General features: G+C 67.7%; 54 protein-coding genes and 2 pseudogenes (2 of these 56 only partly in view). 25 read left to right on the top strand and 31 right to left on the bottom strand.

The window, feature by feature from the left end; genetic code table 11:
* Window positions 1–121: the end of a DNA integrity scanning diadenylate cyclase DisA gene (disA, locus tag RVF83_RS09940; protein ID WP_005194278.1), read on the top strand. It extends 965 nt beyond the left edge of the window; 121 of the gene's 1,086 nt are visible here — the last part of the coding sequence; its start codon lies off the left edge, out of view; its stop codon occupies window positions 119–121.
* A 45-nt stretch (window positions 122–166) separates the two neighbouring features.
* Here the strand turns inward: disA and RVF83_RS09935 are convergent, their stop codons facing one another.
* Both RVF83_RS09935 and RVF83_RS09930 read right to left on the bottom strand, forming a co-directional pair.
* Window positions 167–937, bottom strand: a complete 771-nt coding sequence (locus RVF83_RS09935) for a hypothetical protein (protein ID WP_005194279.1) — start codon at window positions 935–937, stop codon at window positions 167–169.
* 127 nt (window positions 938–1,064) lie between these two features.
* Window positions 1,065–1,715 carry a carbonic anhydrase gene (locus RVF83_RS09930; protein WP_039879834.1) on the bottom strand — a complete coding sequence of 217 codons (651 nt, stop codon included), beginning with the start codon at window positions 1,713–1,715 and terminating at the stop codon, window positions 1,065–1,067.
* Here RVF83_RS09930 and RVF83_RS09925 point away from each other — a divergent pair.
* Both RVF83_RS09925 and RVF83_RS09920 read left to right on the top strand, forming a co-directional pair.
* Window positions 1,714–2,607 (top strand): A/G-specific adenine glycosylase, encoded by an 894-nt coding sequence (locus tag RVF83_RS09925; protein WP_005194281.1) that lies wholly within the window; start codon window positions 1,714–1,716, stop codon window positions 2,605–2,607. The genes RVF83_RS09930 and RVF83_RS09925 overlap by 2 nt on opposite strands.
* Before the next feature lie 167 nt (window positions 2,608–2,774).
* Window positions 2,775–3,761 (top strand): hypothetical protein, encoded by a 987-nt coding sequence (locus RVF83_RS09920; protein ID WP_005194282.1) that lies wholly within the window; start codon window positions 2,775–2,777, stop codon window positions 3,759–3,761.
* 55 nt (window positions 3,762–3,816) lie between these two features.
* On the opposite strand, the gene RVF83_RS09915 is transcribed toward RVF83_RS09920, so the two are convergent.
* Complete coding sequence (locus tag RVF83_RS09915) at window positions 3,817–4,644, bottom strand: alpha/beta fold hydrolase (RefSeq protein WP_005194283.1); 828 nt, start codon at window positions 4,642–4,644, stop codon at window positions 3,817–3,819.
* An 83-nt stretch (window positions 4,645–4,727) separates the two neighbouring features.
* On the opposite strand from RVF83_RS09915, the gene RVF83_RS09910 reads away from it, so the two are divergent.
* The 3 genes from RVF83_RS09910 to RVF83_RS09900 all read left to right on the top strand — a co-directional run bounded on the left by RVF83_RS09910 (window position 4,728) and on the right by RVF83_RS09900 (window position 7,357).
* Window positions 4,728–5,036 (top strand): antibiotic biosynthesis monooxygenase family protein, encoded by a 309-nt coding sequence (locus tag RVF83_RS09910; RefSeq protein ID WP_005194284.1) that lies wholly within the window; start codon window positions 4,728–4,730, stop codon window positions 5,034–5,036.
* A 52-nt stretch (window positions 5,037–5,088) separates the two neighbouring features.
* Window positions 5,089–5,724 carry an LON peptidase substrate-binding domain-containing protein gene (locus RVF83_RS09905; RefSeq protein ID WP_005194285.1) on the top strand — a complete coding sequence of 212 codons (636 nt, stop codon included), beginning with the start codon at window positions 5,089–5,091 and terminating at the stop codon, window positions 5,722–5,724.
* A 133-nt stretch (window positions 5,725–5,857) separates the two neighbouring features.
* The gene (locus RVF83_RS09900; protein WP_005194286.1) at window positions 5,858–7,357 is read left to right on the top strand and encodes an aldehyde dehydrogenase; all 1,500 of its coding nucleotides are present in this window, start codon (window positions 5,858–5,860) and stop codon (window positions 7,355–7,357) included.
* 160 nt (window positions 7,358–7,517) lie between these two features.
* Here RVF83_RS09900 and cydC read toward each other — a convergent pair whose 3' ends face one another.
* The 5 genes and pseudogenes from cydC to RVF83_RS09875 form a co-directional block, all read right to left on the bottom strand.
* Window positions 7,518–9,236: a thiol reductant ABC exporter subunit CydC gene (cydC, locus tag RVF83_RS09895; RefSeq protein ID WP_005194287.1), complete on the bottom strand. Its 1,719-nt coding sequence runs from the start codon at window positions 9,234–9,236 to the stop codon at window positions 7,518–7,520.
* Window positions 9,218–10,901: pseudogene (gene cydD / locus RVF83_RS09890) on the bottom strand (thiol reductant ABC exporter subunit CydD). The gene cydC and the pseudogene cydD overlap by 19 nt, the downstream one beginning before the upstream one ends.
* The gene (gene cydB / locus RVF83_RS09885) at window positions 10,898–11,980 is read right to left on the bottom strand and encodes a cytochrome d ubiquinol oxidase subunit II (RefSeq protein WP_005194289.1); all 1,083 of its coding nucleotides are present in this window, start codon (window positions 11,978–11,980) and stop codon (window positions 10,898–10,900) included. The pseudogene cydD and the gene cydB overlap by 4 nt, the downstream one beginning before the upstream one ends.
* A gap of 11 nt (window positions 11,981–11,991) precedes the next feature.
* Window positions 11,992–13,578 carry a cytochrome ubiquinol oxidase subunit I gene (locus tag RVF83_RS09880; protein WP_005194290.1) on the bottom strand — a complete coding sequence of 529 codons (1,587 nt, stop codon included), beginning with the start codon at window positions 13,576–13,578 and terminating at the stop codon, window positions 11,992–11,994.
* Between the two features lie 207 nt (window positions 13,579–13,785).
* Window positions 13,786–14,656 (bottom strand): annotated as a pseudogene (locus tag RVF83_RS09875) (aminodeoxychorismate lyase).
* Between the two features lie 74 nt (window positions 14,657–14,730).
* On the opposite strand from RVF83_RS09875, the gene RVF83_RS09870 reads away from it, so the two are divergent.
* The 3 genes from RVF83_RS09870 (at window position 14,731) to RVF83_RS09860 (ending at window position 16,861) form a co-directional block, all read left to right on the top strand.
* Window positions 14,731–15,909 (top strand): YgfZ/GcvT domain-containing protein, encoded by a 1,179-nt coding sequence (locus tag RVF83_RS09870; protein WP_005194292.1) that lies wholly within the window; start codon window positions 14,731–14,733, stop codon window positions 15,907–15,909.
* A 3-nt stretch (window positions 15,910–15,912) separates the two neighbouring features.
* Entirely contained in the window at window positions 15,913–16,590 is a 678-nt protein-coding gene (locus tag RVF83_RS09865; protein WP_005194293.1) for an MOSC domain-containing protein, read from the top strand.
* A 94-nt stretch (window positions 16,591–16,684) separates the two neighbouring features.
* A complete protein-coding gene (locus RVF83_RS09860; protein WP_005194294.1) occupies window positions 16,685–16,861 on the top strand; it encodes a DUF3073 domain-containing protein in 177 nt (58 codons plus the stop codon).
* 334 nt (window positions 16,862–17,195) lie between these two features.
* Here the strand turns inward: RVF83_RS09860 and purM are convergent, their stop codons facing one another.
* The 3 genes from purM to RVF83_RS09845 all read right to left on the bottom strand — a co-directional run bounded on the left by purM (window position 17,196) and on the right by RVF83_RS09845 (window position 20,579).
* Window positions 17,196–18,308, bottom strand: coding sequence for a phosphoribosylformylglycinamidine cyclo-ligase (purM, locus tag RVF83_RS09855; protein ID WP_005194295.1), 1,113 nt, complete (start codon window positions 18,306–18,308; stop codon window positions 17,196–17,198).
* Between the two features lie 82 nt (window positions 18,309–18,390).
* Window positions 18,391–19,998, bottom strand: a complete 1,608-nt coding sequence (purF, locus tag RVF83_RS09850; RefSeq protein WP_005194296.1) for an amidophosphoribosyltransferase — start codon at window positions 19,996–19,998, stop codon at window positions 18,391–18,393.
* 161 nt (window positions 19,999–20,159) lie between these two features.
* On the bottom strand, window positions 20,160–20,579 hold the full coding sequence (locus RVF83_RS09845) for a sterol carrier family protein (protein WP_039879835.1): 420 nt from the start codon (window positions 20,577–20,579) through the stop codon (window positions 20,160–20,162).
* Window positions 20,580–20,626: 47 nt separating this feature from the next.
* Between RVF83_RS09845 and RVF83_RS09840 the strand changes: the two genes are divergently transcribed.
* Entirely contained in the window at window positions 20,627–22,135 is a 1,509-nt protein-coding gene (locus RVF83_RS09840; protein ID WP_005194298.1) for a hypothetical protein, read from the top strand.
* Window positions 22,136–22,138: 3 nt separating this feature from the next.
* Here the strand turns inward: RVF83_RS09840 and RVF83_RS09835 are convergent, their stop codons facing one another.
* Window positions 22,139–23,218 carry a diacylglycerol kinase gene (locus tag RVF83_RS09835; protein ID WP_005194299.1) on the bottom strand — a complete coding sequence of 360 codons (1,080 nt, stop codon included), beginning with the start codon at window positions 23,216–23,218 and terminating at the stop codon, window positions 22,139–22,141.
* A 22-nt stretch (window positions 23,219–23,240) separates the two neighbouring features.
* Window positions 23,241–23,876 (bottom strand): hypothetical protein, encoded by a 636-nt coding sequence (locus RVF83_RS09830; RefSeq protein WP_039879836.1) that lies wholly within the window; start codon window positions 23,874–23,876, stop codon window positions 23,241–23,243.
* 35 nt (window positions 23,877–23,911) lie between these two features.
* On the opposite strand from RVF83_RS09830, the gene RVF83_RS09825 reads away from it, so the two are divergent.
* The gene (locus RVF83_RS09825) at window positions 23,912–24,859 is read left to right on the top strand and encodes a glycerophosphodiester phosphodiesterase (RefSeq protein ID WP_005194301.1); all 948 of its coding nucleotides are present in this window, start codon (window positions 23,912–23,914) and stop codon (window positions 24,857–24,859) included.
* Here RVF83_RS09825 and RVF83_RS09820 read toward each other — a convergent pair.
* The 3 genes from RVF83_RS09820 to purL form a co-directional block, all read right to left on the bottom strand.
* On the bottom strand, window positions 24,848–25,264 hold the full coding sequence (locus RVF83_RS09820) for a DUF2752 domain-containing protein (RefSeq protein ID WP_005194302.1): 417 nt from the start codon (window positions 25,262–25,264) through the stop codon (window positions 24,848–24,850). The two genes, RVF83_RS09825 and RVF83_RS09820, sit on opposite strands and share 12 nt — an antisense overlap.
* A gap of 28 nt (window positions 25,265–25,292) precedes the next feature.
* Window positions 25,293–25,655: a CD225/dispanin family protein gene (locus RVF83_RS09815; protein ID WP_005194303.1), complete on the bottom strand. Its 363-nt coding sequence runs from the start codon at window positions 25,653–25,655 to the stop codon at window positions 25,293–25,295.
* A 147-nt stretch (window positions 25,656–25,802) separates the two neighbouring features.
* Window positions 25,803–28,148: a phosphoribosylformylglycinamidine synthase subunit PurL gene (gene purL, locus RVF83_RS09810; protein ID WP_005194304.1), complete on the bottom strand. Its 2,346-nt coding sequence runs from the start codon at window positions 28,146–28,148 to the stop codon at window positions 25,803–25,805.
* 145 nt (window positions 28,149–28,293) lie between these two features.
* On the opposite strand from purL, the gene eccA reads away from it, so the two are divergent.
* The 3 genes from eccA to RVF83_RS09795 are packed head-to-tail and all read left to right on the top strand — an operon-like array spanning window position 28,294 to window position 31,121.
* The gene (gene eccA / locus RVF83_RS09805) at window positions 28,294–30,078 is read left to right on the top strand and encodes a type VII secretion AAA-ATPase EccA (protein WP_005194305.1); all 1,785 of its coding nucleotides are present in this window, start codon (window positions 28,294–28,296) and stop codon (window positions 30,076–30,078) included.
* A 39-nt stretch (window positions 30,079–30,117) separates the two neighbouring features.
* Window positions 30,118–30,567, top strand: coding sequence for a hypothetical protein (locus tag RVF83_RS09800; protein WP_005194306.1), 450 nt, complete (start codon window positions 30,118–30,120; stop codon window positions 30,565–30,567).
* A gap of 14 nt (window positions 30,568–30,581) precedes the next feature.
* On the top strand, window positions 30,582–31,121 hold the full coding sequence (locus tag RVF83_RS09795; RefSeq protein ID WP_005194307.1) for a hypothetical protein: 540 nt from the start codon (window positions 30,582–30,584) through the stop codon (window positions 31,119–31,121).
* 16 nt (window positions 31,122–31,137) lie between these two features.
* Here the strand turns inward: RVF83_RS09795 and RVF83_RS09790 are convergent, their stop codons facing one another.
* From RVF83_RS09790 to cysD, 3 genes are all read right to left on the bottom strand, one after another.
* Entirely contained in the window at window positions 31,138–31,917 is a 780-nt protein-coding gene (locus RVF83_RS09790) for a 3'(2'),5'-bisphosphate nucleotidase CysQ (protein WP_005194308.1), read from the bottom strand.
* A 72-nt stretch (window positions 31,918–31,989) separates the two neighbouring features.
* Entirely contained in the window at window positions 31,990–33,852 is a 1,863-nt protein-coding gene (cysC, locus tag RVF83_RS09785; RefSeq protein ID WP_005194309.1) for an adenylyl-sulfate kinase, read from the bottom strand.
* On the bottom strand, window positions 33,852–34,823 hold the full coding sequence (gene cysD, locus RVF83_RS09780; protein ID WP_005194310.1) for a sulfate adenylyltransferase subunit CysD: 972 nt from the start codon (window positions 34,821–34,823) through the stop codon (window positions 33,852–33,854). Before cysD ends, cysC begins: the two co-directional genes overlap by 1 nt.
* Window positions 34,824–34,874: 51 nt before the next feature.
* Between cysD and RVF83_RS09775 the strand changes: the two genes are divergently transcribed.
* The 6 genes from RVF83_RS09775 to RVF83_RS09750 all read left to right on the top strand — a co-directional run bounded on the left by RVF83_RS09775 (window position 34,875) and on the right by RVF83_RS09750 (window position 40,617).
* Window positions 34,875–35,798 (top strand): IclR family transcriptional regulator, encoded by a 924-nt coding sequence (locus tag RVF83_RS09775; RefSeq protein WP_005194311.1) that lies wholly within the window; start codon window positions 34,875–34,877, stop codon window positions 35,796–35,798.
* 152 nt (window positions 35,799–35,950) lie between these two features.
* Window positions 35,951–36,421, top strand: a complete 471-nt coding sequence (locus RVF83_RS09770) for a hypothetical protein (protein WP_005194312.1) — start codon at window positions 35,951–35,953, stop codon at window positions 36,419–36,421.
* 44 nt (window positions 36,422–36,465) lie between these two features.
* Entirely contained in the window at window positions 36,466–37,380 is a 915-nt protein-coding gene (locus tag RVF83_RS09765) for an enoyl-CoA hydratase (RefSeq protein WP_005194313.1), read from the top strand.
* A gap of 1 nt (window position 37,381) precedes the next feature.
* Window positions 37,382–38,548, top strand: coding sequence for an acyl-CoA dehydrogenase family protein (locus tag RVF83_RS09760; protein ID WP_005194314.1), 1,167 nt, complete (start codon window positions 37,382–37,384; stop codon window positions 38,546–38,548).
* Window positions 38,549–38,554: 6 nt separating this feature from the next.
* Window positions 38,555–39,523 carry an acyl-CoA dehydrogenase family protein gene (locus RVF83_RS09755; protein WP_005194315.1) on the top strand — a complete coding sequence of 323 codons (969 nt, stop codon included), beginning with the start codon at window positions 38,555–38,557 and terminating at the stop codon, window positions 39,521–39,523.
* Window positions 39,520–40,617 (top strand): acyl-CoA dehydrogenase family protein, encoded by a 1,098-nt coding sequence (locus tag RVF83_RS09750; protein ID WP_005194316.1) that lies wholly within the window; start codon window positions 39,520–39,522, stop codon window positions 40,615–40,617. The genes RVF83_RS09755 and RVF83_RS09750 overlap by 4 nt, the downstream gene beginning before the upstream one ends.
* Before the next feature lie 6 nt (window positions 40,618–40,623).
* Here RVF83_RS09750 and RVF83_RS09745 read toward each other — a convergent pair whose 3' ends face one another.
* From RVF83_RS09745 to hsaA, 7 genes are all read right to left on the bottom strand, one after another.
* Window positions 40,624–41,253 carry a TMEM175 family protein gene (locus RVF83_RS09745; RefSeq protein ID WP_005194317.1) on the bottom strand — a complete coding sequence of 210 codons (630 nt, stop codon included), beginning with the start codon at window positions 41,251–41,253 and terminating at the stop codon, window positions 40,624–40,626.
* A 218-nt stretch (window positions 41,254–41,471) separates the two neighbouring features.
* Window positions 41,472–42,614 (bottom strand): sulfotransferase family protein, encoded by a 1,143-nt coding sequence (locus RVF83_RS09740; protein WP_005194318.1) that lies wholly within the window; start codon window positions 42,612–42,614, stop codon window positions 41,472–41,474.
* On the bottom strand, window positions 42,607–43,398 hold the full coding sequence (locus RVF83_RS09735) for an SDR family oxidoreductase (RefSeq protein ID WP_005194319.1): 792 nt from the start codon (window positions 43,396–43,398) through the stop codon (window positions 42,607–42,609). Before RVF83_RS09735 ends, RVF83_RS09740 begins: the two co-directional genes overlap by 8 nt.
* A complete protein-coding gene (locus RVF83_RS09730) occupies window positions 43,395–44,591 on the bottom strand; it encodes a hypothetical protein (protein WP_005194320.1) in 1,197 nt (398 codons plus the stop codon). Before RVF83_RS09730 ends, RVF83_RS09735 begins: the two co-directional genes overlap by 4 nt.
* A complete protein-coding gene (gene hsaB, locus RVF83_RS09725) occupies window positions 44,588–45,160 on the bottom strand; it encodes a 3-hydroxy-9,10-secoandrosta-1,3,5(10)-triene-9,17-dione monooxygenase reductase subunit (RefSeq protein ID WP_005194321.1) in 573 nt (190 codons plus the stop codon). The genes RVF83_RS09730 and hsaB overlap by 4 nt, the downstream gene beginning before the upstream one ends.
* 1 nt (window position 45,161) lies before the next feature.
* Entirely contained in the window at window positions 45,162–46,073 is a 912-nt protein-coding gene (gene hsaC / locus RVF83_RS09720; RefSeq protein WP_005194322.1) for an iron-dependent extradiol dioxygenase HsaC, read from the bottom strand.
* 86 nt (window positions 46,074–46,159) lie between these two features.
* On the bottom strand, window positions 46,160–47,344 hold the full coding sequence (gene hsaA, locus RVF83_RS09715) for a 3-hydroxy-9,10-secoandrosta-1,3,5(10)-triene-9,17-dione monooxygenase oxygenase subunit (protein WP_005194323.1): 1,185 nt from the start codon (window positions 47,342–47,344) through the stop codon (window positions 46,160–46,162).
* Window positions 47,345–47,568: 224 nt separating this feature from the next.
* Between hsaA and RVF83_RS09710 the strand changes: the two genes are divergently transcribed.
* From RVF83_RS09710 to RVF83_RS09700, 3 genes are all read left to right on the top strand, one after another.
* A complete protein-coding gene (locus tag RVF83_RS09710; protein WP_005194324.1) occupies window positions 47,569–48,801 on the top strand; it encodes a Rieske 2Fe-2S domain-containing protein in 1,233 nt (410 codons plus the stop codon).
* Between the two features lie 2 nt (window positions 48,802–48,803).
* Window positions 48,804–49,199 (top strand): hypothetical protein, encoded by a 396-nt coding sequence (locus tag RVF83_RS09705; protein WP_005194325.1) that lies wholly within the window; start codon window positions 48,804–48,806, stop codon window positions 49,197–49,199.
* A 128-nt stretch (window positions 49,200–49,327) separates the two neighbouring features.
* Window positions 49,328–49,864: an NlpC/P60 family protein gene (locus tag RVF83_RS09700; protein ID WP_005194326.1), complete on the top strand. Its 537-nt coding sequence runs from the start codon at window positions 49,328–49,330 to the stop codon at window positions 49,862–49,864.
* On the opposite strand, the gene RVF83_RS09695 is transcribed toward RVF83_RS09700, so the two are convergent.
* Window positions 49,839–50,405, bottom strand: a complete 567-nt coding sequence (locus tag RVF83_RS09695) for a hypothetical protein (protein ID WP_005194327.1) — start codon at window positions 50,403–50,405, stop codon at window positions 49,839–49,841. The genes RVF83_RS09700 and RVF83_RS09695 overlap by 26 nt on opposite strands.
* Window positions 50,406–50,564: 159 nt before the next feature.
* On the opposite strand from RVF83_RS09695, the gene RVF83_RS09690 reads away from it, so the two are divergent.
* Window positions 50,565–51,359 (top strand): VOC family protein, encoded by a 795-nt coding sequence (locus RVF83_RS09690; RefSeq protein ID WP_005194328.1) that lies wholly within the window; start codon window positions 50,565–50,567, stop codon window positions 51,357–51,359.
* A 48-nt stretch (window positions 51,360–51,407) separates the two neighbouring features.
* Here RVF83_RS09690 and RVF83_RS09685 read toward each other — a convergent pair whose 3' ends face one another.
* Together RVF83_RS09685 and RVF83_RS09680 are read right to left on the bottom strand one after the other, a co-directional pair.
* Entirely contained in the window at window positions 51,408–51,620 is a 213-nt protein-coding gene (locus RVF83_RS09685) for a hypothetical protein (protein WP_005194329.1), read from the bottom strand.
* 94 nt (window positions 51,621–51,714) lie between these two features.
* On the bottom strand, window positions 51,715–52,911 hold the full coding sequence (locus RVF83_RS09680; protein WP_005194330.1) for a TDT family transporter: 1,197 nt from the start codon (window positions 52,909–52,911) through the stop codon (window positions 51,715–51,717).
* 48 nt (window positions 52,912–52,959) lie between these two features.
* Between RVF83_RS09680 and RVF83_RS09675 the strand changes: the two genes are divergently transcribed.
* Window positions 52,960–53,895, top strand: coding sequence for a LysR family transcriptional regulator (locus RVF83_RS09675; protein ID WP_083877492.1), 936 nt, complete (start codon window positions 52,960–52,962; stop codon window positions 53,893–53,895).
* A 53-nt stretch (window positions 53,896–53,948) separates the two neighbouring features.
* On the opposite strand, the gene RVF83_RS09670 is transcribed toward RVF83_RS09675, so the two are convergent.
* Both RVF83_RS09670 and dmpG read right to left on the bottom strand, forming a co-directional pair.
* Entirely contained in the window at window positions 53,949–55,415 is a 1,467-nt protein-coding gene (locus RVF83_RS09670; RefSeq protein WP_005194332.1) for an FAD-dependent oxidoreductase, read from the bottom strand.
* Between the two features lie 136 nt (window positions 55,416–55,551).
* Window positions 55,552–56,073, bottom strand: partial view of a 4-hydroxy-2-oxovalerate aldolase gene (gene dmpG, locus RVF83_RS09665; protein ID WP_005194334.1) — the end only. The gene runs 576 nt beyond the window's last position; the window shows 522 of its 1,098 coding nt (coding positions 577–1,098); its start codon lies off the right edge, out of view; the stop codon is at window positions 55,552–55,554.

The raw sequence follows: 56,073 nt of genomic DNA, 5'->3' as shown, positions 1-56,073 counted from the left end.
GCTGCTTGCGAGCACCTCGGCCGATCTGCAGGCCGTCGAGGGCATCGGCAGCATCTGGGCGCGCCACATCCGCGAAGGACTGTCGCGGCTCGCGGAGACCAGCATCGAGCGCTACGACTAGAGCCCCGACGAATCGGGGGTCCAGACGATCAGGCTTTTCGGTCGATCAGGGCTCTTGCGCGGGCGCGACCACGTTGAAGGTGATCGGGAACGACTCGCGTTCCCCGATCTTGCCGATCGCCGAGTAGGAACCGGCGGGGACTTGTGTCCGCGGACGCTCACAGCCGGGGCTGCTGGTGGTGCCCGACCAGGTGATCGTGTCCTTCGCCTGCTGTGCAGGCTTGAGGACGACGTTGTTCACGGTGTCGATCGGCGAACAGTCCCGCGCCGACCACAGGGTGCGCGACCCGTCGAGCGTCCGAACGATGACGTTCTGAGCGGCCTTGCCCACATCGCGGGTGCAGTCGGACAGGCCGGCGTTCGTGGTGACGATCGTGAAGACCGGCTGCTGGCCGATCGTGTACGTCGGCTTGTCGGTGTAGAGGACCACCGAGATCGCCTGATCCGGGCAGAGGTTGGGGCCGGCAGGGCCACCGGGCACGCCCGCGGGGCTTGCCGACTCCGGGGGTGAGGACGCCGCCGCGGACGCACCACCCGGGACTCCGGCACCAGCGGGGGCGTTGCCGCCCGGAGCACCACCGGCACCGGCGTCGCCGGCGGCGGGCGGCTCGGACGACGGCGGTGCCGACTCCGAGGACGGAGCCGCACTGCTGGGAACCGACGAGGTGGCCGCGGTGTTCTGCGGCGCGTCACCGCCGGATGTCATCCAGACGATGAGAGCGACGACCAACCCCACGACGACCAGCGCGCCACCCCCGGCGACGACGCGTCGTCGCCAGTAGATCTCGGGTGGCAGCGGGCCCTGGGGTTCGATCACGCACACAACGCTAACGGCCGGATCTCGACTTCCGGTTGATCACGGTCGGCGTGTCGCGGCCGAAAAGCGGCCCCGAACAGGCAAAGTCTAGAGTTCGCCTTCAGGTTCGGGGCCGCTCCGGTATAACTCAGGCGCTCTCGGCCTGCACGGTCTGCACCGGCTTCTCACCGATGTCGCCGTACACCGATTCCAGGTTGACCTGGCCGTCGCTGAGCTTGTAGGTCAGGCCGACGATCGCCAGCTTGCCCGTGCTGATGCGGTCGGCGATGATCCGGCTGCGCTGCATGAGCAGGCGTCCGGTCTCGACGACGTGACGGGCCTCGAACTCGTCGACCCGGGTGAGGCCTTCGCTGCGCCCCGCGAGAATGCTCGGCGTGACCCGCTCGACGACGTCGCGGATGTAACCGCCGGGGATCTGCAGATCATCGAGGGCGTCGAGCGTCGCCTTCACCGCGCCACAGCTGTCATGGCCGAGGAGCACGATGAGGGGCACCTCGAGGACCTCCACGGCGTACTCGAGCGAACCCATCACCGCCGAGTCGATGACGTGACCGGCGGTACGGACGACGAACATGTCGCCGAGCCCCTGGTCGAAGATGATCTCGGCGGCCAGACGGGAGTCCGCGCAGCCGAACAGGACCACATGCGGGTGCTGCCCGTCGGCGAGTCGTGCCCGGTCCTCGATACCCTGGCTCGGATGTTGAGATTCTCCGGCCACAAAGCGGTCGTTTCCGTCGCGCAGAATGCGCCAGGCCTCGCGTGGTGTCTTTCCTATCATGCTCAATAGTGTGCCACCCGAGCGATTGATCGGTTGGTTCGATACCCATGAACGCGACCTGCCGTGGCGAGACCCGGCCTGTTCCGGCTGGCAGATCCTCGTCAGCGAGATCATGCTGCAGCAGACCCCGGTGTCCCGGGTCCTCGAGCCGTGGCGGGAGTGGGTCGCACGCTGGCCCGTGCCGTCGGCGATGGCCGCCGAGTCCGCCGGCGAGGTCCTGCGGGCCTGGGGAAAGCTCGGTTACCCGCGGCGCGCCCTCCGCCTTCACGAGTGTTCGAAGGTCCTCGCCCGCGACCACGACGACCGGGTGCCCGAGGACGTCGAGACGATGTTGACCCTGCCCGGTATCGGCGACTACACCGCGCGGGCGGTCGCCTGTTTCGCCTACGGTCAGGCCGTCCCCGTCGTCGACACGAACGTCCGTCGTGTGATCGCGCGGGCGGTGCACGGCCGTGAGCAACCGGGCAATCCGTCCCGCCGCGACCTCGACGACGCCGAAGTACTGCTCCCCCGGTCTACCGACGCCGGCTACTCCCGGAGTGCGCCGAGGTTCTCCGCGGCACTCATGGAACTCGGCGCACTGGTCTGCACGGCCCGAAACCCCAAGTGCGACAACTGCCCTCTCGTGGGCTGCACCTGGGTACGACTCGGCCGCCCCGCACACACCGGCCCACCGCGGAAGACCCAGAAGTTCGCCGGCACCGACCGCCAGGTCCGCGGCCTGCTGCTCGACGTACTGCGCGGCACCAACGGGTCGGTGGAACGGTCGAAGCTCGACGTGGTGTGGACGAGCGACACCGCCCAGCGAGACCGTGCGCTCGACTCGCTTCTCGTCGACGGACTCGTGGAGATCACCACCGACGGGCGCTATTGCCTTGCGGGCGAGGGTTGAAGCCGTCGGACACTCGCCGACACCGCCTGGTCTCGGGATCGGTCGGAACCTTCGGCGGCAAAACCGCCCACCAGGACACATAATTCGTGCCAAGGTCGGTGACCAGTCATTTGATCGTTCGGGCATAGTCTCCCGCTGGACCCGGATCGTTGCTAATGTCCCGATCCATGAGTCAGCCGCCGTATCCTCCTGTCCCGCCGTCGGACCCGAATCAGCCGGGTGGACAACCCGGGCAGCAGCCGCCCCAGTACGGGCAGCAGCCACCGCCCCCGCCCCAGTACGGCCAGCAGCCGCCGCAGTACGGCCAGCCCGATTACGGACAGCAGCAGCCGCAGTACGGCCAGCAGCCCGATTACGGACAGCCGCAGTACGGCCAGGCACCGCCTCCGCCGCCCCCGGGTGCACCGCAGTACGGCAGCGCGGGCGCATATCCCGGCGCCCCCGGCGCCCCGGGCACCAAGGTCGATGTGGGCGAGGCGTTCTCCTGGGCTTTCAACAAGTTCAAGAACAACGTCGGCGCCATGATCCTGCCGGGTCTGGCGGTGTTCCTGCTCGCGGCCGTGGTCCTTGCGCTGGCCATCTTCGGCACCGCGATCTTCGGCACCACCGAGACCGTCGACTACGGCTACGGCGTCACCACCGAGACGACAACGCTCGGTGCGGGCGGCATCTTCTTCATGATCCTGATCTACGTGGTGCTGTTCCTGGGCATGCTCTACATCCAGGCGAGCATCACCTCCGGCGCGGTCCGCGTCGCGAACGGTGAACCCGTCACCGCGGCATCGTTCCTGACCCCGATCCGCTTCGGCGCGGTCGTCGGCACCGCCATCCTGGTCGGAATCGCCACCGGCATCGGCTACGTACTCTGCATCATCCCGGGCCTCATCGCGATGTTCTTCCTGATGTTCTCGGTGGTCGCGACCATCGACAAGGGCCTGTCACCGATCGACGCGATGAAGACCTCCTTCGAGCTGACCAAGTCGAAGGTCGGCGACTCACTGATCGCACTGCTGGTCACCTACGCGATCAACCTCGTCGGTGCACTCGTCTGCTACGTCGGCCTGATCGTCTCCGCCCCGGTCGCCCAGCTGTTCCTGGTGCACTGCTGGCGTCGACTCAACGGCGCACCGATCGCACCCGCCGATCCCGCCTGATCCCAGTCCACCCTTTCGGGGCGCGCACGAGGTCTCGTGCGCGCCCCGATCTGTGTCAGGTGTCGAGCCCGGACAGAAACGCCTCCACCGCACCGCGATACACGTGTGGAGCGTCATCGTGAACGAGGTGTCCGGCCCCCTCGACCCGTAGATACTGCGCGTACTCGTTGACCTCGCACATGCGGCGCATCTGGCCGGGCGGCGTGACCGTGAACTCGGCTTCGATCACCAGCGACGGCACCTCGACCTCTTCCCACTCGGACCAGAAATCGCGGACGCCCCACTCGTCGGCGATCGCGCCCCACAACGGAATCCGTCCGTGGAGCCGTCCGTCGTCGAACGCCTCGTAGAAGTACCGGCCGGCCACCGGACCGAACATCGCGACCGCTCCGCCGACGGAATCGAAACGCTCGGGCCAGGACTCGAACCAGGGCGTCCAGTTGGTGGTGGTCCGGCCGCGGAAGTCTGGCGCCATGTCCTCGAGTACGAGCGCCGCCACGAGTTCCGGATAGGCGGCGGCGGTGCACCAGGCGTGCAGTGCCCCCATCGAGTGCCCGATGAGGACCGCCGGTCCGCGGTCGATCCAGGTGAGGATCTCGGCGAGGTCGGCGACGAATCGTTCGGTGGCGAGTTCCGTTGCGCTGTCCGGTTCCTCGACATCGGCGCCGGTGTGGAAGGCCGCGTCGTAGGTGAAGACCCGGCCGTACCGGCGCAGCCACGGCACCTGTCGCCGCCACGTGCGCCCCCGCCCCATCAGCCCGTGCAACAGGACGATCGGCCGCGTCGTCGCGCCGTCGTCATGCGGGCCGCGGGCGTCGTCGACGATCACCGGACCCCCGTGGTCACGGAACCCGATCTCGCCGATCGCGTGGGTGTCGAACATGGCCGAAACTGTATCCGCCCGAACGATCCTTCGGGGTCGGGCAACACCGTCACGCCCGCACTCGCAGCGCCTATGGTGGACGCATGGCTGTTGTGAAGATCAATGCAATCACCGTTCCCGAGGGCGCCGGACCCGAGCTGGAGAAGCGGTTCGCCAACCGGGCCCACTCGGTCGACGGCTCCAAGGGATTCCTCGGGTTCCAGCTGCTCCGCCCGGTCAAGGGCGACGACCGCTACTTCGTGGTGACGCAGTGGGAGTCCGAGGAGGACTTCCAGGCGTGGGCATCGGGCCCGGCACGCGAGGCGCACGCCGGGGAGCGTGCCAAGCCGGTCGCCTCGGGTGCCGATCTGCTCGAGTTCGAGGTCGTGCTCGACGCACGGCCCAAGGCCTGACGGACCAGCCCTGAGCCCGTTCATCCCGGCCGGCGAGCAGTTCGTCTCGCCGATGTTCCCACTCGGCACCGCCCTGCTGCCCGGTGGCGAGTTGCCGCTGCGTGTCTTCGAACCGCGTTACCGGCAGATGGTCGACGACCTCATGGAGGAGTCCGACGGCCGACCGGTCGTGCGTTTCGGGGTGGTGCTGATCGCCCGCGGTTCCGAGGTCGGCGGCGGCGAGGTGAGGTGCGACGCCGGCACCATGGTGCTCGCCGACGTCACCGACCGACTCCCGGACGGTCGGGCACTGCTGGCGGGCACCGGCACTTCTCGCTTCCTGGTCGTCGAATGGCTGCCCGACGACCCTTATCCCCGGGCCCGGATCGAGGTGCTCCCCGAACCGGAACCCGCCGAAGCCGACCTCGAGCGGCTGCACTCGATCGACCAGCGCCTGCGCGTCGTCATGCGGCAGACCCTCGAGGCCGCAGGCAAGGACGTCGACACGATCTTCGCCGCCCTCGACATCATCGACGCCGATCCCCTGATGGCGGACGTGTCGCCGATCTACCGCTGGGCCAACCGGCTCCAGGTCGAGCCGCACGATCAGCAACGCATCCTGGAGTCCGCCGACCCGGCCGGGCAACTCGATGTGCTGGAAGACGTCATTGAGGGGCTCGAGGCCCGAGCGGCCTTCGGCCGGGGCTGATTCGCCGCCGCCCCTGGCGGCGAAGTTAGAACGTGTTCTAGTATTGCGTGTGCCGTAGTTCACACTTGCCCGCTTGCGAACAGAATTCGCCGCTGACCGGCAAGGACCCGTCCTCCTGAGGAGCACACGCGTAATGACCGAGACCGTGGAGTCCCACACCGCAACAGTCACCGGCGGCGGGGATCAACCCCAGCTGCTCATCGGCGGCCGATGGGTCGACCCCCATTCCAGTGAGACCCTCGAGGTCTTCTCACCCGCCACCGGGGAACGTGTCGGCTCGGTGCCGCACGCCGACGCCACCGACGTCGACACCGCGGTCAAGGCCGCACGCGCCGCCTTCGACTCCGGTGTCTGGAGTTCGACGCCCCCGGCTCAGCGCGCCGACATCATCGCCAAGGTCGCCGACCTGATCGACGAGCGCGGCGACGAGATCACCGCCTTGGTCTCGGCCGAGATGGGCGCGCCGCCGAGCGCGATCGCCACCCTGCAGCAGTTGCCCGGTACCGGCGTCCTGCGCGCCTACGCCAACGCCGCCCGCGACTACCAGTGGGAGGAGTACCGGACCGGCCTGTTCGGCACCACCCGCATCACCCGCGAACCGGTCGGCGTCGTCGGCGCGATCTGCGCGTGGAACGTCCCGCTGTTCATCACCTGCAACAAGATGGGCGCCGCGCTCGCCGCAGGCTGCTCGGTGGTGCTGAAGCCCGCCCCGGAGACCCCGCTCACCGGCAACTACGTGGCCCAGCTGTTCATCGAGGCCGGCGTGCCCGCCGAGGCGATCTCGGTGGTCACCGGCGGCACCGAGACCGGTCAGGCCCTCGTCGCCCATCCCGACGTCGACAAGATCACCTTCACCGGGTCGACCGCCGCGGGCAAGGCCATCGGCGCCGCCTGCGCCGAGAGCCTGAAGCGCTGTTCCCTCGAGCTGGGCGGAAAGTCGGCGGCCATCGTCCTCGACGACGTGGACATCGCCGCGAACGCCTTCATGCTGACGTTCCTCGGCCTGTTCAACACCGGCCAGGCGTGCGTCGCGCAGACCCGAATCCTGGTGCCGCGCAGCCGCCAGGACGAGATCGTCGCGGCGATGGTCGAGGCGGCCAAGGCGATGAAGGTCGGCCTGCCGTCGGATCCGGAGGCCCAGCTCGGCCCACTGATCACCGAGAAGCAGCGCCAGAAGGTCGAGGAGTACATCGAACTCGGCAAGAAGGCCGGTGCCACACCGGCTCTCGAGAGCGAACGACCCGCCGGACTCGACTCGGGTTACTTCCTCACCCCGACGATCTTCACCGGTGTCACCAACGACATGGCCATCGCCCAGGAGGAGATCTTCGGACCCGTCCTGTCGGTCATCGCCTACGACGACGTCGACGAGGCCATCGCCATCGCCAACGACTCCAACTACGGGCTCGCCGGCACGGTGTGGACCGACGACGTCGAGCGCGGCATCGAGATCTCCACCAAGATCCGCACGGGAACCTTCGGGATCAACTGGTACGCAATCGATCCCGAGTCCCCCTTCGGCGGTTACAAGAACTCCGGCATCGGCCGCGAGAACGGCCGCGAAGGTCTGGAGTCCTTCCTCGAGCACAAGTCGACGATGCTGCCGATGGGTTACGAGGTCTCCAGCAACTAGACCCTCACCTCTCACAGGGGAAATCCGGGGCCGGACGCCGAGCGTCCGGCCCCGATTCCGTTGTGCGGCCTTGTGCGGTCGGGGACCGCGGCAACCGGCAGACCTCGACTCCACTGCCAGACTTCGGCCGGAGTCTGCAAGTCGAGTTGAGGTTCGGCGGTCAGGAGTCGCGAGCGACCGCCGGTTCCAACTCCACCACCTGCGCACCACCGACGTCCGCCGGAAGCTGGTGGGTGACGACCACGACGATGCGGTCGGGGCCGAAGAGGTCGTCCTCGACGCCGAGGAGGCGTCGGAGCAGACCGGCGGCGTCGTCGGCGGAGAGGTGTTCGGTCGGTTCGTCGAGCAGAACCATCGGTGCCGGGTGGAGAAGCGCGCGAGCGAGGAGCAGGCGTCGGCGCTCACCGCCGCTGACGGCATCGGCCCCGCCGGTCAGGGTGGTGTCCAGACCGTCGGGAAGCCGTGCGGCCCAACCGTCGAGTCCGACCGTCGTCAGCGCGGCGAGGATCTCCTCGTCGGTGGCGTCACCGCGTGCCACGCGCAGGTTCTCGCGGACCGACGTCGAGAAGAGGTGCGCCTCTTCGGCGAAGTAGCAACCGGCCGAGCGGAGTCCGACAGGCGCTCGGCTCGACACGTCGACACAGGTGATGTCCCCGTCGACGGGGTTCAGCAGTCCGGCCAGGGTGAGCAGCAGCGTGGACTTGCCGACGCCACTCGGTCCGACGACCGCCAGGCGCGATCCCGGCCGCAGGTCGAGGTCGAGACCGTCCGCAGGACCGAGGACATCGCGGTCCCCGCGGCCCCATCGCAGTCCGTCGGTGGACACCTCGACCATGCCGCGGTGGACCGCCACATCCGCACCGGACGGCTCGGTGCCGGCGGCGGCGTGCGCACCGTCGACGAGAGCCATGACCCGCGCGGCGCTCTGGCGACTGCGCTCGATCTGCAGTCCGGCCTCGGTCAGCGGCGCAGTCGACTCGAAAGCCGACAGCGGGAGCAGGACCAGGACGCCGAGGATCATCGGGGTGAGCCCTTCGCCGGAGGCGACCCCGGCGATCGAACCGGTTGTCTGCGCGGCCAACTGGATGGCGATCACGCAGGCCGCGATCAGCGAGGCACCCATCGCGAGCGGGGTGGCCGCGGCAGCTGCCGCCTCCAACCGGCGGCCCCGATCGGTGGCCGCGAGGTGCCGGCGGTCGGCGGCGGCCGCGGTCTGGAGCAGCTCTCCACGCCGACGCGCGACAACGAGTTCGGATGCGTGCCACAGCGTGGTCGTCGTGGCCTCCGCGGACTCGGTGGCCGCTCGCGATCCGTCGCGGAGAGTCGAGGCTCCACCGCGCGCCGCGAGCCACGGGGCGACACCACCACTGACGACGAGTGCGACGGCGAGCACCGCGGCGGCGGGCAGCGAGACCAGTGCCATCACGACCACCGCGGCCACCGCCGTCGTCACGCCCACACCGATGGGGATCAGGCCGCGGATGAGAGCGTTGCCGATCTCGTCGATGTCATCGCCGGTGCGAGTCAACAGGTCTCCGCGCCGGAGGGTCACCGAGTAGGCGGGTGAACCGGTCGCGAGGGCCCTGTAGACCCGTTCGCGGGCGGTCGTCATCGCACGCAGGGCGAGGTCGTGGGTGGCGAGTCGTTCGAGGTAGCGGAACAGACCGCGCGAGATACCGAGCGCGCGCACGGCGGTGATCGCGACCGACAGGTACAGCACCGGCGGCATCTGCCAGGCCCGGGTGATCAGCCACGCCGACAACGCCGCGAGGCCGAGCGCCGACAGCGCACCGCCGACACCGAGCAGCAGGGCCTTGGCGACCGCACCCCGGCGCAGGCCGAGGAAGCCGAGCGCGCGGATCAGTGGGTCGTCGCGCATGACACACCTCCGTCGAATTCGACCACGTGGTCGGCGAATTCACGCGCGATCCCCCGGTGGGCCACCACGATGACCGTGTCACCGGCGCGTGCACGCTCGCGGAGCACGGTGAGCACCGCACGTTCCGATGCCTCGTCGAGGTGGGCGGTCGGCTCGTCGAGCAGCAACAGCGGAGCCGGCGACGCGAGAACTCGGGTGAGTGCGAGCCGCTGACGCTGGCCGGCGGACAGCCCGACGCCGCCCGCACCGAGTTGGGGTGTCGAGGCGCTTGGGCAGCTCGAGCACGACGGAGTCGAATCCGCTTGCCGCCGCCGCACGGTCGGTGGCGTCGCGGTCGAGCGCGCCGAAGAGCTCCACGTTCTCGCCGACCGTGCCCGGCACGACGACCGGCTGCTGCGGCAGCCAGGCGATCTGTTCGTGCAGGGACTCGGGATCCGCGTGGGTGACCGGGATGGACCCGATGAGCACCGACCCGTCGTCGGGTGTCAGCAGCCCCATGATCGCGGCCAGGGTCGTGGACTTCCCCGAACCGTTCGGCCCGGTGAACAGCGTGAGCGAACCGGGCTGAACCGTCGCGCGCAAGGATTCCGGGGCCCAGCCGTCACGGCCGTGCACGCCGAGATCGAGGATGGTGATCGGCGCGCCTGCGACGGTGACGCCCCGGCCGCCGCTGACCGGCATCGGAGCGGCGTCCTCGGGAGAGTCGATCAGCTCGAAGACCTCCCCGGCGGCGGTGACACCGTCGGCAGAGTTGTGGAACTGTGCGCCGACGCGGCGGAGCGGCAGGTATGCCTCAGGCGCCAGGATCAACGCGAAAACACCTGCGTAGAGCGACATCTCGCCGAACACCAGCCGCAGACCGATGCCCACGGCGACCAGGGCGACGCACAGGGTCGCGAGCAGCTCGAGAACCGCGCCGGACAGGAAGGCCACCCGCAACGAGCTCATCGTGGAACGTCGGTGCGCCTCACCGAGTTCGGCCACCTGGGCGGCCGGGGTCTCGGCGCGGTTCAGTGCCCGCAGCGTCGGCAGGCCGGCGATCAGATCCAGCAGCTGCGCGGTCAGCCTGCTCATCGTCGCCAGCTTGCGGGTGGTGCGATCCCGGGTCATGAGCCCGACCAGGACCATGAAGATCGGGATGAGCGGCAACGTGATCAGGATGATCAGCGCCGACGGCCAGTCGGCGAAGGCGATCACCACGGTCACCGTCGGCGTGAGGATCACCGCGGTCACGAGTGCGGGCAGGTAACCGGAGAGATACGGCCCGAGGGCGTCCAGTCCCCGCAACAGCACGGTCGCCGCGTGCTCACGCAGCGTCAGCAGCGTTCGCGGCGAGGTCCGACGCGGATCGGTGAGCACGTCGAGCGCCTCGGACCGCAGTTCGGCGATCGCCTGCTCCGCCGCACGGTGCGCGTATCGATCATGCCCGTAGGCCATCGCGGCGCGGGCCGCCATCGCGACGGCGAGCACGACCAGGTGCACCCACTGCGCGTCGAAGGACCGCTCCGCCGGGAGGACGATCAGCTCCGACAGGATGGAGGCGGCCATACCCGCGGCCACGATGATCGCGATCACCTGCGCGACGGCGAACGCCGCCGTGACCGCGACATAGCGTCGCGTCGTCGGTGAATACCGCAGCAGCCGCGGGTCGACCGGGGGCCTCACTTGCTCGACACGCGCAACGAGGGCAGGCCGTGATGCTCCGGGATGTTCCCGACCGACAGTCGCTTACGGAACACCCAGTAGCTCCACGCCTGGTAACCGATCACCACCGGGGTGATGAACAGCGCAGCCCACGTCATCACCGTCAGTGTGTAGTCGCTCGACGAGGTGTTGTCGATGGTCAGGTTCCAGTCCGGGTTCAGGGTCGAGGGCAGCGCATTCGGGAACAGCACCGCGAACAGGGTGGCCACCGTCCCGGCGATCGCGATCGAGGTGAACAGGAACGCCCACCCCTCTCGACGCACCTGCGTCGCGACGAGCATGCCCACCGCGGCCACCGCGGCGATCAGCACCGGGAACCAGGTCCAGCCGTTGCCGTACGCGAACTGGGTCCACAGCAGGAATGCGGCGGCGACGACGAGCGTCGGCCACGCGAGACGCGCTGCGTATCGCGCCGAATCCTCCTGCAGGACACCGGAGGTCTTCAGCGACAGGAACACCGCACCGTGGGTGAGGAACGCCAGGAGGGTCGTCGCACCGCCGAGCAGCGCGTACGGGCTCAGCAGGTTGAAGAACCCGCCGGTGTACTGGGCGTCGGCGTCGATCGGCAGGCCCCGCACCACGTTGGCGAAGGCCACACCCCAAAGGATCGCGGGAATCCACGAACCCAGACCGATGCCGACGTCGCACCACTTCCGCCAGCGCGGATCGTTGATCTTGCCGCGCCACTCGATCGCGCACACACGGGTGATGAGGCCGATCAGGATGAGGAACAGCGGTAGGTAGAACGCGGTGAACATCGTTGCGTACCAACCACCGAACGCCGCGAAGAGCGCGCCGCCCGCGGTGAGCAGCCAGACCTCGTTGCCGTCCCACACCGGTCCGATGGTGTTGAGCAGCGCGCGCCGGCGCTTGTCGGGGTCGGCCTCGGGATCGTCCGGTGCGACCTTGTCGTCGCCACCGGTGTGACTCGACCCGAGGATCGGCATCAGCATGCCGACACCGAAGTCGAAGCCCTCGAGGACGAAGTAGCCGACGAACAGCACGGCGATGATGAGGAACCAGAAGTCCGGGAGTCCCATGTCACTCTCCTCTAGTACGCGAACGAGAGCTGTTTGGGCTCATCGGAATCGGAGTCGGATTCGTCGTCACTGTGACCTGGCGGCCGCGAGTCGTAGCTCGCCGGTCCCTCGACCACGTAGCGGCGTTGCAGCATGAACCAGACGACACCGAGCGCGCCGTAGAGCAGCGTGAACCCGATCAGGGTGACCAGCACGGTCCCCGCGGTGTGGTTGGAGACGCCGTTCTGCACGAGCATGCTGATGCGCAGCGGGTCGAGGTCGTCCGCCCAGTTGGGTGCGACGACCCACGGCTGACGCCCCATCTCGGTGAAGATCCAGCCGGAACTGTTGGCGAGGAACGGGGTCGGGATCATCAGCAGCGCGATGAAGCCGAACCGCCTCGACTCGACCACCCGCTTGCGGCGCGTGTACCAGAGGCCACCGATGGCCACGACCACCGAGCCGACCGCCCACGTGATCATCGCCCGGAAACCCCAGTAGGTGACGAAGAGGTTCGGTGCGAAGTTCTGGTTGGCGGGCACGTCCGGGTTGTCGGCGAAGGCCTTCGCGTACTGCTCCTGCAACTCCTCCACGCCCTGGAGGGTCGAATCGAAGGAGTGGTCGGCCAGGAACGACAGCATCTTGGGGATCTCGATGATGTGATCGATGTTGTCGCAGTTGTTCTGGCGTCCGATGGAGAGAACGGAGAATCCCGGACCGGTCTCGGTCTCACAGAGTGATTCCGCCGACGCCATCTTCATCGGCTGCTGCTTGAACATGATCTGGGCCTGGATGTCACCGGTGATGAACAGCGCGACACCGGAGACGAGCGTGACCCACAGCGCGAACCGGGTGACCGGCCGCCAGAGGTCGCGCGCGTCGGACTCCAGATCCTCCGGAGTGGCGTCGACGTGGCTCGGCGACGTGCTCTCCGGGACCTCACTGGTGTCACCGGTCTCGAGCGCCTCCCGCAATTTCTTGGCACGCCACGTGTTCCGGGCCATCCACCAGATGCCGATGGCCGCGACGAAGGTGCCCGCGGTGAGGAACGCACCGGCGATCACGTGCGGGAAGGCCGCGAGCGTCGTGTTGTTGGTGATGACGGCGAAGAAGTCGTTCATCGCCGGGCGCCCGCGCGTCTCGTCCCACTCGACGCCGACGGGGTGCTGCATCCACGAGTTCGCGGCGATGATGAAGTACGCGGACGCGTTGACACCGATGGCCGCCAACCAGATACACGCCAGATGGACGCGCCGCGGCAACCGGTCCCAGCCGAAGATCCAGAGTCCGATGAAGGTCGACTCCAGGAAGAAGGCGACCAGGCCCTCCAGCGCCAGCGGCGCACCGAAGACATCCGCGACGAAGCGGCTGTACTCACTCCAGTTCATCCCGAACTGGAACTCCTGCACGATGCCGGTGGCGACGCCCAGCGCGAAGTTGATCAGGAAGAGCTTGCCGAAGAACCGGGTCGCACGCAGCCACTGCTCGTTGCCGGTGACGTGCCACACCGTCTGCATGACCGCGATCATCGGTGCGAGACCGATGGTCAGCGGCACCAGGATGAAGTGATAGACGGTTGTGATACCGAATTGCCATCTGGAGACGTCCAGAGCGTCCATGTATGCCTCGAATCAGGTCACCGGCTGAGCCGGCGGGTGCCGACGTCGCCTACTACCTTTAGTAGTAGGCCCTGGGCGCGACGTTACGCCTGGTCACCGCGCCTGTTCAAGCGCCAAAAGTCCCATCGAGCCACTGCCGCTGGTGCATTCGCTCTCACCCGCGATCACGTGTGACGCGGGCCCGGGATCATCGGTGAGTGACCGGGATCAATTGTCTTCCGCGGCGATGGCTCGGTCCACCAAATCGGAAAACCGGTCTGCGTCGGCCGGCACCGGCATGACGTACCGATTGAGATGGGTGACCCGGGCCGCGAGCGTCACGCTGCTGACGAGCCAGACCGAGTCGGCCGCCACGAGGTCCTCCGGACGCAGGATCTCGACCTTGGTCTTCCAGCCCTCCGCAACGGCGAGATCGAAGACGGCCTGCGCGGTCGTCGAGGCGAGGATGCCGATCTCGGTCGGCGGGGTGACCAGCGTGTCCCCGTACACCGCGACCACCGTCGACCGCGGCCCCTCGAGCACCGCCCCCTCGCTGCTGACGAAGATGACGTCGTCATAGCCCTCGGATGCGGCATGACGCAGCGCGGCCATGTTGGTGGCGTAGCTCAGCGTCTTCGCACCGAGGAGCTGCCAGGGCGCCTTGGCGGCCAGGTCAACGGAGAAGCCGCGCTCGAGGGTGACCACCGAGACGCCGTCGGCACGTGCGGAGGCGACGCGCTCGGGCACGCGCTCCACGGTCAGGTAGGCCGTCGGGGCGTATCCGTGTTCGCGCCCACGGGTGTAGACCAGGCGCAGCAACGCCTCGTCCGACGTCCCGTGCTCGGCAGTCCACAGCTTGACCGCATTCTCGACGGCCGCGCGCCACTCGTCGGGGTCCGGCGCCGGCAGCTCCATCGCGGTCGCGCTCCGCACGAGGCGTTCGAGGTGCAGGCGCACCCCGCGCGCCCGGCCGGCACGGACGAGGAGGGTCTCGAAGACGCCGTCGCCGCGTACCGCCGCGAGGTCGTCGGCGTGCAGGAACGGCGCATCGGCATCGTGTTGGGGTGCCGTCGAGGGTGAGCAGGATCGAATCCGACATGGATAAGAGGCTCCCACGAGCGCCCGGCCCCTGCTCCACACCCCTGGTGCGCAACCGACCCGTAGAATCAACCCGTGAGCCGTTCACCCATCCTGACCAGGCATTCCGAGGGCGGGGCGGTCCCCGGCCCCGGCGAGTTCCACTCATCGGAGACCCCGTGGCACTTCGGTGATCCACTCGGGGAACAGCGAGCCGCCGCCACCGGGGTCATCGTCGTCGACCGCTCGGACCGCGCCGTCATCGAGATCCCCGGCGAGGAGCGCCTGAGCTGGCTGCACACCATCTCGAGCCAGCACATCGCCGCACTCCCCGACCGCCGGAGCGCAGAGAACCTGTCTCTCGACGCCAACGGCCGCGTCGAGGAGCACTTCGTTTTGACCGACATCGACGGCATCACCTGGGTCGACACCGAGGGCGCGCGCGGTGATGCCCTCGCCGGGTTCCTCTCCAAGATGGTGTTCTGGGCCAAGGCGCAGCCGGCCCCGCGGACCAACATGAAGGTCCTCACCCTCGTCGGCCCCGGCGCGGTGACCGGACCGGTCGCCGAGCTGCTCGAGATCCCCGCCGACGCGGACGTCTACCAGGCGGGCAACCTGCCGGAGACGCACCATGAGGACGAGCCGCTGGGGTTCTGGCGACGGATGCCGCCACTCGGCGAGAACCGGGACCTGCCGGTAGTCGACCTCGTCCTCCCCGAGTTCGTCCTGCTTCGCTGGTGGGACGCGCTCGTCGAGGCCGGCGCCCGGATGGCCGGCAGCTGGGCGTACGACGCGCTACGCGTCGCGGCCCGCCGTCCCCGCCTCGGCGCCGACACCGACGAACGGACGATCCCGCACGAGGTCGACTGGATCGGTGGACCGGCCGAGCAGGGCGCCGTCCATCTCGACAAGGGCTGCTACCGCGGCCAGGAGACGGTCGCCCGGGTCCACAACCTCGGCAAGTCGCCGCGACGCCTGGTGCTGCTGCATCTCGACGGGAGCTCGGATCAGCGGCCGACGACCGGCGATCCGGTCACCGCGGGCGGCCGCACCGTCGGCCGTCTCGGCACCGTCATCGACCACTACGAGTGGGGTCCCATCGCTCTTGCGCTCGTCAAGCGCAACATCGGTGCGGACGTCGAACTGACGATCGGGACCGAGGAACCGGTGAGTGCACGCATCGACCCGGACTCCATCCGCGAGGACGATCACGTCCAGGCCGGGCGCGCCGCCATCGAACGGTTGCGCAGCGGCTCGGCCACCCCGGGCGCCTGACACGTGGACACCGGGACCGTGCTGGCCGTCTGCGCGGCCGGCCGTGACGTCGTCCTCGACAAGATCGGGCCCTCCGCGATCGACAAGCGTCCGCTGGCCGGTCGCGCCGAGGTGCACGAGCTGGGCCTGGCCGCCGACCACCAGCGCAACCGTCGGCACCACGGTGGCGTCGATCAGGCGGTGTACGCCTACGCCGAGCCCGACGCACGACGCTGGTCCGAGGAACTCGGACGTGAGCTTCCTTACGGCTGGTTCGGCGAGAACCTCCGCATCGACGGGATCGACGTCACCGACTCCTTCGTGGGGGAGCGCTGGCAGGTCGGTGACGACGGACTCCTCCTCGAGACCACCATCCCTCGCGTACCGTGCCGGACCTTCGCGGTGTGGGCGGATGAGCCCAGGTGGGTGAAGAGGTTCATGGACCAGGCCGATTTTGGCGCCTACCTGCGCGTTCTTCAGCCCGGCACGGTGGCGGCGGGCGACTCGGTGACGGTGATCCACCGCCCGGACCACGGCGTGCGGGTCCGGCAGCTGCTCGTCGACGCCGACCCCGAGTCGATCGCCACGCTGCTCGCCGCCGACGATCTGCCGGTCAAGGTCCGACGCGAGGCGCAGCGAATTCTGGGCAAGGTGGAGAGATCGGGCGGCGCGGCGAGGCAGGGCGCGGCACACAAGTCCTGAAGGCGCGCTAGACTGGGCAGCACGACAGAATTACTTCAAGAGAACGGGGCCGCCAAATCGTTGGCCGCCCCGTCATTTTGCGAGGGGGTCCCGTATGGGCCGCGGCCGGGCAAAGGCAAAGCAGACGAAGGTTGCTCGTCAGCTGAAGTACTCCACTCCGAACACCGATCTCGAAAGCCTGCAGCGTGAGCTGTCCGGGCAGACCAGCTCGGTAGATCGTCCGGATCCGGTGGATGAGTGGTTGGACGAGGACGAGTGGCGACGCGCCTGAGGCGCGCCACTCGTGGGTGCCGGCCTCATCGGCGACACCCGATCTCACCCCACCACGACCTCTCCGCTCAGCGGACCCGCGGTAACGCGGGTTGATGTTTTCGTACGTATCAGACGGCCGCAGGTGACTGCGGCCGTCTGATGTGTGCGTGGTCGTTTCTCGACTTCCAGCGGTGCTCGCCGCGGTGACAACCGGCGACGAGCATCGCTGATCTGTGCTGTCCAACGGAGTGGTGATGATCCTCTGACGACGAAAGAATGCGAAAAAGCGGCGGGAACCCGAAGGTCCCCGCCGCTTTCTCGTAGGTGTGAGAGGCGGTGTGCGCCCGTGACTCTCAGAAGCGCGGGTGCTCGCCCACGAGGGAGACGCGCGAGCCGACTTCGGTGCTCTTGGGGTCGTTGGAACGCTTGATGGTGCCGAGGACCCAGTTGTCGACGTGCCGGGCGGTCAGGACCGCCTGTGCCCGGTCCGTGTCCTCAGGCGCGACAACCGCGACCATGCCGACCCCCATGTTGAAGGTGCGCTCCATCTCGAGCTGCTCGACGCGTCCACGCTGCCCGATGAGCGCGAAGATCGGCGCCGGGGTCCAGGTGTTGCGTTCCAGCTCGGCCACGAGGCCCTGCGGGATGACGCGGGCCAGGTTCTCGGCCAGGCCGCCACCGGTGATGTGCGCGAAGGTCCGCACGTCTGCCTCGGCAATCAATGCCAGGCAGTCACGGGCGTAGATGCGGGTCGGCTCGAGCAGTTCCTCGCCGAGGGAACGACCGAACTCCTCGACGTGGCCGAAGAGATCCATGTGGCCCCACTCGAGCAGCACCTTGCGGGCCAGCGAGTAACCGTTGGAGTGCAGGCCCGACGAACCCATGGCGATGACGACGTCACCGGCACGGACACGGTCGGGGGCGAGGACCTTGTCGGCCTCCACGACGCCGACGGCGGTCGCGGACAGGTCGTAGTGGTTGTCCTGCATGAGTCCGGGGTGTTCGGCGGTCTCGCCGCCGAGCAGTGCACAACCGGCCTCGACGCAGCCGTCGGCGATACCGGCGACGATCTGTGCGACGGTCTCGGGGACGACCTTGCCGACGGCGATGTAGTCCTGCAGGAAGAGCGGCTCGGCGCCGCAGACGACGAGATCGTCGACGCACATGGCGACGAGGTCGCGTCCGACGGTGTCGTGCTTGTCGATGGCCTGGGCGACGGCGAGCTTGGTACCGACGCCGTCGCTGGCGGCGGCGAGGACCGGCTCGCGGTAGTTGCCCTTCAACGCGAAGAGGCCGGAGAAGCCGCCGAGACCACCGAGGACCTCAGGACGCGAGGCACGTTTCGCGTGCGGGGTGATCAGCTCTACGGCTCGTTCACCGGCGTCGATGTCGACCCCGGCCGCCGCGTACGAGGCCGGCGGCGTAGCGCCCGTCGTCTCGTCGGCCGCCGCATCCCGCTCCGTCATCTCCGCAAGCACCCCTTGTCAAAAGTTGTTCTCGGCGTGTTCGCCGACGATCACACGGTACCGGAGTGCCCTGCGCCCTGATTCAGGGACGCATCACTGCGCTGACGTTGTCGTTGGGCTTGGTCAGCGGGTCGACGGCTCCGTCGTGGGCAGCGGAGGCCAGCATCTGTTCCAGAACCGCCTTGCCCATGGAGGTCTCCTCGGGCAGTTCGATCGGGTACTTGCCGTCGAAGCACGCCGCGCACAGGTTCGATGCGGACTGCTCGGTGGCACCGATCATCTCGTCGATGCTGATGTAACCGAGCGAGTCGGCGCCGATGGCCTGGCGCACGCCCTCGACCATGCCCTCCTCGGACTCCATGCCGTTGGCGATGAGTTCCGCCGGGGAGGCGAAGTCGATGCCGTAGAAGCAGGGCCAGCGGACGGGGCTGGAGGCGATCCGCACGTGTACCTCGGCGGCGCCGGCCTCGCGCAGCATGCGGATGAGGGCGCGCTGGGTGTTGCCGCGCACGATCGAGTCGTCGACGACGACGAGACGTTTGCCGCGGATGACCTCGCGAAGCGGGTTCAGCTTGAGTCGGATGCCGAGCTGACGGATCGTCTGCGACGGCTGGATGAAGGTGCGGCCCACGTAGGCGTTCTTCATCAGGCCCTGCCCGTACGGGATCCCCGAGCCCTGGGCGAAGCCGACGGCCGCGGGCACACCCGACTCCGGCACCGGGATCACCAGGTCGCCCTCGGCGGGGTGCTCCTTGGCCAGGCGGCGGCCGATCTCCACGCGGGTCGAGTGCACCGACCGGCCGTGGATGTTGGAGTCCGGGCGGGCCAGGTACACGTACTCGAAGACGCAGCCCTTCGGGGTCGGCTCGGCGAAGCGCTTGGTGCGCACGCCGTCGGCGTCGATGGCCAGCAGCTCACCGGGTTCGATGTCGCGGACGAAGGACGCGCCCACGATGTCGAGGGCAGCGGTCTCCGAGGCGACGACCCAGCCGCGGTCGAGGCGTCCGAGTGACAGCGGACGCACACCGTGCGGGTCACGAGCCGCATAGAGGGTGTGCTCGTCCATGAAGGTCAGGCAGAAGGCACCCTTGAGGGTCGGCAGCAGCTCCATGGCCGCCTGCTCGATCGAGCTGTCCGCGGCGCCGTGCGCCAGGAGCGCGCCGACGACATCCGAGTCCGATGTCGCCGCCGAGCTCTTGATGCCCGCCTCGCGAGCGCGGGCGGCGAGGTCGGCGGTGTTGACGAGGTTGCCGTTGTGTCCGAGCGCGACGCCGGTGCCGGCGTCGGTGGTGCGGAAGATGGGCTGCGAGTTCTCCCAGGTGGTCGAACCGGTGGTGGAGTAGCGACAGTGTCCGATGGCGACGTGGCCGCTCATCGCACCCAACGTCTGCTCGTCGAACACCTGGCTGACGAGGCCCAGGTCCTTGAAGACGACAACCTGACTGCCGTCGCCGACGGCGATGCCCGCCGCCTCCTGTCCGCGATGCTGCAGCGCGTAGAGGCCGTAGTACGTGAGTTTGGCGACGTCCTCGCCGGGCGCCCAGACACCGAATACGCCGCACTCCTCGCGCGGTTCGTTCTCGGGCTGGTCCAGCGGAGCGGGTTCGGGCGCGCACCCACCGGCTGCGGAGCATCCGCCCGCCGGCGTGGGAGCGAGCAGGTTCACGTTGGCGATCGAGCGATCAGTCATCGACTAGCTCCCCTGGGCTGCGAATCGGTTATCACGTCAATGTGCTGGGAGACAATTCTGGAGTTTACGTGGCCGTCGCCTCCCAGAGCGAATCTTGCAGCGGTGGCCGGAGCGCCGTAATTCCACGTAGGAGCCAGGAGTGACGGATCACACTTGACGGGTCAGTCTCTTCTCGACGCGCCCGGACCCAGCGGAACCAGTGGCAACAGCTCGGCCACCAGGTCCGCGCGGTGGCCCGATGCGTCGAGTTCACCGGCGCCGAGCGCGGCGTCGTAGGTCTGCAGACCGGTCACCATCAGCAGCCACGTCCGAGGCGAGGTCTCGACGACGTTGGGCGGCGTCCCCCGCGTGTGGCGCGGACCCTCGATGCACTGCACCGCGACGAACGGCGGGACACGGACCTCGACCGAATTCCCGGGGGCGAGGTGTTCGAGCGTGCGAGCGGTGAGGCGGACGGCGGCGGCGAGAACGGGCCGCGACGGCGCGGCGGTCGACTCGTCGACGAGCCAGTCCGCGACCGCGAGGACGGCGGCGCGGACGTCGGCCGGGTCGGGTCTCTTACGCGGGGGCACGTCAGTCATCTTGCAACGACGGTTCGCGTCGCCCGAATTGGGGCACTATGTGACGCATGGGCGCGGAAGTGACCAAACAGGAGTTCACCGGCGAGGATCGCGTGAGGTTCAGACGGCAGGTCAGCCGTGGCACCGACGCGATCGCGCGGATGCTCGCCGACGGGCTGTTCACCGATCAGGGGCGTCCACCCGAACCCCTCCTCGGGATGGAGGTGGAGCTCAACCTCGTCGACGAGCAGATGCGTCCGGCGATGGCCAACGCCACCGTCCTCGAGGCGATCGCCGATCCCGACTATCAGACCGAACTCGGGCAGTTCAACATCGAGATCAACGTCTCGCCCCGCCCGTTCACCACCGACGACACCATCTCGCTCGAACAGGCGTTGCGGACGTCGTTGAACCGCGCGGAGGAACGCGCCGCCCGCACGGACAACCACCTGGTCATGATCGGGATGCTCCCGACCCTGAAGGCCGAACACTTTGCCCACCAATGGATCTCGGCGAACCCTCGCTACGACCTGCTGAACGAGCAGATCTTCAACGCCCGCGGCGAGGATCTCGAGATCGACATCAGCGGTGTGCCGCTGGCCGACGGACACCACACCGAACGCCTCCACACCTCCACCGATTCGATCCTCCCCGAGGCCGCCTGCACCTCACTGCAGCTGCACCTGCGGGTGGCCCCGGAAGACTTTGCCGCGCATTGGAATGCCGCCCAGGCCATCGCCGGGATACAGGTGGCGCTGGCCGGCAACTCCCCGTTCCTCGCCGAGACCGCGCTGTGGCACGAGAGCCGTATCCCGGTGTTCGAGCAGGCCACCGACACCCGGCCGCTGGAGCTGAAGAACCAGGGCGTCCGGCCGCGCGTCTGGTTCGGCGAACGCTGGATCAACACCATCTTCGACCTGTTCGAAGAGAACACCCGCTACTTCCCCGCTCTCCTCCCTGTCTCGACCGACGTCGATCCTCTCGCCGAACTCGATGCCGGGCGTATCCCGACCCTCGACGAACTGCGGTTGCACAACGGGACGGTCTACCGCTGGAACCGGCCGGTCTACGACATCCACGAGGGGCAGGCACACCTCCGCGTCGAGAATCGCGTGCTGCCCGCCGGCCCCACTGTCGTCGACACGATGGCCAACGCCGCGTTCTACTACGGGGTCGTCCGCGGGCTCGTCGAGGCCGACCGGCCGCTGTGGTCGCAGATGTCGTTCAACGCCGCCGCCGAGAACCTGCAGTCCGGTGCACATTTCGGCATGGAGTCCCAGCTCTACTGGCCCGACGTCGGCTGGGTACGTCCGGACGAACTCGTGCTCCGCCGCCTGCTGACCCTCGCCGAGAAAGGTCTTCGCGCATATGGGGTCTCGGACAAGGCCCGAAAGCGGTACCTGTCGGTGATCGAAGGACGTTGCGTGACCCGCCGGACCGGTTCGGTGTGGCAGCGTGAGGCCGTCGCCGCCCGGGAGAAGGCCGGCGAAAGCCGGTCGGCGGCGCTGACCGGCATGCTCGCCGACTACGTGACGCTCATGCACGAGGGCGAACCCGTCCACACATGGGAGGTGTGAGCACTACCCTCGCGCGACCAGACCACGACCGGTGATGAGCGGCAGATCCAGGGCGGTCACCAAGCCGGGCTTTGCATCGACCACCGCGGCAACCGAATTGACCAGCCGCATGGCCGTGACGATCATCCCGGAGACGTTGTGGTCGCCGTTCTCCCCGTGATGGCCGAACTCGACGGTCATCTCCGGTTCGCCGGAGATCGCTATCCGATAGCAGCCGTCGCCCTCATGCGGCGTCGGCCAATCCGGGCATTGATCGGCATGCGTGCGTGTGTAGTGTTCCAGCACAACACGATCCACACCGTCGACCTGGCCGGCGACCTCGAACCGCAGCGCCGCCATGGTCCCCTTCGGGATCTCCACCGACACCGTCGAGTAGTCGCGGTCCGCCTCGACCCGCTCGACCCGTTCGACGAGTGGCTCGTCGAGGGAGAGGCCGAGGCCGGCAGCGATCTGTCGCACCACGCTGCCCCAGCCCATCGACAGGATGCCGGGCGACAGCAACAACGGCGTGGTGTCCATGGGTTGCCCGAAGCCGAACAGGTCCCGCATGACGACCGGCTGGTAATAGGTCGAGTAGTCGGCGATCTCCTGGCACCGAACCTCGTCGATCCGCTGCGACAGACTCGTCAGCGACAGCGGCAGAACGTCATTGGCGAAGCCAGGATCGATACCGTTGACGTGCAGACTCGCCCCGCCGGTGCGTCCCGCCGCGGCGATCCGCTCCAGTAGCGAATCGGGCAGGATTCCCTGCGGGAACTGCAGCACCACCGGTCCGCTCGACACCACGTTGATCCCGTTCTCCACGAAGACGATCAGGTCCTCGATCGACTCCATGACGCGGTCGTCGGTCATCGCGGTGTGGACGATGCAGTCGGGCCTCAGGGCGATCAGTGCGTCCCGGTCGTCGGTCGCGACGACGCCGAGGTCACGACCGAGACCCGCCAGTTCTCCGGCGTCCTTCCCGACCTTGTCCGGACTCGACACCCAGACCCCGACGAGCTCGAGGTCGGGACGGGCGTCGATCCCGGCGATCGCATGTCTTCCGACGGTTCCGGTCGACCACTCGACCACGCGCAGAGTCATGCCCCTCAAACTAGAACACGTTTCAACTCTGCAGGGTCGGTTCGGCGAGAACAGGTCGCGACCGCAACCAGAGTCCGGTGACCACCGCGACGGTCGCGGCCATGCAGATTCCGGCCAGTGCGAAGGCGACCGCCATCGTGGCACCGGGGGTGGACTCGTCGATGAACGGACCGGGCAGGAAGGTGAAGACCAGTCCCACCGTCCAGGCGACCACGTTCACCGGTATCCACTGCCATGCGTGGGGGATTCGGTTCCGAAGAACGACGTACTGCGCCGAGGGAATGCTGATCAGCAGCGCCACGGCCCCCGCGCCGGCCACGACCCAGGTGAGGGGATTCCCGAGGTCGATGTCGACACCCAGATCGACGAGACTCGACGGCGCCATCCCCAACGACCAGGCGATCATCGCGCCGACCGCGGTCGCCGGAACCCATCGCGCGAACGGGACCTGCCACGACGTCCCGCGGAGAGCGACCGCCTGACCGACACCGAGCAGCGCGCCCTCGCCGGCCCCACACACGACCATGAGCAGCCAGGCCCATCCAACCGGGAGCCCGGTGATGGCGGAGATCGCGAACCCGGCGACCGGGATGAGGAATCCGGCCGACTCGGCCATCGTCACCGCGCCGACCCATCTGGGCATCGAGAACGCCGCCATCTGCCAGACCCTACCGGGACTAGTCTCGGAAGACGATGTCCCAGACGAGCACACCATCAGCGCCCGATCCGGCACGCCCGCCTCTGTACGTCGACTTCGACGGGCACCGGACCATGCTCAAGTGGCACCGCGGGCGCCGTCGCGCCGACGACCCGGCCTTCACCGCTTCTCGCATCATGGAGGGGATGCGGCTGGGCGCGAGCATCGAGGTGGACCTGGTCATCCACGCCGACCGCGGTTTCGCGATCCTGCACGACCGCGTCGTCGATCACGCCACCACCGGCACCGGGGCGATCTCGGCGCTACCCGCGGCCTACCTCCGCGGACTGTCCCTGCGCGACAACCACGGAAGGGCGCTCGACGAGCCGGTTCTGCTGCTCGAGGACCTCACCGAGCTGTTCTCGACGGTCGACGTCGCACCGTCGTCGATCCTGCAGCTCGACTTCAAGGAGGACGACGCCGCTCTCGATCCGCGTGCCGTGGACATCTTCGCGCGCAGCGTCGAGCCGCTGGCGTCCCACTACATCCTGTCGTGCGGGGACGCCGCCGCGGTGAGGACGCTGACATCGGCAGCCCCCGGAATCCGCATCGGCTACGACCCCTGCCACCACGGCGCCGCCGACGCCGCGATCCGGTCCGGGGATTTCGACGGTTTCGTCGCGCGGGCCCTCGCCGCGTCACCGGATGCCGAGATGATCTACCTCGAGAACCGGCTGATCCTCGCCGCGGACCGCCGTGGGTACGATCTCGTCGACGCCTTCCACCGCCATGACCGACTCGTCGACGGTTACACGGTGACCCGCGTCGGACCGGGTTCGGTCCCGGACATCCGGCGGCTGTTGGAGTTGCGGATCGACCAGATCACCACCGACGACCCGGAGGGGCTTGCCGCTCTCGATCTCGACGCAGCTGCCGACGCCGTCGGGTCACGGCTGGTCCGATGGGTCCGGCGCACCGGACGCCGCGGTTCGTCAGACGTGTAGGGACCAGAGCGGTTCCACCGGGATGTTCCGGACCACGAACCAGCCGAGCACGGCGACGAGCAAAACGACGGCGGAATAGCGCATGTTCTGCCAGCTGCGAATACGCCGCCCGGTCCACAGCCGCAGGCAGTAGGCGGCGAATGCGAAAAGCAGCAACCCGATCGCGAGGACAAAGGCCGCGTTGTAGTGCAGGGATGCGACCAGATCACCGTGCAGGAGGGAGTAGAGCGCACGCTGCGACCCGCAGCCCGGACAGGTCACACCGAGGATCAACTTGGTGGGACACATAGGGAGCACCCCGCCGGGCGTGGTGGGATCTCCCAGCAACACTGCGGCACAACAGATCCCGGCCCCGACGACCACGGTCGCCGGGCCGAGGACCCGATGGTTGGAGAGGACCGACACCCGCCCCAGGACGGCCCGCTCGAACCGTTCAGTACGTGGACGTGGTGGCGCTTGCACCGATGATCAACGCCGCGAAGATGAAATAGACGACCACGATGAGGATCGAGCCGACGATCCCGATGATCGCGCCCCACATCGCCCACTTCTTGGCGTCGTCGGCCGCCTTCTGAGCACCGGCGAAATCACCGACCGCCCACAGCTTGCTGACCGAGGTGGACTTGACGATCGCCACGATCCCCAAGGGCAGGCAGCACAGCACCGTCGTCAGGATCGCCCAAACGAGGTTGTTGTCCGGTTCGGGACCGGGCGCGTATGCGCCGTACGGCTGCTGTCCGTAGCCGGGCGCGGCGCCGTAGTTCGGCGGCTGGTTCGGATCGTGGGGATAGCTCATCTGCGCCCTTTCGACTCTCGCTGAGAACCCAAGGAGCGTATCCGACCCCGACCGTACTCGTCGGGTCGGGGAATCAGATTGCTTTCAACGATATACGCGCACCGTTCCCGCAGCAGGGAACGGTGCGCGCTACAACGATTCGGCTCGCTACGCGGTATCGCCGAAGAGACGCGGCAGCGTCGCCTCGTGCACCTCGCGCAGCTCGGCGAGCGGCACCGAGAAGTAGTCCTGGACCTCGACCTCGTCGCTGCCCTGGTCGACCACGCCGATGCGCGTCCACGGCATGCCGCGGGCGTCGAGCATCGCGGAGAAGCGGGACTCCTCGGTGCGCGGCACTGCGACCAGCACGCGTCCGGCGGATTCGGAGAACAGCCAGACGAAGGGGTCGGCATCCTCGGGCAGCAGCAGGCGGCAACCCGTCTCGCCGGCCAGCGCCGCCTCGACGACGGTCTGGATGAGTCCACCCTCGCTGAGATCGTGTGCGGCCGAGATCAATCCGTCGCGCGAAGCCGCGGTCAGGATCTCGGACAGCAGCCGCTCACGCTCGAGGTCGACCTCCGGGGGCACGCCACCGAGATGGTCGTAGGCGACCTGCGCCCAGATCGAACCGTCGAACTCGTCGCGCGTCTCACCGAGGAGGATCAGCGTCTCCCCCGGCTCGGTGCCGAGACCTGTGGGGATACGGCGATGAACGTCGTCGATCACGCCGAGGACACCGATGACGGGCGTCGGGAGGATCGCGGTCGCACCGGTCTGGTTGTAGAAGCTCACGTTGCCGCCGGTGACCGGGATACCCAGCTGCGCACAGCCGTCGGCGAGTCCGCGGACCGCCTGCTGGAACTGCCACATGACCGCCGGATCCTCGGGCGAGCCGAAGTTGAGGCAGTTGGTGACCGCCTTGGGCGTCGCACCCGAGACGGCGACGTTGCGGTAGGCCTCGGCCAGCGCCAGCTGGGCACCGCGGTACGGGTCGAGGAAGGTGTAGCGGCCCGACGCGTCGGTCGCCAGCGCGATTCCGCGGCCGGTCTTCTCGTCGATCCGGATCATGCCGGAGTCGGCGTGCTCGGCCAGGACGGTGTTGCCACGCACGTAGCGGTCGTACTGATCGGTGATGAACCTACGGCTGCACAGCGCGGGACTGGCCAACATCTGCAGCAAGGTCTCGCGCAGCTGATCCGGTGTGCTCGGGCGCTTCAGCGGCTCGGTGGTCGAGGCGACCACGGTGTCCTGCCAGTCCGGACGCGCCACCGGGCGCTCGTAGACCGGACCGTCGTGCGCGACGGTGCGCGGCGGCACGTCGACGACCGTCTCACCGTGCCAGGTGATGACCAGATGATCACCGTCGGTGACCTCGCCGATCACGGTGGCCAGCACGTCCCACTTCTTGCACACCTCGAGGAAGGCGTCGACGTTCTCCGGGGCGACGACCGCGCACATGCGTTCCTGCGACTCGCTGGAGAGCACCTCGGCCGGGGTCATGCCCTCGGCGCGCATCGGCACCTTCTCCAGGTCGATGTGCATGCCACCGTCACCGGCGGCCGCGAGTTCACTGGTGGCGCAGGACAATCCGGCACCGCCGAGATCCTGGATACCCACCACGAGTCCCGCGTGGTAGAGCTCCAGGCAGCACTCGATGAGCACCTTCTCGGTGAACGGGTCGCCGACCTGGACACTGGGGAGCTTCTTGCGGTTCGGGCCTGCACTCTCGTCGTCGTCGAAGGTCTCCGACGCCAGCACGGACACGCCGCCGATGCCGTCGAGACCGGTGCGCGCACCGAACAGGATGATCTTGTTGCCCGTGCCCGAGGCGAACGCCAGATGTAGGTCCTCGGTTCGCAAGACGCCCGCGCAGAGGGCGTTGACCAGCGGGTTGCCCGCGTAGCTGGCGTCGAAGACGGTCTCGCCGCCGATGTTGGGCAGGCCGAGGGAGTTTCCGTAACCTCCCACGCCGCGCACCACACCATCGACGACGCGTCGGGTGTCGGGGGCGTCGGCCGGACCGAAGCGCAGCTGGTCCATGACCGCGATCGGACGTGCGCCCATCGCCATGATGTCGCGGACGATGCCGCCGACACCGGTGGCCGCACCCTGGTAGGGCTCGACGTAGCTGGGGTGGTTGTGCGACTCGACCTTGAAGGTCACCGCCCATCCGTCGCCCACGTCGACGACGCCGGCGTTCTCGCCGATACCGGCGAGCATGTTGGCCCGCATCTCCTCGGTGGTGGTTTCCCCGAAGTATCGGAGGTGGACCTTCGACGACTTGTAGCTGCAGTGCTCGGACCACATGACCGAGTACATGGCCAGCTCGGCGTCGGTCGGCCGGCGGCCCAGGATCTCGCGGATCCGCGCGTACTCGTCGTCCTTGAGACCGAGCTCGCGGAACGGTTGCGGATGATCCGGGGTCGAGGAAGCAGCTGAGACGGTATCCACCTGGGCACTCACGGTGACAAGTCTAGGCGGGCCCGGGCGGTTGGAGGCGACGGGGCGGACCATCAGGCATTCGACGGGGCTTCCCTGGGAGATCTGTTCCGGGGACCGGGCCTGTCTCGGGATAGTGTGTTCACTCGAGCCGCGCAATGCGCGGGGGTGCTGGCACGCCGACGCCGCGCGGGGGACGACGTTGACACAGGGGGACGAGATGGCCGATGTCCGCAAGGGGAGGGCACTCTTCGAGCTCGGTGTCCTGTCCTTGAACATCCCGGTCGACGGTCAGGAGCCCATCGACAATCCCGCTCAGGCAGCGAAGGCGTTCATCCGTGCGACCGAGTGGGATCCCTCGCTCGGCGACGCCTGGATCGGGCGGCTCGCCTGTGGGGACAAGAGCGACGAGGTGCTCCTGGGTCTGTACCGCGCACGCGTCACGATCGGCGCCGAACAGCGGCGCCTCGGCCTTCCCCCGGGCACCATCGTCGGTCGCTGGGATACCGGCCTGCACATCGAGTACCCGGCGATCAACGCCGTCGACGCGACCGCCGCCTACGCGTCCAGCCTGATCCGCGGTGCCGACTACACCGGTGCAGAAGAGGCGCTCGATGCGGTGCCGCCGGCCCACCGGCTACCGATCGTGGAGTTCGTTCGCGCTCACCTCCATTTCAAGACCCAGCGGTGGCCCGACGTCCTGACCTCCCTCACCCGCTCGGACCGGTGGGGCGACACCATCATGCAGTCCGTGGCCGACCTGATGGCCGGAACCGCATGCGTGCACCTGGGCATGCTCGGCGAGGGCATGCGCCGCCTGCAGAACGCCGTCGACAGCCCGGTGGCGGGCTGTTCGATCAGCGCGATGTACGCGTACGGCCTGGCTCTCCGCGAACAGGGCCACGAGGAGAAGGCGAAGGCCGTACTCGAGCAGGTCTACGCCCGGAACCCGGCATTCACCGCCGCCGCGCAGGCCCTGCAGTCCCCGTCCATCCGCCTCGTCACCACGACACCCGAGCAGATCGCCGCCCGCACCGACCGCTGGGACCCCGCGTCGGTGCCGGACCGGACCGGGACCCTGGTTTCGCAGGACGGCTCGAACGGCGTCGCCGGGAACGAGCTGGTGACCGACGCCCAGCGCGAACTCGACGAACAGATCGGACTCGAGTCGGTCAAGCAGCAGGTCGCGAAACTGCAGTCGGCCGCCACCCTCGCCCGGGTCCGCGCCGATCGCGGGCTGTCGACATCGGCACGCAGCCTGCACCTGGCCTTCACCGGTCCGCCGGGTACCGGCAAGACGACCGTCGCCCGGATCGTCGCCAAGATCTATTGCGGGCTCGGCTTCATCAAGTCCGACAAGGTCGTGGAGGCGACCCGGCGCGATCTGGTCGGCGAGCATCTCGGTTCCACCGCGATCAAGACCTCGGCCCTCATCGACTCGGCCATGGACGGCGTGCTGTTCATCGACGAGGCATACACCCTCATCCAGAAGGGACTGTCCGGCGGCGACGCGTTCGGTCGCGAGGCCGTCGACACCCTCCTGGCGCGGATGGAGGACGACCGCGATCGCCTGGTCGTGATCATCGCGGGCTACGACTCGGAGATCGACCGCTTCCTCGCCGCCAACGACGGCCTCGCGTCACGGTTCGCCCGCCGCGTCCGCTTCGACTCGTACACTCCGCGGGAGCTCTCGCAGATCGGCGAGTTCATCGCCCGCAAACGCGATTCGGTCCTCACCCCGGAGGCGGTCGCCGAGCTGGAGCTGGCGTGCGCGCCGCTCTACCGCGACGTCCGCGAACACGACGGGGGCACCCGTCGGGCCACCGACCTGGCCGGCAACGGTCGCTTCATCCGCAACATCGTCGAGGCGGCCGAAGAGGAACGCGAATTCCGGCTCAGCTCCGCCGGTGACCTCGCCTCCCTGTCCGCCGACGACCTGATGCGTATCGAACTCGACGACATCCGGGCGGCCATCTCCGGGGTGCTGTCCGGGCTCAGGCGCTAGCAGTCCGCTCACCGCACGTTTCTCCGAGAGAGGTTCCCCATGCTCGTGTCCAACCCCCGCGTCATCCGATCCGCTCTGCTCGCCGGCGCAGTCGCCCTGTCCGTCTCGCTGGCCGGTTGCTCATCCGGCGACGCCGAACCCGCACCGTCGACGACCGTGTCGGAACAAACCTCAGCCGAGCAGAGCGCCGCCCCGACCCCGGTCACGCCGTCGACCTCGGCGGCGCCGAGCGTCGACGAGAGCACGGCCGCCGGGACCTCGGCCCGCGCACCGCGGACGGCGGGCGGTTCCGCGGGTGCCGGGGACGCCACGACCCTCAGCTGCCGTGAATTCCGGGCGCTCGAGGACGAGGCCCGGGCCGCCACGGTCGCCGCACTCGGGGTGAAGTCGAAAGCCGATCAGGTCGCGACCGTCGCGGCGACGGTCTGCCTCAACCGCCTCGATGACAAGGTCGTCGACGTTGTCGGCGAACTCGTGCCCACACGCTGATACTTTCGGTATCCATGAACGCCCGCCCGTGGACAGTGCTGCACGGACCGTTGTTCTCGCGCAGCAATCCGCTGGACCGTGAACACGCCGCACCACGCATCAGCGCCTACATCTACGGCAACATCCTGATTCTCGCGGCGCTGATCCCGCTACACCTCACCGATGACTTCGTCGGCGTCCTGATCGTGCTCGGCACGGCGGCGTCGACCTTCGTCGCGCATGTCTTCGCCGAGGCCGTGGGACGACGCGTGCACGAGGGCCCGGTCCATCCGACGAAGACGATGGTCCTCCGCAACCTGCGGGACTCGGTGCCGATCCTCTCCTCCGCTTCGGTCCCCTGCCTCATCCTGGCGGCGGCGTGGATGGGCTGGATCGATCCGCGCACCGCTCAGATCGCCGCCGAGATCGTGATCCTGTTGCGAATCGGCGGAACGGTTTTCGTCATCGATCGACTGAACAACGAAAGGCCCAGTCGCGCAACGCTGATCGGGGCTGCCGCGGTGACCGTGGTGGCCACCGTGATCGTCGTGATCAAGATCGTGCTGACGCACTGAGCCTCGCGGCGATGCGTCAGCCGCCCGCACCCTCGGTCGTGACGGTGAGGATCGCCTCGGTGTACTCCGGCCGGCAGATCACCAGGTCGGGTAGATAGGTGTCGTCGTTGTTGTAGACCAGGGGCGAGCCGTCGATGCGGCCGCACCAGAGCCCCTTCGCGAGGGCGACCGCCACCGGTGCCGCAGAATCCCACTCGTACTGGCCGCCTGCGTGCACATACGCATCGGCTTCGCCGCGGACCACCGCCATCGCCTTCGCTCCCGCCGATCCCATCGGTAGCACCTCCCCGCCGACCGCGGCCGCGACCTCCTCGGCGAACGCCGGCGGCCGCGAGGAGCTGACGACGACGCGGGGCACGCCGGTGCGTGGGCGCGCCGCCAGTCCCTCGGTGGGTTCGACGACCGTCTCGTCGTCGAGATAGGTCACGCCGAGAGCCGGAAGCGCCACTGCCCCCGCGATCAGGCCGTCGGTTGCCGACCACAGCGCGACGTGCACGGCCCAGTCGTTTCGGCCCGCTCCCGGCTCATAGGTGCCGTACTCGCGAGTGCCGTCGACCGGATCGACGATCCAGACGCGTTCGGCGTCCAGTCGGGACTTGTCGTCCGCCGATTCCTCCGACAGAACCGCGTCGTCGGGCCGCTCCTCGGCGAGGCGTCGCAGCAGGAACTCGTTGGATTGCGCATCGCCGGCGTTGCCCAGGTCCTTGCCGGTCAGTCCGCTGGTCTTGCGGATGTCCAGGAGCAGTTCTCCTGCCGCGGTGGCCAGTTCGCCTGCGAGTGCTCGGTCGTCGGTCACGGGGTTCCCTCTCTGGCGGTGCTGCTGATCGGTTCGGGCATACCCAGGGGTGTCCCCGGCCAACCGGCGTGTCTAGAGCCCCAGGTCACGGAGAACCATGTCGGCGACGTCAACGGGCGCACCGTCGTCGGGGGTGATGACGAGTTCGGCGTGTTCCGGACGTTCGTAGGGCGAGTCGATGCCGGTGAACTGGCTGATCTCGCCCCGGCGGGCCTTGCCGTACAGCCCCTTCGGGTCCCGACGCTCACACTCCTCGATCGGGGTGTCGACGAAGATCTCGTAGAACGGCAGCCCCCGCTGGGCGTGGATCTCGCGGGCACGCTGACGTTCCTCGGCGAAGGGACTGATCAGTGACACGATCGCGACCGCGCCCGAGTCGGCGAACAGTGCCGCCACCTCACTCGTCCGACGGATGTTCTCGCGGCGGTCGTCGTCGGAGAAACCCAGGTCGGAGTTGAGTCCGTGGCGCAGGTTGTCCCCATCCATCAGATACGCGGGTCTCCCCTCCGCCACGAACCGCCGTTCGAGTTCGACGGCGAGCGACGACTTTCCCGACCCGGACAGCCCGGTCAGCCAGATGGTGGCACCGCGGTGTGCCCGATGTTCGCGAGTGACCTTGCCGGCCTGCCAGACGATGTGGCTGTCGCGGCTGACCGGCGCGGTGATCATGCCCGCGCCCACGGTGCGGTTCGTGGCCTCGTCGATGAGGATGAAGCTCCCGGTGTCGCGGTTGCGCCGGTACGAGTCGAACATGACCGGCTCCTGCGTGCGCAGGGTCACCCGGCCGATCTCGTTGAGCGACAACGACTCGGCGTTCTCGTCGCGGTGCAGCGAGTTCACGTCCAGCCGGTAGTTGAGACCCGTGATCTGCGCGCGGGTCAGCCGCGTTCCGCACAGGAGCTGATAACGGTTGTGCGAGCGCAGGTCCGCGTCCTCGGCGAACCAGCACACCATCGCGTCGATGTCGCGACCGACGTAGGGTCGGTTGTTGGGGCGGGCCAGCATGTCTCCACGGACGATGTCGATCTCGTCGGCGAGTTCCACCGACACCGCCATCGACGCGAAGGCCTCGTCGACCCCGACACCGCCCGGTCCCCAGATCTCGGTGATGGTGGTACTGAAACCGCTTGGCAGCACCACGACCTCGTCGCCCTTGGTGAACACGCCGCCGGCGACCGTGCCCGCATAGGCGCGGTGGTCGGCGCCGTCGCTGCGCTGCGGGCGGATGACGTACTGCACCGGCAGGCGCGCATCGATGAGGTTGCGGTCGGAGGCGATGTAGACGTGCTCGAGGTGGTTGAGCAGCGGCCGGCCCTCATACCACGGCATCGCGGTGGATTGTTCGACGACGTTGTCACCACGTAGCGCCGACATCGGGATGAAGGTCAGATCGACGACGTTCAGCTTGGCCGCGAAATCGATGAAGTCGGCGCAGATCTCGTCGAATCGTTCCTGTGACCAGTCGACGAGATCCATCTTGTTGACGCAGACCGTCAGGTGCGGAATCCCCAGCAGCGTCGAGAGGAACGCGTGTCGCCGCGTCTGTTCCAGCACGCCCTTGCGGGCGTCGATGAGGATCATCGCCAGGTCCGCGGTCGACGCCCCGGTCACCATGTTGCGGGTGTACTGCACGTGACCCGGGGTGTCGGCGATGATGAATTTCCGCCTGGGAGTGGCGAAATAGCGGTACGCCACGTCGATCGTGATGCCCTGCTCGCGCTCGGCCCGCAGACCGTCGGTGAGCAGCGCGAGGTTGGCGTACTCGTCACCTCGCTCCGCGCTGGTCCGCTCGATCGACTCGAGCTGATCGGTGAAGATCGCCTTCGAGTCGTACAGCAACCGGCCGATCAGTGTCGACTTGCCGTCGTCGACGGAACCAGCGGTCGCGAGCCGCAACATCTCGGTGGCACCCCCGGCAGCATTGACCCCGCTCATCAGAAGTACCCCTCCTTCTTACGATCCTCCATGCCCGACTCGGAGATCCGGTCGTCGGCGCGCGTGGCCCCGCGTTCGGTCAGCCGGGTCACCTCGATCTCCTCGATCACCTTGCTCACGTCGTCGGCGGTCGACAGGACACAACCGGTGCAGGTGGCGTCGCCGACGGTCCGGAAGCGAACCGTCTCTGTCCGCACCTCCTCACCCGGGAGTTCTTCCAAGAAGCGGGTTCTCGCGAGCAACATGCCGTCGCGGGGGACCACCTCCCGCTGGTGCGCGTAGTAGATCGACGGCAGGTCGATACTCTCCTCGGCGATGTACTGCCAGATGTCGAGTTCGGTCCAGTTCGACAGCGGGAAGACGCGGATGTGCTCCCCCTTCGAGTGGCGCCCGTTGTAGAGCCGCCAGAGTTCGGGACGCTGGTCGCGCGGGTTCCACGCGCCGAACCCGTCCCGGAAACTGAAGACCCGTTCCTTCGCGCGCGCCTTCTCCTCGTCGCGTCGGGCCCCGCCGAACACCGCGTCGAAACGGTTCTCGGTGATCCCGCGGAGCAGCGCGGTGGTCTGGAGACGGTTGCGGCTGGCACCGGGTCCGGTCTGTTCGACGACTCGTCCGGCGTCGATGTCATCCTGCACGGAACTCACGATCAGCCGGACGCCGGTCTCGGCGACCACCCGGTCGCGGTACTCGATGACCTCGTCGAAGTTGTGTCCGGTGTCGACATGCATCAGCGGGAACGGGACCGGTGCCGGCCAGAAGGCCTTGCGGGCGAGGTGGAACATCACCACCGAGTCCTTGCCGCCCGAGAACAGCAGCCCTGGCCGTTCGAAGGTGGCCGCGACCTCGCGGAAGATGTGCACGGACTCCGCTTCGAGGGCCGCGAGATGCGACAACTCGTATCCGTGCCGGCCCGATCGGTGCGCCTGCCGGTCGCCGGCGCTGCCGCCGTTCGCTTCGGTCGTGCTCGTCACCGTGCGCAACCCCCTTGACATGTCGAATATTCGACACTAAGTGTTGACAATGTGACACCGACCGTAGGCGACCTCTCCGATGCGCGTCAACCGTCGCGTGCCGCGTCGCCACCCACCTCGCGGGTCGTCCACATCGTCGAACTGCTGGCCGGCGCAGATCAGCCGGCACTGACCCTTGCCGAGATTGTCCGGCAGACCTCGCTTTCGCGGGCGACAGCACACGCGATCGTCGCCGAATTGACCGAACACGGCTGGCTGAGCCGCGATCCCGCCACCGGGAAATATGGGATCGGCCCCGGGTTCCGCACCCTCGCACGATCGGCGGCGGACGCCGACCACCTGGACCGATGGGCCGCAGCCGCCGCGCACGACCTGTGCGGACGCTTCACCATCCCGTACTTCGTGGCCCGCCGATCCTCGATCGATGCCGTCACGCTCGCAGCGCACGCCTTTCCGCCGCATCTCGCTGCCGACTCTCAACCGCATCCATGGCTACGCAACGGCAGCCGTATCCGGATCCGTCCGCCGATCTGCCGCGAGTTCGTCGCGTGGGACCCGGCCGAGGCACGCGATGCCTGGATCGCCCAGGCCGCCGAACCCACCCGCACCCGGCTGCGCATGATCCTCGATGTGATCGCCGAGCGCGGCTACTCGATCGAACGGATGACCGATGATCACGCCGCGATCATCGACGCCCTGAACTCCCTGGACACCATGTCGGAGAACCTGCGAAGCCGGGTCGGCGACCTACTGACCGAACTGTCGGTGATCGACTACCTGCCAGACGAGCTCGACGCCGGCACCGCCGACGGCGTCCCGGTGGTGACCATCGGCGCGCCGATCTTCGACCACACGGGGCGAGTCGTCGCCGCGATGGTCGCGTGCCCGAACTCGACCCTGGCCGTCGCGGATCTGCACTCGATCGCCGATGCGACCCGCGCAGCGGCCGACCAGATATCCGCGCATCTGCGATGACACCCGGCGTCTGGAGCTGGTCCACCACCCGGATGTCCACCATCTGATCGACACAAATCCCCCTACTCGCTGACGAGCACCCGCCGTGTTCGCGACAATCGCCGGGAGTCGGTCGAGGACCGATGAGCTACCACGACACGAGGAGTTCGAACATGGTCCGGACGAAGACGTTCACCAGGTTGGCCGCGGCGGCCCTGTCGATCGCAGCCGCAGCAGGACTCGGCCTCGCCGGCACGGGACAGGCCGCGGCGGCGCGCGAGTTCCCGGTCTCGAACTGCATCGGCCCGAGCCCGAACATCGTCGACCTCCCGTTCATGGTGAGACGCGCCATCGTCAGCACCTACGGTGGCGATGCCTACATCGCCGCAGACTTCCCCAGCTACTTCCCCGGCGGCTACCAGTCGTCGTTGCGGATGGACTGGCACAACCTGTCCACCGGCAAACGCGGCTTCAAGGTCAGCAACACCAAGGTGAACCCGCCTTACCAGGGTGTCCACTACTTCGTCATCCCGGTGAAGACGATCGGCAAGGGCCGGGTGGCTGTGACCTTCGGCGCGACGAACCGCAATGCGATGTGGAGCGTGCCGTCGACGAGCTGCAGCGGGACGATCGTCATTCCCTGACGCCGGGCTACCAACCAAGCACTTGCTAGGTTAGGCTCGTGGGCATGAGTGATGCCGCCATCCCGCCCGCACTCGGCCCCGACGATCTCGGCCCGGACACCTCTCCGGTCGCCTACGAGGTCGGCGGTCCCGAAGGTGCCGTCGCCTACGTGACACTGAATCGCCCCGAATATCGCAACGCCCAGAACTCGGTCATGACGTATTCGCTCGACGCCGCCTTCCGCAAGGCCGTCGAGGACACGGCCGTGAAGGTCATCGTCCTGCGCGCGAACGGCAAGCATTTCTCGGCCGGCCACGACATCGGCACCCCGGAGCGCGACTTCGACACCTACTACGAGAACGCCGCGGTCCTGCACTGGGATCACACCGACAAGACCGGCGCCGATCAGCGTCTCGCCCGCGAGATGGAGGTGTACATGGGGATGTGCCGCCGCTGGCGCGACATCCCCAAGCCGCTGATCGCCCAGATCCACGGCGCCTGCATCGCCGGCGGCCTCATGCTGGCCTGGGTCTGCGACTTCATCGTCGCCTCCGACGACGCGTTCTTCTCCGATCCGGTTGCACGCATGGGTATCCCGGGCGTCGAGTACTTCGCGCACGCCTACGCGCTGGGTACCCGGCGGGCGAAGGAGATCCTGTTCACCGGTGAGCGCTTCACCGCCACGCAGGCCGCCGACTGGGGCATGGTCAACCACGTCGTGCCGCGAGATCAGCTGGAGACCAAGGTGGACGAGATCGTCGAGAAGGCGGTCACCATGCCGATGCAGGGGCTGTTCCTCAGCAAGAAGGCCGTCAACATCTGCGAGGACCAGATGGGGCTCCGCAATTCGATGGACTCGGTCTTCGGCTGGCACCACTTCGCGCACTCGGCCAATGCCGAGGCGCCGGGCGGAGATTCGCTCGGCGGGATGGATGCCAAGTCGATGAAGGCATCCGCCGGACCGGGATCGGGTAGCTGACATGGACCTTTTCTTCGACGACGCGGCCGAGCAGTTCCGGGCCGAGGTCCGCTCCTGGCTGGCCGAACACGTTCCGCGCGAACCCCTCCCGTCCATGGACACCGCGGAGGGCTTCGAGGCCCACCGCGAGTGGGAACGCACGATGGCCGCCGACCGCATGTCGGTCGTCAGCTGGCCCGAGGAGTACGGCGGCCGCGACGCTCCCCTTCTCCACTGGGTGATCTTCGAGGAGGAGTACTACCGGTCCGGCGCGCCGGGCCGCGTCAGCCAGAACGGCATCTTCCTGCTCGCACCGACCCTCTTCGAACACGCGAATCCCGCTCAGCTGGAACGCATCATGCCGCGGATGGCCCGCGCCGACGACATCTGGGGCCAGGCGTGGAGCGAGCCGGAGGCGGGCAGCGATCTCGCCTCGCTCCGATCCACCGCGGTCCGCACCGACGGCGGTTGGCTGCTGAACGGTCAGAAGACGTGGAGTTCCCGGTCGAGTTTCGCCGACCGCGCCTTCGGTCTGTTCCGCACCGACAAGGAGGCCCAGCGCCACAAGGGGCTGACCTACTTCATGTTCGACCTGCATGCCGAGGGCGTCACCGTACGGCCGATCGCACAGCTCGACGGGGAGGCCGGATTCGCAGAACTGTTCCTGGAGAACGTCTTCGTGCCCGACGACCCGGCGAACCCCGGCGAGTCGGGGGTCATCGGCGACGTCGACAACGGCTGGCGGGTGGCGATGAGCACCGCGGCCAACGAACGTGGACTCTCCCTCCGGGCCCCCGGCCGCTTCCTCGCCACCACCGACCGCCTCGTCGAACTGTGGCGGTCGAAGCGCGACGAGGTGCCCTCGACGGCCAACACCGACGCGCGGGTCGCCGACGCCTGGATCGGGGCGCGGGCCTACGAGCTGTCGACCTGGCAGACCGTCAGCCGACTTTCCGCCGGTGGACAACTCGGTATGGAGTCCTCGATCAACAAGGTCTTCTGGTCGCAGTGGGACATCGCCGCCCACGAGACCGCCCTGGATCTGCAGGGTCCGGACGCCGAACTCGACGACGCCTGGATGGACGGTTACCTGTTCTCCCTGTCCGGCCCGATCTACGCCGGCACCAACGAGATCCAACGCAATGTCATCGCCGAGCGACTCCTCGGCCTTCCTCGTGGAGATCGCTGATACCCCATGGACTTCCAACTCTCCGACATCCACACGGACCTCGCCGCCACCGTCGATGCAATGCTCGGCAAGGCCGACATGCCCGCCGCGGCGCGAGCATGGGCGGCCGGTGACCGGACCGCGGTCGCCAAGGTCTACTCCCAGCTCGCCGACGCCGGGATCAGCGGCCTCCTCATCGACGAATCCCACGGCGGCAGCAGCGCCGGCGCCGTCGAGATGGTCGTCGCCGTCGAACAACTCGGACGTCACTGCGCTCCCGGACCGATCGTGGAAAGCGTTGCCGTCCTGCCGATCCTGCTCCGTGACGCCGACGTGAACGGACCCCTGCAGGATCTCGCCGAGGGGCGGTTGGCGACCTGCGCCATCGCCCCGCTGCAACCGCTCGCACCCGATGCCGACTCGGCCGACGTCTACGTCGTCTCCGAAGGCGTCCTCTCGACGGCCACCGTGCTCAGCACCGAGGCGTCGGTGGACACCACCCGCACTCTCTCGCGGGTGGCGCCGGACAAGACCCTCGCGACCGGCATCGATCCGTCGGACGCCGTCGACGCGGGAGCCCTCGCGACCGCCGCCGAACTCCTCGGACTCGGCCAGGCGATGCTGGGCCTCGCCAGCGAGTATGCACAGTCCCGCAAGCAGTTCGGCCGCCCGATCGGTTCCTTCCAGGCGGTCAAACACCATCTCGCCGACGTGGCGATCGCGCTCGAGATGGCCCGTCCCCTGGTTCATGCCGCGGCGCTGGGCGTCGACGGCCAGGTACCCGAGGACACCAATGTGTCGCGGGACGTGTCGGCGGCAAAGGTCGCGGCGGCCGACGCCGCCCACCTGTCGGCCCGCCGCTCGCTGCAGGTGCTCGGTGCGATCGGTTACACCGCCGAGCACGACATCTCGCTGTACATCACCAAGACCCGCGCGCTCCTGTCCGCCTGGGGCTCACCCGCAGTCCATCGTCGACGCATCCTGGAGACACTGTGACCACCGAGACGCTCGCGATCTCCGCCGAGGAACGTGAGGCACTTGCCGAGGCGGTGCGCGATCTGCTGCGACGCCGGGGTGACACCGCCTCGGTGCGCAAGGCCATGGCCTCGACCGGCCGCGTCGATCGCGGCCTGTGGGAGACGCTGTGCACCGAGATCGGCGTCGCAGCGCTCCCCATCCCGGAGGACGCCGGCGGTGCCGGGGCATCGTGGGCCGAATTGGCCGCTGTGCTCGAGGAACTCGGCGCGACCCTGAGTCCGGTGCCCGCCTTCGGATCGTCGGTGCTGGCGACCGGCGCGATCCTGCTGGCGCAGGACGACGACGCCGCGTCGCAGCTGCTTCCCGCACTGGCTGCTGGTGAGCAGACGGCCGCCCTGTGTTGGGCCGGCGAACGCGGCTGGGACACCCCGGGTGTGCATGCCGACGCCGGCTTGCTCTCCGGCACCGCGCACTTCGTCGTCGATGCCGAATCCGCGGACACCTTCCTGGTGTTGGCGTCGGGGCCCGGTGAACCCGTCACGTTGCACTCGGTCGCCGCTGATGCCGCCGGCGTCACGGTGTCACCGCTGCCGCTCCTCGATCCGACGCGTGCGCTGGCCTCGGTGCGGTTCGACGAGGTCGCGTCCACCGCGATCCCCACACCTGCCGACCTCGCCGCACGCCTGCGGACGCTGGGGTGGGCGCTGCTCTCCGCCGAGCAGGTCGGCGGTGCCCAACGCGCCCTCGACCTCACCGTTGAGTACACCAAGTCGCGCAAACAGTTCGGTCGCACGATCGGCTCGTTCCAGGCGCTCAAGCACCGCATGGCCGACATGTATGTGCTCGTCGAAACCGCTCGTTCGATCTCGCGTGCGGCGGTCGCCGCGGTCGCCGTCGACGACCCCGAGGCGTCCGAACTGGCCCTCGCCGCACACGTGTACTGCTCGGATGCCTACCGGCGCATCACCGGCGAGGCCATCCAGTTGCACGGCGGCATCGGCATCACCTGGGAGCACGACATCCAGCTGTACTTCAAGCGCGCACAGGCGTCGTCGCAGCTCCTGGGTGCACCGCATCGCGCTGTCGCCGAAGCCGCCGCCCGCCTAGGCTGACCCCGGCTATCGGCCGCGGTTGCGGAGGCGATCCAGCATGCGTTCGATCGGGTCGGTGAGGACCAGCAGCAGGATCGGCCAGTTCCCGGTCTCCGGGAACACCAACGTGATGATCAGTGCGATCGCCAGGGCCAGGAGGGTCCCCCAACCGCCCGACGCCTTCGTCCAGCGTCGGGTGGCCTCGTCGTCGGCGAGCAGCTCCGGATGCCGGTGTCCCCACTGCGCGATCCCGACGAGCGCGGCCACCGAGGCCGCGAGTACGCCGATGTAGAACGCGGTCCCCCATTCGACCCGGCTGTCGTCGATCATCGCCGTGGCGAACGGCAGGATCACGACGGTCAGCAGCCAGACGAAGGTCAGGTTGATCAGAAGCGAGTCGTAGGAACGGAAGTACTCCATCGTCTGATGGTGTTGCCGCCACAGGATCCAGATGACGACGAAGCTCACGAAGAAGCTCATCAGCTCGAGGGAGTGGTCGGAGATCACCTCCGCGACCGAGGTCTCCTCCCGCAGGTCGTTCGCGATGTCGACCAGCGGGAGCACCAGCAGCGTGAGCGCGATCGCCACGACCGCGTCCGCGAACGCGATCAGCCGGCTCAGACCCTCTTCCGACTTCCGATTCTCCGGTTCGGCCATGGGTTGAATGTAGAACCCGCCGCTCAGTCGCGCTCACGGTTTCCGTTCGCGCTCACGCATATGTCATGAGCGCGAACGGAGGAAGTGAGCGCGAACGGGAGTTCAGTCGGAGTGGTGGTCGGCCCGCGTAGGCACCTCTTCCCCGCTCGACAGGTCTGATGAGCAAAGGAGAAACACCAGCGGGAGGGAAACGCGCCCGCGGGAATCGCCGACGCCGGCTACTCCCCGAACGCCGCCTCGACCGTCGCCTCGTCGAGTCCGTAGTCGGCCAACTGGTATCGGTGCTGCGGCTTCCGTGCCCCGGACTTGCTCTCCTCGTCGAGGGCTGTCACCGCCGCTCGCGCCGCGTCGGACATGGGGGTGTCGAGCGCTGCGTAGACGCGTTCGACGGTGCCCATCGGGTCCGAGCGGAGGTCGGCGAAGTCGATGTCGAGGAACTGGGCGGGGTCGTACTTCTTCCGGGCGCGGGAGAACTCACGCAACCCGCGCGACCACAGTTCCAGCTGGTCCTGTCCGATCTGATCACCGGTGAAGGTCGTCGACCAGCCGGGGGTGGCGTGCTCGGCGAGACTGCACATCGACGCGATGATCGTCGACGGCGCGCGGTGGGTCTGGATCACCAGCGCATCGGGGTAGGCAGCCATCAGGGCGTCGAGCGCGAACAGGTGGCTCGGGTTCTTCAGCACCCACCGCTTACCCGGATCGTTGAGACCGATCAACTGCAGGTTCTTACGATGCCGCAGGTATGCGGGCGTCCAGTCCTGCTCGGCGAGCCACCGTGAGTAGGACGGGATGTGGGCGAGCGACTCGTAGGAGATCGAGGTGACGCTCTGCCGCAACAACTGCCAGCATTCCTCGACCTCGCCCGCATCCATGTAGTGCAGACCCATGAACTCCGGGTTCTCGACGTGGTGCTGCTCGAAGCCGGCTTGAATCTGTTGGTACACCGGGTTGTCGGCCCACGTGTCGCGGGGCGGTCGCGGCTGCGGGAACTCCGCGAGCCACATCTCGAGACCCTGGTGATCCGGGTCTGCCGCCAGAAGCCGGTGCAGGGCAGTCGTTCCCGTACGCGGTAGGCCGGTCACGAAGATGGGCCGGGTGATCTCGACATCGGCGTGTTCCGGGTTCGCCTTCCACGACGCCTCGCTGAGCAGTCGTGCGACCAGGGCTCCCTTGAGGAAGAACCGGAACATCTTACTGCCGAGCTCGGTGAGCCCGGCCTCGTAGCGGTAGGAGTCGAGCAGGATGCCCAGGGGTTCGAGGTAGTCGGTGTCGCCGAAGTCCTCGAGGCCCGTGGCCCGGATGGCCGAGGCGTGCAGGTCCTCGATGGTCCCGACGTCGGTCCGTGCTGCACTAGTCATGGTATTCACCGCAATTCACGTCGAGGGTGTGCCCGGTGATCGCCCTCGCCATCGGCGAGGCGAGAAACATCACGGCGTCGGCGATCTCGTCCGGTTCGGGCAGGCGCTTGAGATCGGACTTCGACGCGGTCTGCTCGTACACCTGCTCAGGGGTGATCCCGTACTTCTTGGCGACCTCGCCGAAGTACCACTTCAGCTGGTCGTCCCAGATGTACCCCGGCGCCACCGAATTGATCCGGATACCGCGATCCCCCAGCTCGGATGCCAGCGTCTGCGACATGGCGAGCAGCGCGGACTTTGCGATCTTGTAACTGCCGTAGCGCGGTTCGGAGTGCCGGATGACCATCGAGTTGATGTTCACGATCGACCCGTCCGCCTCGGCCAGCGCATCGGTGAACGACTTGATGACACGCAGTGTCCCGACGACGGTGACCTCGATACTGCTGGTGATCTGGCCGAAGTCGGTGCGTCCCAGCGGTTTCATCGAGGGCAGCGCGAAGGCGTTGTTGACCAGGACATCGGCGCGGCCGAACTCCGCGAGCGTGGTGGCGACCAGATTGTCGACGGCAGCGTCGTCGGTGATGTCGGTCGGCACGACGAGACTGGTTCCGCCGGCCGCATCGATCTCCGCGGCAACCTCTTTCAGGCGCGATTCGGTGCGGGCGGCAAGGACGACGCGTGCGCCCTCGGCAGCAGCACGTAGGCAGATCGAGCGACCCAGCCCGGGACCCACGCCCGATACGACGACCACCTTGTCATCGAGGAGACCCGATCCAGAACTCATCCCAGCATCCTCTCGGCGAATGCGCGCTGCCGTGCCGCGATCCGGTCGGACCAACCGGCGGCGTCGATCTTGTTGAGTTCGAAGTGCGGCAGGTGTGCGGCCACCTCGTCGATGCCGACGACCGTCGCCGTCGGACCGAGCTCCGGGCCGATCGGCGAGTCACTGCGCTGCCAGCGGAACTGCAGGATTCCCTTTGCCCGGCCGGTCGTCTCGATCCAGTTGGCGACGCCGGGATCACGGTGGGACACGACCATCCGGATCAGGCCGTCCGGGTCGACCTGCGCCTGAGCGGAATTGAGGCTGGTCTGGTGGTTCACGTAGTCGAGCGAGATGTACCACATGCTCCCGAGCTGGAATCCCTGGTAGGGCGCATCGGATTTCGGGATCGTGATGACCATCGCCTCGTCGGGACCCAGGCGGTAGTGGCCCACCGAAGAGAACTGGGTGCTCAGGCCACCCGGCGTCTGACGGGGCGAGGTGAACGTGTTGACCGGCTCGTCGAGATAGAACCACTTGGGGAAGTTGAACCAGGTGTTGATGCGTGCCGTCAGCATCTTGCCCGCGGTTGCGTACCTGCGTGCGACGCGCGCGAGATCGGCCTCCTCCGGCGCTGTTCCGACGGTGTCGACGCGCTCGATGGTGATCGACCCCTTGCGCTCGGTCCAGTCGGAGTACACCTCGCGGACCGCGAGCATCGACGCCCCCTCACCGAGGGCGAAGTAGTTGTCGGGCGGGTCGGCGATCGCCGGCCCGAAGGCCAGCTCGAACGTGCCGTCGTCGGCGATGGTCAGGCGACGGTCGTCGAAGGCGTCCTCGCCACCGGGCACCGCAGACGGCGTGTAGTCGCCGCGCAGTACCTGGAAGCTGAGATCGGTTGTGGTGCCGCGGCGTCCACGGATCACGTAGGTCCCGGTCGGTTCGACGTCGGCGTGGTAGTACAGCGTGTCCGGGTTGTCGAGACCCATCTTGGTCGACGGCCCGGTCGAGGTCACGAAGTTCGGGTGCGACAACGACCGCCCGCGAACCAGCTGGATGATCGCGGCGATGCTGCCCGCGAGATAGTCGTACCCCTCGGCGAGATCCTGTTCGGTCTCGGCGAACTCCGCCGAGGCGATCAGCTTCTCGGCCTCGGCGATCGCATCGGTCAGGGGCTTGGTCAGGTCCTGCGGTACAGCGATCTCGCGCGAGCTCATAGCCAGGTGTCTCCGCCCGTCCAGGTCAGGAAGTTCTCGAGTTCGGCCTGTGCCGGCGTCACCCGCGGATGTTCGGTCGACAGGTAGCCGCCGCGGTAGAAGAGCAACGGCTTGTCCTGCAGCACTTCGCCGAGCGTGAGTGCCCGGCCGATGACGATGTGGTGATCGCCGCCGTCGGTGACCCGTTCGACGTCGCACTCGACCCAGGTCAGCCCGTGCCGGATGACCGGCAGACCCGCCGGTGACGGGTCCCAGGTGATGTTGGCGAACTTGTCGTCGCCCGGCGCCCCGAAGGCCGCGCTCACGTCCTGCTGACGGTTGGACAGGACGTTGACGCAGAACTTGCCGGCCTTCTCGATGACCTTCCAGCTCCGGGAAGTTTTCATCGGGCAGAACAGCACCAACGGCGGATCGAGGGACAGCGCCGCGAAGGACTGGCACGCGAAGCCGACGGGTTTGCCGTCCTCGTCGACGGTCGTGATGACCGTGACGCCGGTGCAGAACTGACCCATCGCGGTACGGAACTGCCGGGAGTCGAACTCCGCGGATCCGTAAGGCGTCTGGGCCATGTCAGTTCTTGAACCCGACGCTGAAGTCATGCCCCCACAGACTGACCGCGGTGCTCTCCCGGGCGATCCACTCCTCGTCCTTGACCGTCCGTCCCTCGCAACCGAACTCGACGTCGAAGCCGCCCGGTGTCTTCATGTAGAAGGAGAGCATGAGGTCGTTGACGTGCCGGCCCAGGGTTGCCGACATCGGCACCTTCTTGCGCAGGGCGCGATCCAGGCACAGTCCGACGTCGTCGGAGTTCTCGACCTCCACCATCAGGTGGACGATGCCGGTGCTGTTGGGGATCGGCAGGAACGCCAATGAGTGGTGTCGCGGGTTGCAGCCAAGGAATCGCAGCCACGGGACCTCGTCGCCCTCTTCGCGTCCGACGACCTGCGGGGGCAGGCGCATCGAGTCACGGAGCTTGAATCCCAGGACGTCCCGGTAGAACTCGAGTGCGGCCTTGTCGTCCTCACAGGTGAGCACGACGTGACCGAGACCCTGTTCCTCGGTGACGAAGCGGTGACCGTACGGGCTGACGATGCGACGGTGCTCTAGCGCGGCCCCGTGGAACACCTCGAGGGTGTTGCCGGCGGGATCGTCGAACACGATCAACTCGGCGACGCGGCGGTCGGCGATCTCCTCGTCCTTGCCCTCCCGGAAAACGACGTGTGCACCGGCCAGGCGGTCGCGGACCTCCTGGAGCGCAGCGGCGTTCGCGACCTCCCACCCCGCGCAGGCCAGGCGGTCGTGCTCCGAGGGCACGATGACCAGGCGGGCGGGGAAGTCGTCCATCCGCAGATAGAGCGCGCCCTCGGTGAGTCCCGAGCCCTCGATCATGCCGAGGACCTTGAGGCCGTAGGTGCGCCACGCCTCGATGTCGGTCGCCTCGATCCTCATGTATCCCAGTGAACGGATCGGACAGTCAGTCATCTTCACTCCTTTTGCTCCCTGCGGAGCGAGCCTGCGAGCGTGTCCTGCTCCCTGAGGAGCCGGCCTGCGAGCGTCACGAAGGGTCCCTATACCATCGTGTCGCCGATGGGAATCCCGAACTCGCCGTTGCCGAATGCGACGTAGGCGCGTTCCGGATCGTTGGCGGCGTGCACGCGTCCGGCGTGGGCGTCGCGCCAGAACCGCTGGATCGGGGTGCCGTTCTCGAGTGCATGGGCGCCCGAGTTCTCGAAGAGGCGGTCGATGGCGGAGATCGCCCGGCCGGTGGCACGCACCTGGTCGCGGCGGGCCGCGAGACGCAGTTCCATGGGAACCTCTTCGCCGGCGAGGATCAGGTCGTACTCGGCTTGCAGGTTGCCCGACAGCTGACGCCACGCGGCGTCGATGTCGCTGGCGGCCTCGGCGATACGGACCTTGGCGAAGGGATCGTCCTTGGCCTTCTCGCCGGCGTAGGCGGCGCGGACGCGCTTGCCCTGGTGTTCGACGTGGGCATGGTAGGCACCGAAGGCCATGCCGACGATAGGCGTCGCGATGGTGCTGGGATGGATTGTGCCCCAGGGCATCTTGTAGACCGGTGCGGTGTTCTGCTCGAGACCCGGGCTCTGCCCCATCGACATGGTGCGCATGCTCAGCATGCGGTGACGGGGGACGAAGACGTCCTTGACCTCGATGGTGTTGGAGCCGGTGCCGCGCAGACCGACGACGTTCCAGACGTCCTTGATCGTGTAGTCCTCGCGCGGGATCAGGAAGCTGACGAAGTCGACCGGCTTGCCGTTCTTGATGACCGGTCCACCGACGAACACCCAGTCGGCGGTGTCACAACCCGACGACCAGGCCCACGAACCGTTGACCTTGTAGCCGCCGTCGACGACCTCACCCATGCCCATGGGTGCATACGACGACGAGATGCGGACGTTGGGATCCTTGCCCCAGACATCCTCCTGCGCCTGCTGGTCGAAGAGCGCGAGGTGCCAGTTGTGGATGCCGATGATGCCCGACACCCAACCCGTCGACCCGCAGGCCGAGGCGATGCGCCGCACGGCCTCGTAGAACGTCACCGGATCGACCTGGTATCCACCCCACTGCTCGGGCTGCATCAGCTTGAAGAAGCCGGCCGTCTCGAGGCTGGACACGGTCTCCTCCGGGATTCGACGCAGGTCCTCGGTGGCCTGCGCCCGCTGCTCGATCTCCGGGAGCAGCGCGTTGATCTTCTCCAGGACCTGCTCGGCGGCTTCGCTCCGTTGTGCTGGCATCTCGCCTGCTCCTACCTGTCTCTACCTCGGCCGGACAGCGCCGGCCGCTTACTTATCGAGTTCGAGATTAGAACACGTTCTCATTTCTGTCGAGCACCGGGACTTTATGCCCATGTACAGCACTGATCCGCGATCTGGGCGGCGATCGACCCAAAGGATTTGAAACGTGTTCTAGTATTGGTGCAAGGTTCGACGCGACACCAGCCACAGACAGGAGAGGGCACATGTCACCAGCACCCGACACGATGACCCCGAACACCCCCGGTTCGTCCGACGACGCCGAGGTGGGTATCCGGGAGATCGACACCGGCGCACCGCCCACCCGGTTCGCCCGCGGGTGGCATTGCCTGGGTCTGTTCAGCGAGTTCGACGACGGCACGCCGCACTCCGTGCAGGTCTTCGGCACCAAGCTTGTCGTCTGGGTCGACACCAAGGGCGAGCTGAACATCCTCGACGCCTACTGCCGGCACATGGGCGGCGACCTGTCCCAGGGCAAGCTGTCCGGCGACAACGTCGCCTGCCCGTTCCACGGCTGGCTGTGGAAGGGCAACGGCCGCTGTGCCGGCGTCCCGTACGCCAAGCGCAACCCCAAGCTCGCCAAGACCCGCTCGTGGCCGTCCATGGTCCGCAACGGCCAGGTCTTCGTCTACAACGACCCCGAGGGCAACCCGCCGCCGGACGAGGTCATCATCCCGGAGCTCGCCGAGGTCGGGTCCGAGGAGTGGACCGACTGGACCTGGAACCGGATCGTGATCGAGGGCTCGAACTGCCGCGAGATCATCGACAATGTCGTCGACATGGCGCATTTCTTCTACGTGCACTTCGCCCTGCCGGACTACTTCAAGAATGTCTTCGAGGGCGAGATCGCCGCCCAGTACATGAATTCGCACGGGCGCCCCGACGTCACGCTGGGCACCAATTACGGCGACAGCCGACTCGAATCGATCGCCGCCTATTACGGTCCGTCCTACATGCTGAACCCGATGGTCCAGTACTACGGCGGTTTCGCGGTCGAGACCATCCTGACCAATTGCCATTACCCGATCGACGAGAATTCGTTCGTCCTGATGTATGGCGTCATGGCGAAGGTACCCGAGGGCCTCACCGCCGAGCAGGCATCGAAGATGGCGACCAAGATCAGCGCCGGCGTCGAGGTCGGATTCCTGCAGGACGTCGAGATCTGGAAGAACAAGACCCGGATCGACAATCCGCTCCTCGTCGAGGAGGACGGCCCGGTGTATCAGCTCCGACGCTGGTACGAGCAGTTCTACGTCGACAAAGCCGATGTCACCGAGGAGATGACGGGCCGGTTCGAGTACGAGATCGACACCTCGAAGGCAGTCGAGAGCTGGAATGCCGAGATCGAGGAGAACCTCCGGCGCCAGGAAGCCGAGAAGGCTGCGGCCGAGCAGTCGCCGGACGGCGCGACGGACTCCTCGGAGAAGGCGCAGGTCTGACGATGACCCGGGCCGCGTCACGAGCACATTGGGCCAAGGCGCCCGATTTCGGCGACGATCCCGACCGGGCGGCCCGGGTCCACGAGGCAACCCGGCGCGACCGCGAGCACTACCTGCAAGGCGGCATGCGGGAGATCGAATGCCGCGCCTGTCATGCGTGCGTGCTCGTGAAGAAGACCAGCACGCACCACACGAGCGTGCAGTGGAACGCCGACGCCCGGAGCCGATGCCACGGCCTCGAGCAGATGCGCGCCGGCGGCGACGACGGCAACGGACCGTTGCTCCCCGGCGCGATGATGCCGACGTGTGTCCGGTTGTCGGCGAGTATCGACCACGGTGTCGCCGAGGGAATCATTCCGCCGGAATCACCGGCGACCGATCCCGACGGTTACTGGTGAGCGTCGAATTTGAGCACCATGGGCAACATCAATTGTCATTAGCCTCACGCATCACAACGGTCACACCTTCGTCACACGTCGAGAACTAATGGCGACACGCGGGTATCCGGTCCGCCAATCTGATCGTCATGTCCGTTTTGCGAACCCGCTGTGTGCGGGTCACCTGTGCTGTCGCCCTCTCCGCCGCGTTGTCCGTCGCGGCGCCGTTCGTGGGTTCACCGTTCGCCGATGCCGGACGCGCCGCCGCGGCCGGCTCGAGTTCGGGCTCCAGTGATTCCACCGGTTCGGTACCGATCTACCTGCCCATCCCCACTCCCACCGGCCTGGCGGCGCTCGGCGCGTCGATGACCCAGATCGGTAAGCCATACCGATGGGGTGGCACCGGCCCGCACTCGTGGGACTGCTCCGGTCTCGTCCAGTGGGCATTCCACACCGCGGGCGTGAAACTGCCCCGGACCAGCCAGCAGCAGGCGAGGGTCGGCAACGCGATCCCGTTCAGCGCTCTCGCCCCCGGCGACATCATCATCTTCGGCCGTGACGCCGGACACGTCGGCATCTACGCCGGCGGCGGCCGGCTGTTCAACGCCTACACCACGGGCAAGCCCATCGGCTTCACCAAGGTCAAGGACATGGGGCCAATCAAGACGATTCGTCGTTTCGGCTGACCTCCACCGGGTCCACCGACCGTCCGGGCCACACCGAGGTCACCACCGCGAACCCCACGACGACGAGCAGCAGCACCGCCACCACCACGGTGCCGAGCAGCCCGTAACCCGGTTGCATCGTCGGCAGTTCGAGGTCGAGGGCCTCGGTGACCCGGTCGGAGAACAGATGCGCGGCCGGATCGCTCAACGTCCGGATCCCCACCACGAGCGCAACCACCGCGGCCAGGCCGATCACCCCGATCGCCGCCGGACGCAGACGCTCGCGCCACCACGCCAACGCGGTGACCAGCGCGATGACCGCACCGAGGATCACCACACTCAGACCGGGCCGGTCGGTGTTGTCCTCGAAGAAGAAGGCCACGTCCTCATCGCTCGCCCCCGGGACGGTCACCCGTCCGAGACCGGTGATGGACGGTTGTACGCCCTCGTCGGTGCTTCCCCACTCCACCTGCGCGAACAGCACCAGGAGGAGCCCACCGACGAGGGCGGCAGGCCACACGTAGGTGCGAAGTCTGTCGACGATGCCCGGTTCTGTCGTCATACCAACAAGATTGCCATTCGCCCGGTGCCGAAATCACGCGCCGGTATCGATCTCCCCGGAGCATCCCAACCCGCTGTCGGACCGATGAGTTTGCGCGACGCTGAGAGTCTCCACCTCAATCGTTCAGCAACATTCCGCAAGCAACGAAGGGATACGAACATGGCCGAGTACGCAGCCCCGTCCGGGGCGCCGATCTGGTTCGACCTGATGAGCAGCGACACGGCGAAGGCCGAGCAGTTCTACGGCGAGATCTTCGGCTGGGAGACGGAGGAACCGAACGAGGAATTCGGCGGCTACCGGAACTTCCTCAAGAACGGCAAACCGGTCGCCGGGCTCAGCCCCGCCATGGACGAGGCCGGGCCGCCGAACATCTGGTCGGTATACCTGCACTCCGAGAACGCGAACGCCACCGTGAACGCCGTCGAATCCGCCGGGGGCAGCATCATGGTCCCGCCCATGCCGATCGGTGACGAGGGCACGATGATGGTCGCCACCGATCCGGCCGGAGCGGTCATCGGTTTCTGGCAACCCAAGCAGCACAAGGGTTATTCGGAGTTCGGCGATCACGGCACCCCGTACTGGTTCGAATGCCAGTCCAAGGATTACGCCAAGTCACTCGACTTCTATCGCGCCGTGCTCGGCGCGCGTATCGAGGAGGTCGGCACCGGCGGTGACCCCGACGCCGTAGGTCCTGATCATTACGGCCAGATCTTCTACGGCGAGGAGTCCTACGCCGGGATCATGGACGCCTCCAAGCTGTTTCCCGAGGAGGTGCCGTCGTTCTGGCAGATCTACATCACCGTCGACGACGTGGCGGCGACGGTCAAGCAGGTCGAGTCCCTCGGCGGCGAGATCCTGATGCCCGGCGAGGACACCCCGTACGGGACGCTCGCGGCGATCAAGGACCCGATGGGCGCGCTGATCTGCCTCGGACATCCGCCGGCCGGGATGTGACACCGCGCGATCGGTAGAAGAAGCACGCGCTATATGCGTGTGAGTTGTCTACCGATCGTCCTCGGGCGGGTATTCGTCGGGGTCGTCGGGACCGAGCGCGGTCGACTGTTCGACGACGTCGGCGGGATCGGCCTCGAGGGCGATCGACGGCGCCTCCGACACGGCGGGGGAATCCGGATCGACGGGATCGACGGGCGTCGTCTGCTCGACGACGTCGGCGTCGTTCGCTTCCCCTCCGGTCCACGCTTGTGTGTCTGCCATGGCGACTCCTTCCGGTTACGGGGTGCTCGTCACGGTGGTGTCCGAGCGCGACCTTCCGGCGCCCTGTCGATGATCCTGATGTCAGCGAGGGGCGTCAACATGCCGGGTCCGGCAGTTCGAGAAGTTCGCCGGAGACGACGCCCCGCGTCGTCCTGGCGGCGACGACGCCCCAGGCGAGGGCCAGCACTGCGAAACCGGCGACCGCCGCGATCTCGAACACCGGCCAGCCCAGGGTGAGCGCCAAGGCCGACGAGCCGGTCACGTAGGTACCCACCGGGAAGGTGAAGGACCACCAGGTCATCGCGAACGGCATCCCGAGCCGCGCGGTGCGGACGGTGAGCTGCGCGGCGACACCGATCCAGATCGTGGCGATCACCCACACCACCAGCCCGTAGACGAGCGAGAACTCGTGGATGACTCCCGCAACCGGTGCGGGTACCACATGCGGTGCCGCCTGGGCGAGCACGCACGACGCCGTGACCGACTGCCCGAGCGGGCCCAGCACGATCCACCAGGTCGGCATGATGGTCGCGGCGCCGTGATCGCCGGTCCGGAACCGACGGACCAGAGCGACCAGGATGGGCGTCGCGGCGACCACCGCCAGACCGAACATCGCGTACCCGACGCCGAGAACCAGGTTCCGTGCCCACCCGGCACCGAGTTGACCCGCCAGGATCGCCGCGGCCGACGCCGACACCATCGGCGGCACGACCGGCATCAACCAGCCGCCGAACGCCTCCCCCACGTGAGCGCGCCCGACGATCAGGTGCCGGTACGGGACGACCAGCGCGGTGACCACGCCACCGAGTGTGCCGATGATCCAGCACGCGACATCCACGCCGAGGGCAACGTCTCGGCCGATGACCCCGACGCCGACCAGGACGGTGCTGGTCCCCACGGTCATGATCGCCATCGGCACCGCGCCGTAGAAATGCGCGACGACGCGGTGGTCGTGGTGGCCGCGAGCAACGGCGGGATCCGCCATCCAGTGGCCGATCGTGGTGACGACCACGGCTCCGAACACGAGGCAGGCCAGCAACCAGAACCCGACGGCAACGACGCTCAGGCCGGCCGGCTGCCAGGGCAGGCCATGCGCGGCGATCGCGATGATCCCCGTGCCCATCACCGTCGCGAACCAGTTCGGCGGAAAGTAGGTGACCCGACTGCGCACTCCGGGCCCGTTCCCGCGCAGCGAGCCGGTCGGGGTAGCGCGAGCAGTCGTCGTGGTCATGCCCATCACGATCGCGCGGATGCCGCGACCCCGGTAGATCCCGAATCGTTGGCAGGTCACAAACGCTGTTTGTGGCCGGGGTACAGGAGACCCTTGTACCCTCGGACGATGGTGCTCAGCCCACGGATGCCGGACCTCGCATCGCTCGAGACCCTGCAGGCGGTGATCAGCACGGGCAGTCTCAATGCCGCGGCGGCCGAACTCGGTGTCACCCAGCAGGCGGTGTCCGCACGCATCCGCGCGATGGAAACCCAGCTCGGGGTCGGGTTGCTGACACGAACGCCACGCGGATCGGTTCCGACCCAGCCGGGGCGGCTCGTCGCCGAGTGGGCCGACCGATTGCTCACGCTGGCGGGCGAGTTCGATGCCGGACTCGCCGCGCTGCGGCTGGAACGACGAGACCGGCTGCGGCTGGCCGCGAGTCTCACCGTCGCCGAGCATCTTCTCCCCCGCTGGCTCGTGTCCTTCGCGGCCCAGCACGAACCCGCGCCGAAGGTGTCGTTCACCGCCGCCAACTCCGACCACGTCTGCACGCTGGTGCGCGACGGCGAGGTCGAACTCGGATTCGTCGAGGGACCTCGGGTGGCACCCGGGCTCCGAAGCCGGACGATCGCGCGTGACGAACTGGTCGTGGTCGTGCCGCCCGATCATCCGTGGACGCGCAGACGCCGCCGAATCGGGGCCGCCGACCTCGCGCGTACCGCACTGGTGACCCGCGAAGAGGGTTCGGGCACCCGCGAATTCTTCGAACGCGCACTGACCCAAACACTGGGGCAGCCCCGCGACACCACCGCACCGGTGCTGGAGCTCTCGACGACGGCATCGGTGCGAGCGGCGGTCATCGCGGGTGCCGGCCCTGCGGTGCTCAGCAACCTGTCGGTTGCCGACGATCTCGACCGTCGGCTGATCCGCATCCCCGTCGACGACCTCGACCTCGAGCGGCCTTTGCGCGCGGTGTGGTTATCGGGTTCGCAACCCAATGCCGGTGCAGCGCGCAACTTCCTGACGCATATCAGCTCCGCAGGCGTACTTCCGCCACGATGAGCAGGACTCGACAGGTTGTCTGAGGCACAGGTACCACCGTGGTTGTGTTTCGCTCAGCCGGCCGCCGCTGCGCTCACCCCGGCCCGGCGCCCGAAGAAGCTGCCGTCCCCAAGACTCGCACCGCTCGCGTACCCACCGGCGCACACTCCCGAGGTGCAACGGCCCGCCGCATACAGTCCCGCTATCGGAGCACCCGAGACGTGCAACACCTCGGAGTCGACGCTGGTCTTCAACCCGCCGAGTGTGAACCCACCCGTCATTCCCCGCAGATCGTAGGCAGCGACAGGTGTCGAGATCGGCTTCAACCATTGCGATTTCTTGCCGAACAGTGGATCGGTTCCATCGGCGGCGTGATTGTTGTACAGCTCGACCGTCCCCGACAGGGAACCGGAGGGCAGGCCCATCTCCGATTCGAGCTCACTGACGCTCTCGCACACCCACTTCGGCGCGGCACGCATCTTCGCACTGGTCGACTCCGTGGCCATCGCCTCCTCGTACGACGCCTCGTCGATGATCAGGAAGGCCTCGCCCCCCTGATTGAACAGGGTCGCCTGCCCGATCCGGCCGGGATAGGTGTCCTCGGTGACGAAACGCTGCCCTCGACCGTTGACGAGGATCCCGCGGACCATCAACTGCGGGTCGCAGAAGATCGCCACCTCGGTCGCGTCCATGTGCGCTGTCGCCGCGCCGAGTGCCTGGCCCAACAGAATCGACCGGCCGTCGTGACTCTCGATCGAGGCCGCGGGACGACCTTCGATCTGCGGCGCGTGATCGCGGAGCATCGTGTTGTCGTAGGCGAAGCTCCCGGTCGCGAGCACCACCCCGCGACGTGCACGGATCGCCATGTCGTTCCCGAAACTCCGCGAGACGACGCCGACCACTCGTCCGTCGTCGTCGACGACCAGCGACCTGATGCTGTTGTTGTACAGCGTTCGGACGCCCAGTTCGTCGACGAGATCGAGGAGCGGCTTCATCAGCATGTACCCGCCGGCCTGCTCGCCGTTCGCGGCCGCCGCACGACGTGGGAGATGGCCACGTGGTGCCGGCGGGATCGTCGTGTTGAACGGCGCGGAGTTCTCACCGCCGGAGTACATCAGCCCCTCCCCGTGAGGAGGTTCCCATCCGGGCTCACCCCAGAACGATTCGTCGAAGACGACACCCGCGTCGACGAGCCAGTCGTAATGCTCGACACTTCCCTCGCAGTAGACGTCGACCTTGGCCTCATCGACGCCGGGTCCGAGCGCGGCCTTCATGAAGGCCTTCATGTTCTCGACCGAATCGTCGAAACCCAACGACTTCTGGAGCGCCGTACCGCCGCCGAGGTAGATGAAACCACCGGACATGGCAGCAGCGCCTCCTCCGCCACCAAGTCGTTCAAGAGCCAGGACGTCGGCGCCGGCGCGAGCAGCCTCGATCGCAGCCGTGGCTCCCGCGACACCGAGTCCGGCGACGACGACATCGGCCTCCTGCGACCACTCGACGTGCGACGCCGAGACCGGCCGCAGAGTGGGATCCGTCATGTGAACCTCCTCGAAGAGTTGCGCACAATTAACTCATCGAGCGGTCCTGACGGGTGCCGAGATCCCACACAATGGGAGGAAGTCAGTGCACCTGTGGTGGTGGAACTTTCGGTGGTCGAGGCCGGCGAGCTGGGGCTCAGACCCCGGCGTTGGCGTCCTGCTTCTTCTTCAACTCCAGCGCGATGTCGATGAGCTGGTCCTCTTGGCCGCCGACCAGCTTGCGCGCACCGGCCTCGAGCAGGATCTCGGCGGCCGAGACGCCGTACCGTTCGGCGTGGCCCTCCGCGTGCTTGAGGAACGAGCTGTAGCAACCCGCGTAGCCCATCATCATCGCCGGGCGGTCGACCAGGCACTCCGACGGCATGGCCGGTCGGACCACGTCCTGCGCCACGTCGGCGATCTTCATGAAGTCGACGCCGGTCGTGATGCCGAGCTTGTCGCACACCCCGACGAAGGCCTCGGTCGGGGTGTTGCCCGCGCCGGCGCCGAAGCGTCGGATGGAGCCGTCGATCTGCTGGGCTCCCGCACGGATCGCGTTGACCGAGTTGGCGATCGCGATGTCGAGGTTCTCGTGGCCGTGGAACCCGACCTGGGCGTCGTTGCCGAGTTCGGCAACCAGCGCCTCGACGCGGACGGTGACGTCCTCGAGGACCAGGGC

This window comes from Gordonia rubripertincta (genome assembly GCF_038024875.1).
GTDB classification, from domain to species: Bacteria; Actinomycetota; Actinomycetes; order Mycobacteriales; family Mycobacteriaceae; genus Gordonia; species Gordonia rubripertincta.
The sequence above is the reverse complement of the archived record's forward strand: the minus strand, read 5'-3'. Positions and strand labels throughout refer to the sequence as shown.

What these genes read in the sequence shown, in the direction of transcription:
- RVF83_RS09925 (WP_005194281.1), top strand. Translation starts at nt 1,714, where the DNA reads ATGCTCAATAGTGTGCCACCCGAGCGATTGATCGGTTGGTTCGATACC.
- RVF83_RS09930 (WP_039879834.1), bottom strand. Translation starts at nt 1,715, where the DNA reads ATGATAGGAAAGACACCACGCGAGGCCTGGCGCATTCTGCGCGACGGA.
- RVF83_RS09920 (WP_005194282.1), top strand. Translation starts at nt 2,775, where the DNA reads ATGAGTCAGCCGCCGTATCCTCCTGTCCCGCCGTCGGACCCGAATCAG.
- RVF83_RS09915 (WP_005194283.1), bottom strand. Translation starts at nt 4,644, where the DNA reads ATGTTCGACACCCACGCGATCGGCGAGATCGGGTTCCGTGACCACGGG.
- RVF83_RS09910 (WP_005194284.1), top strand. Translation starts at nt 4,728, where the DNA reads ATGGCTGTTGTGAAGATCAATGCAATCACCGTTCCCGAGGGCGCCGGA.
- RVF83_RS09905 (WP_005194285.1), top strand. Translation starts at nt 5,089, where the DNA reads ATGTTCCCACTCGGCACCGCCCTGCTGCCCGGTGGCGAGTTGCCGCTG.
- RVF83_RS09900 (WP_005194286.1), top strand. Translation starts at nt 5,858, where the DNA reads ATGACCGAGACCGTGGAGTCCCACACCGCAACAGTCACCGGCGGCGGG.
- cydC (WP_005194287.1), bottom strand. Translation starts at nt 9,236, where the DNA reads ATGCGCGACGACCCACTGATCCGCGCGCTCGGCTTCCTCGGCCTGCGC.
- cydB (WP_005194289.1), bottom strand. Translation starts at nt 11,980, where the DNA reads ATGGGACTCCCGGACTTCTGGTTCCTCATCATCGCCGTGCTGTTCGTC.
- RVF83_RS09880 (WP_005194290.1), bottom strand. Translation starts at nt 13,578, where the DNA reads ATGGACGCTCTGGACGTCTCCAGATGGCAATTCGGTATCACAACCGTC.
- RVF83_RS09860 (WP_005194294.1), top strand. Translation starts at nt 16,685, where the DNA reads ATGGGCCGCGGCCGGGCAAAGGCAAAGCAGACGAAGGTTGCTCGTCAG.
- purM (WP_005194295.1), bottom strand. Translation starts at nt 18,308, where the DNA reads ATGACGGAGCGGGATGCGGCGGCCGACGAGACGACGGGCGCTACGCCG.
- purF (WP_005194296.1), bottom strand. Translation starts at nt 19,998, where the DNA reads ATGACTGATCGCTCGATCGCCAACGTGAACCTGCTCGCTCCCACGCCG.
- RVF83_RS09845 (WP_039879835.1), bottom strand. Translation starts at nt 20,579, where the DNA reads ATGACTGACGTGCCCCCGCGTAAGAGACCCGACCCGGCCGACGTCCGC.
- RVF83_RS09840 (WP_005194298.1), top strand. Translation starts at nt 20,627, where the DNA reads ATGGGCGCGGAAGTGACCAAACAGGAGTTCACCGGCGAGGATCGCGTG.
- RVF83_RS09835 (WP_005194299.1), bottom strand. Translation starts at nt 23,218, where the DNA reads ATGACTCTGCGCGTGGTCGAGTGGTCGACCGGAACCGTCGGAAGACAT.
- RVF83_RS09830 (WP_039879836.1), bottom strand. Translation starts at nt 23,876, where the DNA reads ATGGCGGCGTTCTCGATGCCCAGATGGGTCGGCGCGGTGACGATGGCC.
- RVF83_RS09825 (WP_005194301.1), top strand. Translation starts at nt 23,912, where the DNA reads ATGTCCCAGACGAGCACACCATCAGCGCCCGATCCGGCACGCCCGCCT.
- RVF83_RS09815 (WP_005194303.1), bottom strand. Translation starts at nt 25,655, where the DNA reads ATGAGCTATCCCCACGATCCGAACCAGCCGCCGAACTACGGCGCCGCG.
- purL (WP_005194304.1), bottom strand. Translation starts at nt 28,148, where the DNA reads ATGGTCCGCCCCGTCGCCTCCAACCGCCCGGGCCCGCCTAGACTTGTC.
- eccA (WP_005194305.1), top strand. Translation starts at nt 28,294, where the DNA reads ATGGCCGATGTCCGCAAGGGGAGGGCACTCTTCGAGCTCGGTGTCCTG.
- RVF83_RS09800 (WP_005194306.1), top strand. Translation starts at nt 30,118, where the DNA reads ATGCTCGTGTCCAACCCCCGCGTCATCCGATCCGCTCTGCTCGCCGGC.
- RVF83_RS09795 (WP_005194307.1), top strand. Translation starts at nt 30,582, where the DNA reads ATGAACGCCCGCCCGTGGACAGTGCTGCACGGACCGTTGTTCTCGCGC.
- cysC (WP_005194309.1), bottom strand. Translation starts at nt 33,852, where the DNA reads ATGAGCGGGGTCAATGCTGCCGGGGGTGCCACCGAGATGTTGCGGCTC.
- RVF83_RS09770 (WP_005194312.1), top strand. Translation starts at nt 35,951, where the DNA reads ATGGTCCGGACGAAGACGTTCACCAGGTTGGCCGCGGCGGCCCTGTCG.
- RVF83_RS09765 (WP_005194313.1), top strand. Translation starts at nt 36,466, where the DNA reads ATGAGTGATGCCGCCATCCCGCCCGCACTCGGCCCCGACGATCTCGGC.
- RVF83_RS09760 (WP_005194314.1), top strand. Translation starts at nt 37,382, where the DNA reads ATGGACCTTTTCTTCGACGACGCGGCCGAGCAGTTCCGGGCCGAGGTC.
- RVF83_RS09755 (WP_005194315.1), top strand. Translation starts at nt 38,555, where the DNA reads ATGGACTTCCAACTCTCCGACATCCACACGGACCTCGCCGCCACCGTC.
- RVF83_RS09745 (WP_005194317.1), bottom strand. Translation starts at nt 41,253, where the DNA reads ATGGCCGAACCGGAGAATCGGAAGTCGGAAGAGGGTCTGAGCCGGCTG.
- RVF83_RS09740 (WP_005194318.1), bottom strand. Translation starts at nt 42,614, where the DNA reads ATGACTAGTGCAGCACGGACCGACGTCGGGACCATCGAGGACCTGCAC.
- RVF83_RS09735 (WP_005194319.1), bottom strand. Translation starts at nt 43,398, where the DNA reads ATGAGTTCTGGATCGGGTCTCCTCGATGACAAGGTGGTCGTCGTATCG.
- RVF83_RS09730 (WP_005194320.1), bottom strand. Translation starts at nt 44,591, where the DNA reads ATGAGCTCGCGCGAGATCGCTGTACCGCAGGACCTGACCAAGCCCCTG.
- hsaB (WP_005194321.1), bottom strand. Translation starts at nt 45,160, where the DNA reads ATGGCCCAGACGCCTTACGGATCCGCGGAGTTCGACTCCCGGCAGTTC.
- hsaC (WP_005194322.1), bottom strand. Translation starts at nt 46,073, where the DNA reads ATGACTGACTGTCCGATCCGTTCACTGGGATACATGAGGATCGAGGCG.
- hsaA (WP_005194323.1), bottom strand. Translation starts at nt 47,344, where the DNA reads ATGCCAGCACAACGGAGCGAAGCCGCCGAGCAGGTCCTGGAGAAGATC.
- RVF83_RS09710 (WP_005194324.1), top strand. Translation starts at nt 47,569, where the DNA reads ATGTCACCAGCACCCGACACGATGACCCCGAACACCCCCGGTTCGTCC.
- RVF83_RS09705 (WP_005194325.1), top strand. Translation starts at nt 48,804, where the DNA reads ATGACCCGGGCCGCGTCACGAGCACATTGGGCCAAGGCGCCCGATTTC.
- RVF83_RS09700 (WP_005194326.1), top strand. Translation starts at nt 49,328, where the DNA reads ATGTCCGTTTTGCGAACCCGCTGTGTGCGGGTCACCTGTGCTGTCGCC.
- RVF83_RS09695 (WP_005194327.1), bottom strand. Translation starts at nt 50,405, where the DNA reads ATGACGACAGAACCGGGCATCGTCGACAGACTTCGCACCTACGTGTGG.
- RVF83_RS09690 (WP_005194328.1), top strand. Translation starts at nt 50,565, where the DNA reads ATGGCCGAGTACGCAGCCCCGTCCGGGGCGCCGATCTGGTTCGACCTG.
- RVF83_RS09685 (WP_005194329.1), bottom strand. Translation starts at nt 51,620, where the DNA reads ATGGCAGACACACAAGCGTGGACCGGAGGGGAAGCGAACGACGCCGAC.
- RVF83_RS09675 (WP_083877492.1), top strand. Translation starts at nt 52,960, where the DNA reads ATGGTGCTCAGCCCACGGATGCCGGACCTCGCATCGCTCGAGACCCTG.
- RVF83_RS09670 (WP_005194332.1), bottom strand. Translation starts at nt 55,415, where the DNA reads ATGACGGATCCCACTCTGCGGCCGGTCTCGGCGTCGCACGTCGAGTGG.